Annotated in this window: 51 protein-coding genes, 1 tRNA gene, 1 other RNA gene and 1 riboswitch (2 of these 54 running past the window's edge); of the genes, 29 read left to right on the forward strand and 24 right to left on the reverse strand. The window is 66.5% G+C overall.

From position 1 onward, the window contains the following. The 12 genes from CFB34_RS19160 to gyrA form a co-directional block, all read right to left on the reverse strand. A protein-coding gene (locus CFB34_RS19160) for a UDP-glucose/GDP-mannose dehydrogenase family protein (RefSeq protein ID WP_089439498.1) crosses the window boundary here: on the reverse strand, nt 1–255 show its beginning. 1,146 nt of this gene lie to the left of the window's left edge; only the first 255 of its 1,401 coding nucleotides appear in the window; it begins with the start codon at nt 253–255; its stop codon lies off the left edge, out of view. A gap of 90 nt (nt 256–345) precedes the next feature. After that, nucleotides 346–1,518, reverse strand: coding sequence for a lipopolysaccharide assembly protein LapB (lapB, locus tag CFB34_RS19165; RefSeq protein WP_089439497.1), 1,173 nt, complete (start codon nt 1,516–1,518; stop codon nt 346–348). Nucleotides 1,519–1,571: 53 nt separating this feature from the next. After that, the gene (locus CFB34_RS19170) at nt 1,572–1,865 is read right to left on the reverse strand and encodes a LapA family protein (protein ID WP_021157458.1); all 294 of its coding nucleotides are present in this window, start codon (nt 1,863–1,865) and stop codon (nt 1,572–1,574) included. A 210-nt stretch (nt 1,866–2,075) separates the two neighbouring features. Beyond that, on the reverse strand, nt 2,076–2,399 hold the full coding sequence (locus CFB34_RS19175) for an integration host factor subunit beta (protein WP_006486894.1): 324 nt from the start codon (nt 2,397–2,399) through the stop codon (nt 2,076–2,078). A 22-nt stretch (nt 2,400–2,421) separates the two neighbouring features. Next, the gene (gene rpsA / locus CFB34_RS19180; protein WP_011694214.1) at nt 2,422–4,152 is read right to left on the reverse strand and encodes a 30S ribosomal protein S1; all 1,731 of its coding nucleotides are present in this window, start codon (nt 4,150–4,152) and stop codon (nt 2,422–2,424) included. Between the two features lie 123 nt (nt 4,153–4,275). Beyond that, the gene (cmk, locus tag CFB34_RS19185) at nt 4,276–4,962 is read right to left on the reverse strand and encodes a (d)CMP kinase (protein WP_039343267.1); all 687 of its coding nucleotides are present in this window, start codon (nt 4,960–4,962) and stop codon (nt 4,276–4,278) included. A 13-nt stretch (nt 4,963–4,975) separates the two neighbouring features. Beyond that, on the reverse strand, nt 4,976–6,280 hold the full coding sequence (gene aroA, locus CFB34_RS19190; RefSeq protein ID WP_089439496.1) for a 3-phosphoshikimate 1-carboxyvinyltransferase: 1,305 nt from the start codon (nt 6,278–6,280) through the stop codon (nt 4,976–4,978). 13 nt (nt 6,281–6,293) lie between these two features. Further along, on the reverse strand, nt 6,294–7,220 hold the full coding sequence (locus CFB34_RS19195) for a prephenate dehydrogenase/arogenate dehydrogenase family protein (protein ID WP_089439495.1): 927 nt from the start codon (nt 7,218–7,220) through the stop codon (nt 6,294–6,296). A gap of 186 nt (nt 7,221–7,406) precedes the next feature. Continuing rightward, complete coding sequence (gene pheA / locus CFB34_RS19200; protein WP_011351331.1) at nt 7,407–8,489, reverse strand: prephenate dehydratase; 1,083 nt, start codon at nt 8,487–8,489, stop codon at nt 7,407–7,409. A gap of 33 nt (nt 8,490–8,522) precedes the next feature. Then, complete coding sequence (gene serC, locus CFB34_RS19205) at nt 8,523–9,605, reverse strand: 3-phosphoserine/phosphohydroxythreonine transaminase (RefSeq protein WP_089439494.1); 1,083 nt, start codon at nt 9,603–9,605, stop codon at nt 8,523–8,525. Nucleotides 9,606–9,760: 155 nt separating this feature from the next. Beyond that, nucleotides 9,761–10,360 (reverse strand): DUF2059 domain-containing protein, encoded by a 600-nt coding sequence (locus CFB34_RS19210; protein ID WP_011351329.1) that lies wholly within the window; start codon nt 10,358–10,360, stop codon nt 9,761–9,763. Nucleotides 10,361–10,443: 83 nt separating this feature from the next. Beyond that, on the reverse strand, nt 10,444–13,047 hold the full coding sequence (gene gyrA / locus CFB34_RS19215) for a DNA gyrase subunit A (protein ID WP_089439493.1): 2,604 nt from the start codon (nt 13,045–13,047) through the stop codon (nt 10,444–10,446). Between the two features lie 539 nt (nt 13,048–13,586). On the opposite strand from gyrA, the gene ompA reads away from it, so the two are divergent. From ompA to ssrA, 4 genes are all read left to right on the forward strand, one after another. Further along, nucleotides 13,587–14,258 carry an outer membrane protein OmpA gene (gene ompA, locus CFB34_RS19220; protein WP_039343284.1) on the forward strand — a complete coding sequence of 224 codons (672 nt, stop codon included), beginning with the start codon at nt 13,587–13,589 and terminating at the stop codon, nt 14,256–14,258. A 154-nt stretch (nt 14,259–14,412) separates the two neighbouring features. Continuing rightward, complete coding sequence (ubiG, locus tag CFB34_RS19225) at nt 14,413–15,111, forward strand: bifunctional 2-polyprenyl-6-hydroxyphenol methylase/3-demethylubiquinol 3-O-methyltransferase UbiG (protein ID WP_089424797.1); 699 nt, start codon at nt 14,413–14,415, stop codon at nt 15,109–15,111. Nucleotides 15,112–15,124: 13 nt separating this feature from the next. Further along, the gene (gene gph, locus CFB34_RS19230) at nt 15,125–15,841 is read left to right on the forward strand and encodes a phosphoglycolate phosphatase (RefSeq protein ID WP_089439492.1); all 717 of its coding nucleotides are present in this window, start codon (nt 15,125–15,127) and stop codon (nt 15,839–15,841) included. Nucleotides 15,842–15,858: 17 nt separating this feature from the next. Then, nucleotides 15,859–16,228, forward strand: a transfer-messenger RNA (tmRNA) gene (ssrA, locus tag CFB34_RS19235). Nucleotides 16,229–16,502: 274 nt separating this feature from the next. Here the strand turns inward: ssrA and CFB34_RS19240 are convergent. From CFB34_RS19240 to CFB34_RS19250, 3 genes are all read right to left on the reverse strand, one after another. Next, nucleotides 16,503–16,856, reverse strand: a complete 354-nt coding sequence (locus CFB34_RS19240; RefSeq protein WP_069247423.1) for a DUF4148 domain-containing protein — start codon at nt 16,854–16,856, stop codon at nt 16,503–16,505. 382 nt (nt 16,857–17,238) lie between these two features. Next, complete coding sequence (locus CFB34_RS19245; protein WP_089439491.1) at nt 17,239–17,508, reverse strand: hypothetical protein; 270 nt, start codon at nt 17,506–17,508, stop codon at nt 17,239–17,241. A 101-nt stretch (nt 17,509–17,609) separates the two neighbouring features. Next, nucleotides 17,610–18,716 carry a substrate-binding domain-containing protein gene (locus CFB34_RS19250; protein ID WP_089439490.1) on the reverse strand — a complete coding sequence of 369 codons (1,107 nt, stop codon included), beginning with the start codon at nt 18,714–18,716 and terminating at the stop codon, nt 17,610–17,612. Between the two features lie 131 nt (nt 18,717–18,847). On the opposite strand from CFB34_RS19250, the gene CFB34_RS19255 reads away from it, so the two are divergent. From CFB34_RS19255 to CFB34_RS19270, 4 genes are read left to right on the forward strand one after another with little or no spacing between them, the layout of a single operon-like run. Next, nucleotides 18,848–19,348 carry an NAD(P)H-dependent oxidoreductase subunit E gene (locus tag CFB34_RS19255; RefSeq protein ID WP_089439489.1) on the forward strand — a complete coding sequence of 167 codons (501 nt, stop codon included), beginning with the start codon at nt 18,848–18,850 and terminating at the stop codon, nt 19,346–19,348. Beyond that, nucleotides 19,345–20,922, forward strand: a complete 1,578-nt coding sequence (locus CFB34_RS19260; protein ID WP_089439488.1) for a formate dehydrogenase beta subunit — start codon at nt 19,345–19,347, stop codon at nt 20,920–20,922. Before CFB34_RS19255 ends, CFB34_RS19260 begins: the two co-directional genes overlap by 4 nt. Before the next feature lie 17 nt (nt 20,923–20,939). Continuing rightward, nucleotides 20,940–23,891 carry a formate dehydrogenase subunit alpha gene (fdhF, locus tag CFB34_RS19265; protein WP_089439487.1) on the forward strand — a complete coding sequence of 984 codons (2,952 nt, stop codon included), beginning with the start codon at nt 20,940–20,942 and terminating at the stop codon, nt 23,889–23,891. A 7-nt stretch (nt 23,892–23,898) separates the two neighbouring features. Beyond that, nucleotides 23,899–24,150 (forward strand): formate dehydrogenase subunit delta, encoded by a 252-nt coding sequence (locus CFB34_RS19270; protein WP_089439486.1) that lies wholly within the window; start codon nt 23,899–23,901, stop codon nt 24,148–24,150. Between the two features lie 8 nt (nt 24,151–24,158). Here CFB34_RS19270 and CFB34_RS19275 read toward each other — a convergent pair whose 3' ends face one another. Then, nucleotides 24,159–25,802: an FAD-dependent monooxygenase gene (locus CFB34_RS19275; RefSeq protein WP_089439485.1), complete on the reverse strand. Its 1,644-nt coding sequence runs from the start codon at nt 25,800–25,802 to the stop codon at nt 24,159–24,161. Nucleotides 25,803–25,860: 58 nt separating this feature from the next. On the opposite strand from CFB34_RS19275, the gene CFB34_RS19280 reads away from it, so the two are divergent. Beyond that, nucleotides 25,861–27,774 (forward strand): tetratricopeptide repeat protein, encoded by a 1,914-nt coding sequence (locus CFB34_RS19280; RefSeq protein WP_089439484.1) that lies wholly within the window; start codon nt 25,861–25,863, stop codon nt 27,772–27,774. Between the two features lie 84 nt (nt 27,775–27,858). Here CFB34_RS19280 and CFB34_RS19285 read toward each other — a convergent pair whose 3' ends face one another. After that, nucleotides 27,859–29,154, reverse strand: a complete 1,296-nt coding sequence (locus tag CFB34_RS19285) for an MFS transporter (RefSeq protein WP_089440365.1) — start codon at nt 29,152–29,154, stop codon at nt 27,859–27,861. 351 nt (nt 29,155–29,505) lie between these two features. On the opposite strand from CFB34_RS19285, the gene CFB34_RS19290 reads away from it, so the two are divergent. Next, nucleotides 29,506–30,456, forward strand: a complete 951-nt coding sequence (locus CFB34_RS19290) for a hypothetical protein (protein ID WP_089439483.1) — start codon at nt 29,506–29,508, stop codon at nt 30,454–30,456. 77 nt (nt 30,457–30,533) lie between these two features. Here CFB34_RS19290 and CFB34_RS19295 read toward each other — a convergent pair whose 3' ends face one another. Further along, nucleotides 30,534–31,226, reverse strand: coding sequence for a DUF2968 domain-containing protein (locus CFB34_RS19295; RefSeq protein ID WP_089439482.1), 693 nt, complete (start codon nt 31,224–31,226; stop codon nt 30,534–30,536). A gap of 115 nt (nt 31,227–31,341) precedes the next feature. Beyond that, nucleotides 31,342–32,532: a type 1 glutamine amidotransferase gene (locus CFB34_RS19300; protein ID WP_089439481.1), complete on the reverse strand. Its 1,191-nt coding sequence runs from the start codon at nt 32,530–32,532 to the stop codon at nt 31,342–31,344. Nucleotides 32,533–32,811: 279 nt separating this feature from the next. Between CFB34_RS19300 and CFB34_RS19305 the strand changes: the two genes are divergently transcribed. The 8 genes from CFB34_RS19305 (at nt 32,812) to CFB34_RS19340 (ending at nt 40,850) form a co-directional block, all read left to right on the forward strand. Then, a complete protein-coding gene (locus CFB34_RS19305; RefSeq protein WP_089439480.1) occupies nt 32,812–33,492 on the forward strand; it encodes a GntR family transcriptional regulator in 681 nt (226 codons plus the stop codon). 6 nt (nt 33,493–33,498) lie between these two features. Beyond that, a complete protein-coding gene (locus CFB34_RS19310; RefSeq protein ID WP_089439479.1) occupies nt 33,499–34,875 on the forward strand; it encodes an amidase in 1,377 nt (458 codons plus the stop codon). A 139-nt stretch (nt 34,876–35,014) separates the two neighbouring features. Next, nucleotides 35,015–35,527, forward strand: coding sequence for a disulfide bond formation protein B (locus CFB34_RS19315; protein ID WP_089439478.1), 513 nt, complete (start codon nt 35,015–35,017; stop codon nt 35,525–35,527). Nucleotides 35,528–36,159: 632 nt separating this feature from the next. Beyond that, the gene (gene xdhC, locus CFB34_RS19320) at nt 36,160–37,176 is read left to right on the forward strand and encodes a xanthine dehydrogenase accessory protein XdhC (RefSeq protein ID WP_089439476.1); all 1,017 of its coding nucleotides are present in this window, start codon (nt 36,160–36,162) and stop codon (nt 37,174–37,176) included. Nucleotides 37,177–37,194: 18 nt separating this feature from the next. Then, nucleotides 37,195–38,220, forward strand: coding sequence for an adenosine deaminase (locus CFB34_RS19325; protein WP_089439475.1), 1,026 nt, complete (start codon nt 37,195–37,197; stop codon nt 38,218–38,220). Nucleotides 38,221–38,246: 26 nt separating this feature from the next. After that, complete coding sequence (locus CFB34_RS19330) at nt 38,247–38,594, forward strand: hypothetical protein (protein WP_089439474.1); 348 nt, start codon at nt 38,247–38,249, stop codon at nt 38,592–38,594. After that, nucleotides 38,591–39,907, forward strand: coding sequence for a guanine deaminase (guaD, locus tag CFB34_RS19335; protein WP_089439473.1), 1,317 nt, complete (start codon nt 38,591–38,593; stop codon nt 39,905–39,907). Before CFB34_RS19330 ends, guaD begins: the two co-directional genes overlap by 4 nt. A gap of 154 nt (nt 39,908–40,061) precedes the next feature. Beyond that, nucleotides 40,062–40,199, forward strand: a riboswitch (yybP-ykoY riboswitch). A 78-nt stretch (nt 40,200–40,277) separates the two neighbouring features. After that, the gene (locus tag CFB34_RS19340; protein ID WP_046545165.1) at nt 40,278–40,850 is read left to right on the forward strand and encodes a TMEM165/GDT1 family protein; all 573 of its coding nucleotides are present in this window, start codon (nt 40,278–40,280) and stop codon (nt 40,848–40,850) included. A gap of 66 nt (nt 40,851–40,916) precedes the next feature. On the opposite strand, the gene CFB34_RS19345 is transcribed toward CFB34_RS19340, so the two are convergent. Next, complete coding sequence (locus CFB34_RS19345; protein WP_089424759.1) at nt 40,917–41,615, reverse strand: DUF4136 domain-containing protein; 699 nt, start codon at nt 41,613–41,615, stop codon at nt 40,917–40,919. 187 nt (nt 41,616–41,802) lie between these two features. On the opposite strand from CFB34_RS19345, the gene pepN reads away from it, so the two are divergent. The 7 genes from pepN to CFB34_RS19380 all read left to right on the forward strand — a co-directional run bounded on the left by pepN (nt 41,803) and on the right by CFB34_RS19380 (nt 49,687). Then, the gene (gene pepN, locus CFB34_RS19350; protein WP_089439472.1) at nt 41,803–44,496 is read left to right on the forward strand and encodes an aminopeptidase N; all 2,694 of its coding nucleotides are present in this window, start codon (nt 41,803–41,805) and stop codon (nt 44,494–44,496) included. Nucleotides 44,497–44,776: 280 nt separating this feature from the next. Beyond that, entirely contained in the window at nt 44,777–45,790 is a 1,014-nt protein-coding gene (locus CFB34_RS19355) for a class 1 fructose-bisphosphatase (protein ID WP_089439471.1), read from the forward strand. Nucleotides 45,791–45,998: 208 nt separating this feature from the next. Further along, nucleotides 45,999–46,074, forward strand: a tRNA-Thr gene (locus tag CFB34_RS19360). A gap of 178 nt (nt 46,075–46,252) precedes the next feature. Continuing rightward, nucleotides 46,253–47,062: a LuxR C-terminal-related transcriptional regulator gene (locus CFB34_RS19365; protein ID WP_089439470.1), complete on the forward strand. Its 810-nt coding sequence runs from the start codon at nt 46,253–46,255 to the stop codon at nt 47,060–47,062. Between the two features lie 165 nt (nt 47,063–47,227). Further along, nucleotides 47,228–48,961, forward strand: a complete 1,734-nt coding sequence (locus CFB34_RS19370; RefSeq protein WP_089439469.1) for an FAD-dependent oxidoreductase — start codon at nt 47,228–47,230, stop codon at nt 48,959–48,961. Next, nucleotides 48,958–49,170 carry a hypothetical protein gene (locus tag CFB34_RS19375; RefSeq protein WP_089439468.1) on the forward strand — a complete coding sequence of 71 codons (213 nt, stop codon included), beginning with the start codon at nt 48,958–48,960 and terminating at the stop codon, nt 49,168–49,170. Before CFB34_RS19370 ends, CFB34_RS19375 begins: the two co-directional genes overlap by 4 nt. A 262-nt stretch (nt 49,171–49,432) precedes the next feature. Next, complete coding sequence (locus tag CFB34_RS19380; protein ID WP_089439467.1) at nt 49,433–49,687, forward strand: GlsB/YeaQ/YmgE family stress response membrane protein; 255 nt, start codon at nt 49,433–49,435, stop codon at nt 49,685–49,687. Nucleotides 49,688–49,970: 283 nt separating this feature from the next. Here the strand turns inward: CFB34_RS19380 and CFB34_RS19385 are convergent, their stop codons facing one another. After that, complete coding sequence (locus CFB34_RS19385; RefSeq protein ID WP_089439466.1) at nt 49,971–52,331, reverse strand: TonB-dependent receptor; 2,361 nt, start codon at nt 52,329–52,331, stop codon at nt 49,971–49,973. A gap of 124 nt (nt 52,332–52,455) precedes the next feature. Beyond that, complete coding sequence (locus CFB34_RS19390; protein ID WP_089439465.1) at nt 52,456–52,845, reverse strand: DUF2946 domain-containing protein; 390 nt, start codon at nt 52,843–52,845, stop codon at nt 52,456–52,458. A gap of 197 nt (nt 52,846–53,042) precedes the next feature. On the opposite strand from CFB34_RS19390, the gene CFB34_RS19395 reads away from it, so the two are divergent. Both CFB34_RS19395 and CFB34_RS19400 read left to right on the forward strand, forming a co-directional pair. Then, a complete protein-coding gene (locus CFB34_RS19395; RefSeq protein WP_006756195.1) occupies nt 53,043–53,189 on the forward strand; it encodes a hypothetical protein in 147 nt (48 codons plus the stop codon). A gap of 223 nt (nt 53,190–53,412) precedes the next feature. After that, on the forward strand, nt 53,413–54,006 hold the full coding sequence (locus CFB34_RS19400) for a chorismate mutase (protein ID WP_089439464.1): 594 nt from the start codon (nt 53,413–53,415) through the stop codon (nt 54,004–54,006). A gap of 35 nt (nt 54,007–54,041) precedes the next feature. Here CFB34_RS19400 and CFB34_RS19405 read toward each other — a convergent pair whose 3' ends face one another. Both CFB34_RS19405 and CFB34_RS19410 read right to left on the reverse strand, forming a co-directional pair. Next, a complete protein-coding gene (locus tag CFB34_RS19405) occupies nt 54,042–55,178 on the reverse strand; it encodes an exonuclease domain-containing protein (RefSeq protein ID WP_089439463.1) in 1,137 nt (378 codons plus the stop codon). A gap of 141 nt (nt 55,179–55,319) precedes the next feature. Further along, nucleotides 55,320–55,523: a cold-shock protein gene (locus CFB34_RS19410; RefSeq protein WP_011351289.1), complete on the reverse strand. Its 204-nt coding sequence runs from the start codon at nt 55,521–55,523 to the stop codon at nt 55,320–55,322. 400 nt (nt 55,524–55,923) lie between these two features. Between CFB34_RS19410 and CFB34_RS19415 the strand changes: the two genes are divergently transcribed. Both CFB34_RS19415 and CFB34_RS19420 read left to right on the forward strand, forming a co-directional pair. Then, complete coding sequence (locus CFB34_RS19415; protein WP_089439462.1) at nt 55,924–56,190, forward strand: hypothetical protein; 267 nt, start codon at nt 55,924–55,926, stop codon at nt 56,188–56,190. A gap of 500 nt (nt 56,191–56,690) precedes the next feature. Next, nucleotides 56,691–57,516, forward strand: the 5' portion of a protein-coding gene (locus tag CFB34_RS19420; RefSeq protein ID WP_089439461.1) for a porin. It continues 326 nt past the right edge of the window; 826 of the gene's 1,152 nt are visible here — the first part of the coding sequence; it begins with the start codon at nt 56,691–56,693; its stop codon lies off the right edge, out of view.

The raw sequence follows: 57,516 nt of genomic DNA on the forward strand, positions 1-57,516 counted from the left end.
GCCGACGGCGATGAACTGGATCTCGCCGTGCGCGACGCTCGCCTCGATATCGGTCGAGAAGCGCAGGCGCCCCGCCGCGCGGTTGCGCGCGATGATGTCCAGCAGCCCCGGTTCGTGAATCGGCATCCCGCCGTTGTTCAGGATGTCGATCTTGCGCTGATCGACGTCGAGACAGAAGACGTCGTGACCGATCTCCGCGAGGCACGCGCCCGTGACGAGACCGACATAGCCGGTGCCGATGATGGTGATTTTCATAGATGTTCCGGTACTTCCCGGTAATTGACTAACTTGGCCGCCGGGACGAGCCCGGCGACAACCGCAGCGCGTTGGCTCTGCGTGCCGGGATCAGCCCGGCATCGCAGGTTCGACGCGGCGCGGCGCATAGGTTTCCCAGCCGCTGCATCCGGGGCACTGCCAATAGAAGAGCCGTGCCCGGAAACCGCAATTCTGGCACGTATACCGTGGCAGATTCTTCGTGCGCTGCTTGATCAGCGCACGCATCATTTCAAGTTCCTTACGACGCGGTTCGTCGGCCGCGGCGATTTGCGCATCGAGCAGATGCAGCATCCCCGACAGGTTCGGTGACTTCTCCATCTGCGTGCGCGCGAGCGTGTGCGCCGCCTCCTGGCCGCGCAACCCCGCGATGTGCTGGTACGCGATGTCGAGCAGGTCGTTCGACGGATAGCGGTCGATATACCCCATCAGCAGCTCGGCGCCTTCGGCATGCTTGCCGAGCGCGACATACGCCTTCATCAGCTTGTCGGCGACGAGCGGCAGATACGCGGGATTCTGCGCCTCGACGCGCTTCCAGTGCTCGATCGCGGCCGCGTGGTTGCCCTCGGCTTCCGCCGCGTCACCGGACAGCACCGTCGCGCGCACGTTCTGCGGGTTCACGGCCAGCGCCAGGCGCAGCTGCTCGGCGGCCGCTGCCGCGTTCTTGCGCTGCAGCGCGTCCTGCGCGAGTTCGCAGTGGAACTGGGCGATTTCGACGCCAAGCGGCTTGTCGCTCATCGACTCGATGCGCTTTGCCGTATCGATCGACTTGTTCCAGTCCTTCTCGATCTCGTAGATCGTCAGCAGCGCCCGCTGCGCGCCGAGCGCGTAATCGCCGTCGGCGAGCTTGTGAAACGCCTCTTCGGCACGATCGAGCAGCCCGGCCTTCAGGAAATCCTGGCCGAGCTCGTACAGCGCGTGGTCGCGCTCGTTGACCGGCAGGTCCGTGCGGCTCAGCAGGTTCTGGTGCACGCGGATCGCACGATCGGTCTCGCCGCGGCGGCGAAACAGGTTGCCGAGCGCGAAGTGCAGCTCGACCGTCTCGGGATCGAGCTTGGCGACCTCGATGAACGCATCGATCGCCTTGTCGGGTTGTTCGTTCAACAGAAAATTCAGGCCGCGAAAATACGATCGCGGCAGGTTGGCACTCTCCGACAGGAGATTCTTCAGGTCATAGCGTGACGCCGCCCAACCCAGCGCGAACGCGACCGGAATCGCGAGCAACCACCAAAAATCCAGATCCATGCGAAATATCGAAGCAGAGACGAAAACCGCGCGATGATCGCGCGGCGTCCGTGTTAAATGACGGGCGGCATCGGCGGCTGGTCGATGACGGCCGGCGTTTCGCGCGCCGCACGCAGATCGCGCTTCAGGCGCCCGTTCTCGAGACGCAGGCGGAAGATCGAAGGCAGCGCGGACAGCAAGCCGGCCAGCAGCCCCACGGCGAAGAACGCCAGGCCGATCAGGATCAGCGGCGCTTGCCATGAATAGCCGGCAACGAAATTCAGCGTCGCGGTTTGCGTATTGGCCAGCGCAAGCACCAGCAGCAGTACGAACACCAATACCCGGATCAGCCAGACGATAAACTTCATGAAGCCCTCTCTTTGTTGAGGTTTGCCGCGGCGCGCGACTCCCCTTCGTCGCGCCGAATCGACCCGTATTGTAAAGGATGCGTTTCCGCGGCTGCGCAGATCCTGCGCGCCGCCGTTGCGCGGCGATCGCCGGAAATGAAAAAAGCGCCCGCAAGGGGCGCTTTTCTTTTCAGCCTTCGCCGGATGGGTTCCGGGCAAACCGGATGACGCTCAACGCTCGTCGTCCGGATCATCAGCCTTCAGCGGCTCACCGGCGCGGCCGTCGACGCGTTCGCGCAATTCCTTGCCAGGCTTGAAGTGCGGCACGAACTTCTCGGGCACCTGCACTTTCTCCCCTGACTTCGGGTTGCGTCCGACGCGCGCCGGGCGACGGTTGAGGCCAAAGCTGCCGAAACCCCGAATTTCAATGCGATGCCCTTTCGCCAGGGCGTCAGACATCGCATCGAGCATCGTTTTCACCGCGAAATCCGCATCCTTGAGGACAAGTTGCGGAAATCGCGATGCCAGCTGCGCGACCAACTCGGATTTGGTCATACTTCAGCAGACCTCGTGAGGCTTACTGGTTCTGGCCGTCGAGCTTCGCCTTCAGCAGCGCGCCGAGGTTGGTCGTACCGGTCGCAGCAGCGCTGGAGTCCGACTGCAGGCCGCGGATCGCTTCCTGTTGTTCAGCCGAATCCTTCGCCTTGATCGACAGGTTGATGCCGCGCGACTTGCGATCGATGTTGATCACCATCGCGTTGACCTTGTCGCCTTCCTTCAGCACGTTGCGTGCGTCTTCGACGCGATCCTGCGAGATTTCCGACGCGCGCAGGTAGCCTTCGATGTCACCCGTCAGCGTAACGACCGCACCCTTCGCATCGACCGTCTTCACGACGCCGTCGACGATCGAGCCCTTGTCGTTCATTGCAACGTAGTTGCTGAACGGGTCGCCTTCGAGCTGCTTGATGCCCAGCGAAATACGTTCCTTCTCGACGTCGATACCGAGCACGATTGCTTCGACTTCGTCGCCCTTCTTGTACTTGCGAACAGCTTCTTCGCCAGCTTCGCTCCACGACAGGTCCGACAGGTGGACCAGGCCGTCGATGCCGCCCGGCAGACCGATGAACACGCCGAAGTCGGTGATCGACTTGATTGCGCCCGTGATCTTGTCGCCCTTCTTGAAGTTGCGGCTGAAGTCATCCCACGGATTCGGCTTGCACTGCTTCATGCCGAGGCTGATACGACGACGGTCTTCGTCGATCTCGAGGACCATGACTTCGACTTCGTCGCCCAGCTGGACAACCTTCGACGGAGCAACGTTCTTGTTGGTCCAGTCCATTTCCGACACGTGGACGAGGCCTTCGATGCCCGATTCCACTTCGACGAATGCGCCGTAGTCGGTGATGTTCGTGACCTTGCCGAACAGGCGCGTGCCCGACGGGTAACGGCGCGAGATGCCTTCCCACGGATCGTCGCCCAGTTGCTTGATGCCCAGCGAGACGCGGTTCTTCTCTTGGTCGAACTTGAGGATCTTCGCGGTGACTTCCTGGCCAACCGACAGGACTTCGCTCGGGTGACGCACACGACGCCATGCGATGTCGGTGATGTGCAGCAGGCCGTCGATGCCGCCGAGGTCGACGAACGCGCCGTAGTCGGTGATGTTCTTGACCACGCCGTTGACGATCGCGCCTTCCTTCAGCGTCTCGAGCAGCTTCGCGCGCTCTTCGCCCTGGGTTGCTTCGATCACTGCACGACGCGACAGCACGACGTTGTTACGCTTGCGATCGAGCTTGATCACGCGGAACTCGAGCGTCTTGCCTTCGTACGGGGTCGTGTCCTTGACCGGACGCGTGTCGACCAGCGAACCCGGCAGGAACGCGCGGATGCCGTTGACCATCACGGTCATGCCGCCCTTCACCTTGCCGGTGATCGTGCCGGTGACGAGTTCGTTGTTGTCGAGCGCCTTTTCCAGCGACAGCCACGATGCAAGGCGCTTCGCCTTGTCGCGCGACAGGATCGTGTCGCCGTAGCCGTTTTCGAGTGCGTCGATCGCGACGGACACGAAATCGCCCGACTGCACCTCAACCTCGCCCTGATCGTTCAGGAATTCCTCGATCGGAATGTAAGCCTCGGACTTCAGGCCTGCATTGACGACCACGAAGTTGTGGTCGACGCGCACGACTTCGGCGGAAATCACTTCGCCGGCGCGCATGTCTTGGCGGGTCAGCGACTCTTCGAACAGAGCCGCGAAAGATTCAGTATTCGGGGTAGAGGTTTGCAGGTCGGACATAAAAATCTGATTGTGCATGGATCGCTGTGCCACGCCGGCCGGAATGGCAGGCTGAAAGGGCCAGATCGAGGTCCACACGGGGTTAAGGGTTCGAAACACGCTCCGCACTTACGCGCTGAGCACCTACCGCTGCCCGCCTTCTCAGGCCGGCTGGCCAAGCGCCCGGTACCACTGCAGCACCTGGTCGACCGCTTCATCGACCGACAGCGCCGACGTATCGAGCAGCTTGGCATCTGCTGCGGGCTTGAGCGGCGCGGCCGCGCGATTGCTGTCGCGCGCATCACGTTCACGAAGATCCCGGAGCAAGTCATCAATATTAGCAGAAAAACCTTTTTGCATCAATTGCTTATGCCGTCTGGTCGCGCGCGCCTCGGCGCTGGCCGTCAGGAACACCTTCAGCACGGCGTCCGGGAAGATCACGGTACCCATGTCGCGCCCGTCCGCAACGAGGCCCGGCGTCTTGCGGAACGCGCGCTGGCGCGCGACGAGCGCGGTGCGCACCGGCCCGTGCACGGCGATCGCCGACGCGCGGTTGCCGACCGCTTCGGCGCGGATGTCGTTCGACACATCGACGCCGTCGAGCTGCGCGCAGCCTTCGCGGAACGTGATGTGGAGATCGTCGATCAGCTTCACCAGCGCGTCGATGTCCTCGGCCTCGATGCCGTAGCGCACGCTCGCGAGCGCGGCGAGCCGGTACAGCGCGCCGCTGTCGAGCAGGTGGAAGCCAAGATGCGCGGCGACGAGCGCGGCGACGGTGCCCTTGCCGGAAGCAGTCGGGCCGTCGATCGTGATGACGGGAGTCGGGTGAAAGGGTCGGGTCGATTTCATCAGAACAGTGGGGTCAGGCTTTGGCGAGCGCGGCGAAGCGGTCGAAATAGTCGGGGAACGTCTTGCCGACGCACTTCGGATCGTTGATCCGCACGGGCACGCCGCCCAGGCTGACGAGCGAGAAGCACATCGCCATCCGGTGATCGTCGTAGGTGTCGATCGCCGCGTTCGGCGTGAGCTTTTCCGGCGGCGTGACGACGAGGTAGTCCGGGCCTTCCTCGACGATCGCGCCGACCTTGCGCAGTTCGGTCGCCATCGCGGCGATGCGGTCGGTTTCCTTCACGCGCCAGCTTGCGATGTTGCGCAGCGTGCTCGCGCCGTTCGCGAACAGCGCCGCGACCGCGATGGTCATCGCCGCATCGGGGATCAGGTTGAAGTCCATGTCGATCGGCTCGAGCTTGCCGTGGTCGTGGCCGATGCCGCGCACGTCGATCCAGTCGTCGCCCATCGTCACGTTCGCGCCCATCTGCATCAGCGCGTTCGCGAAGCCGACATCGCCCTGGATGCTCGCCCGCCCCACGCCTTCGACGCGCAGCGGGCCGCCGCCGAGCGCGCCGGCCGCGAGGAAGTACGACGCGGACGACGCATCGCCCTCGACCATGATCCGCCCCGGCGAGCGGTAGCGGACGCCGGCCGGCACGACGAAGCGCTGCCAGCCGTCGCGCTCGACGGTCACGCCGAAGCGCGCCATCAGCCGGATCGTGATGTCGATGTACGGCTTCGAGATCAGTTCGCCATCGACCTCGACGACGATCTTGCCGTCCTTCGCCTTCACGAGCGGCAGCGTCATCAGCAGCGCCGTGAGGAACTGGCTCGACACGTCGCCGCGCACGCGGATCGGCGCGTCGACGGAAATGCTTGCCGGCTTGATCCGCAGCGGCGGGTAGCCTTCGTTCAGCTCGTAGCCGATCTGCGCGCCGATTTGCCTCAGACCGTCGACGAGATCGCCGATCGGCCGCTCGTGCATGCGCGGCACGCCGTGCACGCGATAGTCGCCGCCGTTCACCGCGAGCGCGGCGGTCAGCGGCCGCACGGCCGTGCCCGCGTTGCCGAGGAACAGGTCGGCCGTCTTCGCGGTGAATGCGCCGCGCGTGCCCATCACGACGCAGGTGTCGCCATCGCGCGCGAGCTTCACGCCGAGCTTGCCGAGTGCGTCGAGCATCACGCGCGTGTCGTCGGAGTCGAGCAGGTTGGTGATCGTGGTTTCGCCTTCGGCAAGCGCCGCGAGCAGCAGCACGCGGTTCGAAATGCTTTTCGAGCCGGGCAGGCGCACGGTGCCCGATGCGCTGGAGTACGGGCCGAGATCGAGATAGTCCATGGGAATCGTCCTGTTATTTCTTGACCGGTTCGGCAGCGGGCGCACCGCCGCGCTCCTGCCATGCCTTGCGCGCAGCGCGCGAGCGCGTGAACACCGCTTCGAGCGCCGCGCCGTCGCCGGCGTCGATCGCCGCGCGCAGCCGCGTGAGCACCCGCATGTAACCATCGAGCTCATCGAGCAGCGCCGCGCGGTTCGCGACGCACACGTCGCGCCACATCTCCGGGCTCGACGCCGCGATGCGCGTGAAATCGCGGAAGCCGCCCGCCGCGTACGAAAATTTCAGTTCCGCGTCGGCCTCGCCGAGGATCTGCTCGACGAGCGCGAACGACAGCACGTGCGGCAGATGGCTGATCGACGCAAATACGCGATCGTGCTGCTCCGTGCTCATCGTGCGCACGTCGGCGCCGGTCGCACGCCACATCGCGTCGATTCGCGCGACCGATTCGGGGGCGTTCTCCGGCAGCGGGCACAGCACGACGTTGCGGCCGACGTACAGATCCGGCAACGCGGCCTCGACGCCGCTCGACTCGCGGCCGGCGATCGGGTGACCCGGCACGAACTGCGCGATCCGCGCGCCGAGCGCTTCGCGCGCGGCCGCGACGACATCGGACTTGGTGCTGCCCGCATCGGTGACGATCGTCGCCGCGTCAAGCCACGGCGCGATGCGCGCGAGCAACGGGCCCGTCTGCGCGACAGGTGCCGCCAGCAGCACCAGATCGGCGCCAGTCAGCGCGTCGCGCAATTGCGCGTCGTCGTCGAGCGCCGCCGCGCGGTCGATCACCCCGAGTGCGAGCGCACGCTCTACCGAAGCACGCGAACGGCCCACGCCGACAACTTCGCCCGCGCCGCCCGGCGCGCGCTCGCGCAGCGCGCGGGCCAGCGATCCGCCGATCAGGCCGACGCCGAAGATGACCAGTTTGTTGAATGCAAAGCCTGACACGACAAGAGCCAAGTTACGCGCGCAGGACGACGCCCCGCACGCGGAATTCCAGATTCCGGGCCACGGGCCCGCATCCGGCGCAACCTGCGCCGGATGCCGCCCGAACCCGCCTTCGGCAGCACCGATCGGCCTGCCCTGCCCGCGTGGCCCCAACGCCTGCGCGAACAGGCGACGGGCCGCCACGCATCAGCGTGCGCGTGGATACGAACCGAGTATCTTCAGGAACGCGGCCTTCTGGCCGAGTTCCGCGAGCGCGGCCGCAACCGACGCATCGTCCCGGTGCCCTTCGATGTCGATGTAGAAGTAGTACTCCCACGTGCCGACGCGCGCCGGACGCGACTCGAAGCGCGTCATCGACACGCCGTGCCGCGCGAGCGGCTCGAGCAGCTTGAACACGGCGCCCGGTTCGTTCTTCACCGACACGATCAGCGATGTCTGGTCGTGACCGCTCTGCCCGGCCGGCTGCTTGCCGACGATCACGAAGCGCGTGCGGTTGTGCGGATCGTCCTGGATCAGCGAGAACGCGATCTGCAAGCCGTAATGTGCGGCCGCGCGGTCGCCCGCGATCGCCGCGACGGTCGGATCGGCCGCCGCGAGGCGCGCCGCCTCCGCGTTGCTCGCCACCGCCTGCCGCTCGAGCTGCGGCGCATTCGCCGCAAGCCACTGCTGGCATTGCGCAAGCGCCTGCGCGTGCGCGCAGACGCGCTTCACGCCGTCGAGCGTGCCGCTCTGCGTCAGCAGGTTGTGATGGATCGGCAGCGCGAGTTCGCCGCTGATCAGCAGTTGCGTCTGCAGCAGCAGGTCGAGCGTGCGCGACACGGCGCCTTCGGTCGAATTCTCGACCGGCGCGATACCGAACGCGGACGCGCCGGCCTCGACCGAGCGGAACACCTCGTCGATCGACGGGCACGGCAGCCCTTCGATCGACTGGCCGAAATACTCGAGCATCGCCTGCTCGCTATACGTGCCGACCGGCCCGAGGAACGCGACGTGGATCGTCTGCTCGAGCGCGCGACTCGCGGCCATGATCTCGCGCCAGATGGCGCTGATGTGCTCGCTCGCGAGCGGCCCCGCGCTCATGTCCTGCAGCCGGGCGATCACTTGCAGCTCGCGCTCCGGCCGGAACACCGGCGCGTTGAAATGCTTCTTGACCTCGCCCACCTCCAGCGCCACCGCGGCACGCTGGTTCAGGAGCGCGATCAGCTGCGCGTCGATCGCATCGATGCGATCGCGCAGCGGTTTCAGGCGGGAATTCAGTTCGTCGTCCATGCGTTTTGCCGTGCTGTTTGAACAGCGCCGCCGTCAGGCGCCGCGCTGCTCGAAATCCTTCATGTACTCGACGAGCGCTTTCACGCCCTCGAGCGGCACCGCGTTGTAGATCGACGCCCGCATGCCGCCGACGGACTTGTGGCCCTTCAGCTGCAGCAGCCCGCGCGCCTTTGCGCCGGCAAGGAAGTCTTCGTTGCGCGTTTCGTCGGCCAGGAAAAACGGCACGTTCATCCGCGAACGTGCTGCCGGGTCGACCTTGTTCAGATAGAAACTGCTCGCGTCGATCGTGTCGTAGAGCAGCTTCGCCTTTTCGATATTGCGGGCCTCGATCGCTTCGAGGCCACCCTGCCGCTTCAGCCACTGGAACACCAGGCCAGCGATGTAGATCGCGTAGGTGGGCGGCGTGTTGTACAGCGAGTTGTTCGCGGCGATGGTCTTCCATTCGAACGCGGACGGGCAGATCGACAGCGCGCGGTCGAGCAGATCCTCGCGTACGATCACGAGCGTCACGCCGGCCATCCCGATGTTCTTCTGCGCGCCGCCGAACAGCACGCCGTACTTCGCGACGTCCATCGGACGCGACAGGATGTGCGACGAGACATCCGCGACCAGCGGCACGTCGCCGAGATCGGGAATCTCGAACGTCTCGACGCCGTCGATCGTCTCGTTGGTACACAGATGCACGTAGGCCGGATCGCCCGACAGCTGCCATTCGGCGCGCGCGGGCGCACGCGTAAAGCCGTCTTCCGTCTTGCCGGTGGCGGCGAGATGCGGCGTGCCGTATTTCTTCGCTTCGCTGAACGACTTCTGCGACCACGAGCCCGTGACGACGAAGTCGGCCGTCTTGCGCGACCCGAGCAGGTTCATCGGCACGATCGCGTTTTCCGCGATACCGCCGCCCTGCAGGAACAGGATCCGGTGACTGGCCGGCACGCCGAGCAGGTCGCGCAGGTCGGTCAGCGCGGCCTCGTGGATCGACATGAATTCCTTGCCGCGATGGCTCATTTCCATCACGCTCATGCCGCTGCCATGCCAGTCGAGCATTTCGTCGGCCGCTTGCCGCAGCACTTCCTCGGGCATCGCCGCAGGGCCGGCGGAGAAATTAAAGACGCGCATCGTGAAAACCTCGGAGGGACGCGACCGGCTCGCCGCCGGCAGAACGCGCCAGAAAAGAAATGGCCGCTTGCGCTCGCGCGCAAACGGCCATTATCGCACTGTCGTCAGGCTCCCGCCAAACCCGGCCGAACGGCCGGGGGCGTGCCCGGACGGCTTTACTTGCCCGGCTTGACTGCTGCGACTTCCTTGTCAGCCTGCGTGCGCGTTGCCTGGATAGCTTGCGGCATGTACTTCTGCATCAGGCCGTTGACCACGTCGCGACCGACCTGATCCTGAACCTGGATGAACTTGCGGCCCGTCGGGCTCTTGTAGAACGTCGTCAGATCCTTGATCTCCGACGTGCTGTAGTACTTCGCGTAGGCGTCGTACTGAGCCGACATCGCGTCGTTCTGGAACTGTTGCGTACCGAACACCTTGCCTGCGCCGTCAACCAGCTTCGGCACCGCGTTCTTCTGCAGCGTCGGAACGGCAGCCTGCTTCTGCTTGTCGTTCAGCGTCTTGTTTTCCGACAGCGCGTCCGACAGGATCGCCGGGACGAGTTGCTTGGCCTGCATTTCGGCGCTGTTGCCGATTGCCGACACGAGCTTCGGCGCGTCGATCGCGTCGAGCAGATCCTTGATCGCTGCCTTCTTGTCGGCGTCGATCGGCGCAGCTGCTGCCGGAGCTGCCGGTGCGGAATTCGACAGCGCTTGCGCCATCGCGAACGTCGGCACCAGTGCAGCCAGCAGAACCAGTTGCTTGAATTGCTTTTGCATCATCACTCCCTTTTGGAAATATGAATGGTTGCTCGCCGGCCGCGGCGCTTCGCGCCTGCGGCGGCTAGAGTCTCATCCGTTCTTCAGGCTTCGCCGTCCGACGCCTCGTCGGCTTCGCCCTCTCCCTCTTCGGCCTCCGCGATCTGCTGCAGGCCAGAGAGCTTGGTACCCTCATCGAGACTGATGAGTGTAACACCTTGCGTGGCACGCCCCATCTCGCGAATCTCCGAGACACGGGTGCGAATCAACACGCCGGCCGTCGTGATCAGCATGATCTGATCCTCGGCGTCGACGAGCGTTGCAGCCACGACCTTGCCGTTACGCTCGGACGTCTGGATCGCGATCATACCCTTTGTGCCGCGGCCGTGACGCGTGTACTCGGTGATCGGCGTGCGCTTGCCGTAACCGTTCTCGGTCGCGGTGAGCACCGTCTGCTCCTCGCTGCCGGCAACCAGCATCGCGATGACCTGCTGCCCGTCTTCCAGCTGCATGCCGCGCACGCCGCGCGCCTCGCGCCCCATCGGGCGCACGTCGTTCTCGTCGAAGCGCACGGCCTTGCCGGAGTCGGAGAACAGCATCACGTCGTGCGCGCCGTCGGTGATCGACGCACCGATCAGGAAGTCGCCTTCGTCGAGGCCGACCGCGATGATGCCCTTCTTCATCGGACGGCTGAATGCCTCGAGCGGCGTCTTCTTCACGGTGCCGAGCGACGTTGCCATGAAGATGAACTTGTCGGCCGAGAACTCCTTGACCGGCAGCACGACGTTGATCTTCTCGCCTTCCTGCAGCGGGAACATGTTGACGATCGGGCGGCCGCGCGAGTTGCGCGAGCCCTGCGGCACTTCATAGACCTTGACCCAGTACACGCGGCCGCGGTTCGAGAAGCACAGGATGTAATCGTGCGTGTTCGCGATGAACAGCGTCTCGATCCAGTCGTCTTCCTTCATCTGCGTCGCCTGCTTGCCGCGACCGCCGCGCTTCTGCGCACGGTACTCGGACAGCGGCTGCGACTTCACATAGCCCGCATGCGACATCGTGACGACCATGTCCTGCGGCGTGATCAGGTCTTCGGTGTTCAGCTCGGTCGCGTTCAGCTCGATCTTCGAACGGCGCGCGTCGCCGAACTCGGCCTTCACCGAGGTCAGCTCCTCGCCGATCATCGTCGTGATCCGCTCGGGGCGCGCGAGGATGTCCAGCAGGTCGGCGATCTGGGCCATCACTTCGCGGTACTCGCCGATGATCTTGTCCTGCTCGAGGCCGGTCAGGCGCTGCAGACGCATCTGCAGGATTTCCTGGGCCTGCGTGTCGGACAGGCGATACAGCCCGTCGGCCTGCATGCCGAACGCCGGGTTCAGGCCTTCCGGGCGGTACGCGGAGCGGCCGCCGGCCGCCGCGTTCTCGCTCTCGGCACGCGTGAGCATTTCGCGCACGAGCGACGAATCCCACGGCTTCGCCATCAACTCCGCCTTCGCGATCGGCGGCGTCGGCGCGGCCTTGATGATCGCGATGAACTCGTCGATGTTCGCGAGCGCGACCGCGAGACCTTCGAGCACGTGGCCGCGTTCGCGGGCCTTGCGCAGTTCGTAGATCGTGCGGCGCGTCAGCACTTCGCGTCGATGCGACAGGAAGCACTGCAGGATTTCCTTCAGGTTCAGCAGCTTCGGCTGGCCGTCGACGAGCGCGACCATGTTCATGCCGAACGTATCCTGGAGCTGCGTCGCCTTGTACAGGTTGTTCAGCACCACTTCCGGCACTTCACCACGCTTGAGCTCGATCACGACGCGCATGCCGCTCTTGTCGGACTCGTCGCGGATGTCGGAGATGCCTTCGAGCTTCTTCTCGTTGACGAGCTCGGCGATCCGCTCGAGCAGCGAGCGCTTGTTCACCTGGTACGGCAGTTCGTCGACGATGATCGCCATCCGCTGGCCGCGGTCGATCTCCTCGAAGTGCGTGGCCGCGCGCATCACGACGCGGCCGCGCCCGGTGCGATAGCCGTCGCGCACGCCGGCGACGCCGTAGATGATGCCGGCCGTCGGGAAATCCGGCGCCGGGATGATCTCGATCAGCTCGTCGATCGTCGCTTCCGGGTTGCCCAGCAGGTGCTGGCACGCGTCGACGACTTCGTTCAGGTTGTGCGGGGGGATGTTGGTCGCCATGCCGACCGCAATACCCGACGAGCCGTTGATCAGCAGGTTCGGGATGCGCGACGGCAGGACCGACGGCTGCATTTCGTTGCCGTCGTAGTTCGGCTCGAAATCGACCGTTTCCTTGTCGATGTCGGCGAGCAGTTCGTGACCGATCTTCGCCATGCGAATTTCGGTGTAACGCATCGCCGCGGCATTGTCGCCGTCGATCGAGCCGAAGTTGCCCTGCCCGTCGATCAGCATGTAGCGCAGCGAGAAGTCCTGCGCCATCCGCACGATCGTGTCGTAGACCGCGGTGTCGCCGTGAGGGTGGTACTTACCGATCACGTCACCGACGATACGCGCCGACTTCTTGTACGCGCGGTTCCAGTCGTTGTTCAGTTCGTGCATCGCGAACAACACGCGCCGGTGCACGGGTTTCAGGCCATCGCGGACATCCGGGAGGGCACGTCCGACGATCACGCTCATCGCGTAATCGAGATACGAACGGCGCATTTCCTCTTCTAGGGAGGTGGGCAGGGTCTCTTTGGCGAATTGATCCATGTATCCGTATCGTTTCGGAGCGAAGACGGCGAACGCCTTTCGCGTGGGCGCTGCATGCGCAACGCAACGCGAGATTCTAACATGCGCCCATCAGCCGCCAATTCGCCCCCTCTATATATGAATAGCAAAAATCGCGGCGTCGACGAATCGGCCGCCATTGCACACCGCAATCGCACCCGGCTCGTCATCACAGATGAATGCCGCGTCACGTGTTCCTCGCGCACGAGTAAACAACTGCCTCCATCGGCGCAATTTCGCCGCCACACTCTTGACAATTCCTAAAAGTTACGGCAGGTCAGTGTTGCGCATGCACCACAAAGTTGAAGCGATCTTGGGGTGGGGAGGATTTTTTTTCGTAGGAAGGGAACGATATGGCAAAATGCCAACGCACTGAAAGTTAGACGCTGCTCGAAGTCTACACAGAGGCGGCGCCGCGTTTTTTGTGCCGCACCAATGTTATACTTCGAGCAATGTATGACTTGTCACCGTCAACAGGCTCGCAGTAAACCTGCGGTAATCTCAATTTCGAGAGGAGAAATATGAATAAACTTTCAAAGCTCGCGTTCATTGCAGCTACCGCAGTTATGGCTGCATCCGCTTCGGCACAGTCGGTGCCGGCGTCGCGCCAAGCCGTCAATGACAACTGGGTCAACGGCACGGGCGAATGGGTGTGGATGAACGGTACGAACGAGCTCTGCTGGCGCGATGCGTTCTGGACGCCGGCCACCGCCAACGCGAAGTGCGATGGCGCACTGGTCGCCCAGGCACCGGCACCGGCTCCGGTCGCTCCGGTCGCTCCGGCCATCACGAGCCAGAAGATCACGTATCAAGCTGACGCACTGTTCGACTTCGACAAGGCAACGCTCAAGCCGCTGGGCAAGCAAAAGCTGGACGAACTGTCGTCGAAGATCCAGGGCATGAACACGGAAGTGGTCGTCGCAACGGGCTACACGGACCGCATCGGTTCGGACAAGTACAACGACCGTCTGTCGCTGCGCCGTGCGCAAGCCGTGAAGTCGTACCTGGTCAGCAAGGGTGTGCCGGCCAACAAGATCTACACGGAAGGCAAGGGCAAGCGCAACCCGGTTACGACTGGCTGCAACCAGAAGAACCGCAAGCAACTCATCGCCTGCCTCGCACCGGACCGCCGCGTGGAAGTCGAAGTGGTTGGTACGCAAGAAGTCCAGAAGACGACCGTTCCGGCAAACTAAGCCGCGGTTTTCGACTGCTTCAAAGCCCCGCTCCGGCGGGGCTTTTTCTTTGACGCTCGCCCAGGCGCTCTCCGCTTCGCCGCTCGTCCGCTTCTTATATACTCGGGGCTGACGAATCGCAGCACCGCCCTCCTTCCGTAGCCCGTTTGCCGACATGACCAACGCCGATCCGCACGAACTCCAGAAATTCAGCGACCTCGCCCATCGGTGGTGGGATCCGAATGCCGAATTCAAGCCGCTGCACGACCTGAACCCGGTCCGGCTCGGCTGGATCGATGCGCATGCGCACCTCGCCGGCAAGCGCGCACTCGACATCGGCTGCGGCGGCGGCATCCTGTCCGAATCGATGGCCGGACTGGGCGCGCAGGTGAAAGGCATCGATCTGTCGACCGAAGCACTCGGCGTCGCCGACCTGCACAGTCTCGAAAGCGGTATCTCGGTCGATTACGAGGCCATCGCGGCCGAAGCAATTGCCGCGCGCGAACCGGGCACCTACGATGTCGTCACGTGCATGGAAATGCTCGAGCACGTGCCGTCGCCCGGCGATATCGTCGCCGCCTGCGCGACGCTCGTGAAGCCGGGTGGCTGGGTGTTCTTCTCGACGCTGAACCGCAACCTGAAGGCATACCTGTTCGCCGTGATCGGCGCGGAGTACATCGCACAAATGCTGCCGAAGGGCACGCACGACTACGCGCGCTTCATCCGTCCGTCGGAACTGGCCAGCTTCGTGCGGGCAACCGATCTGCACATCGTGGAGATCAAGGGCATCACGTATCACCCGATCGGCAAGCGCTTCGCGCTGTCGAACGACGCCGACATCAACTACCTCGTCGCGTGCCGTCGCGGCGCGTGACCTTCCAACCGGCATGACGACTCCCCTCTCGACCGCGCGGGCGGCACTCGACGAACCGCGCCTGCTGCACTGCGATGCCGTGCTGTTCGACCTGGACGGCACGCTCGCCGACACGGCCCCCGATCTCGCGGCCGCCGTCAACAAGATGCAACGCGTGCGCGACCTGCCCGAGACACCGCTCGACGTGCTGCGGCCGCTAGCCTCGGCCGGCGCGCGCGGCCTGCTCGGCGGCGCGTTCGGCATCGATCCGCACACGCCCGGTTATGAAGCGATGCGCGACGAGTTCCTGGCCAACTACGCGACGGATCTATGCGTGCATACGACGCTGTTCCCCGGCATCGACGACGTGCTCGACGAACTCGACGCGCGCGGCGTGCGCTGGGGCATCGTCACGAACAAGGCCATGCGGCTCACGGCGCCGCTCGTCGACCTGCTCGGCCTCGCGCGGCGCGCCGCCTGCGTCGTCGGGGGCGACACAACGCCGCACCCGAAGCCCCACCCGGCCCCGCTGCTGCATGCGGCCGACCAGCTGACACTCGCGCCTGCGCGCATCGTCTACGTCGGCGACGACCTGCGCGACATTCAAGCCGGGAGTGCCGCCGGCATGGCGACGGTCGCGGCGGCGTACGGCTATTGCGGGGATGGCACCGCACCGGCCGACTGGCAAGCGCAGCATCTCGTCGACACGACGCTGCAACTGCGCGAACTGCTGCGCGATGTTGGGCTATAATGATCGATCTTATCCGCGGGGGCGACCTGGTTTCGACAGGGGTTGTGAAGCGGCTAGGGCATGTCGAGGACCCGTCACCTCGTTAATCAATGGGAAAATCGTAACTGCAAACGACGATACGTTCGCACTGGCAGCCTAACGGCCGCCGTCCTCTGCCTAGTTCACTGACGGGCTAGTGTCGCAAGACCGGTAGCAATACCGCCAGAGGTCATTTACGTCAGTTAAGCCCTGTCGGCGTCGCGACGCCAGGGTCGAAAACCTAGCGAATCGCCGTAGTGCAGCGTGTTCGTCCGCGTCGCTGCGGTTAAATCAAATGACAGAACTAAACATGTAGAACTAGTCGTGGAGCGCTTCTGGACGCGGGTTCGATTCCCGCCGCCTCCACCATATTCCGCGCTCGCCGCACGAACCCCGCATGACGCAAGTCTGCGGGGTTTTTTGTTGCCGGCGAAACGCACGCACCCGCTCCTTCCGAAAAAGCGCCCAGCCACGGGTGGGCCGGGCGGAATGCCACCGGACTTCCGGCGACAGGAGGTGACGGATAGCCTGCCGTGCCCGCGCACTCATCGATCGCGCCAGGCAGCGGCCCGCCCGGGTGCTGCGGCTCCAGGCGCGACGCGTCGTCGCACCCGGCATTCACGCACACCGGGCAATACGCGGTTTAGCTGCCGCGATACAGCGACTTCATTTCTTCAGCGGTGGCCGGACGCACACCCATCGCACGCGAACCCGATGCCGACGCGCCCTGTGCCTGTGCGCCGTAACCGCTGGCGTCGGCGCCTTGCGCTTGCGCCAGCGCGGCACGCTGCTGCTCTGCAACACGCGCGGTGGCAGCCTGGATCGCTTCCGGGTAGTGCGGATCTTCACCGCGAGCGGAGTTGTAACCAGCCTGCTGCAGCTGGACCAGTTCGGCGCGGACCTGCGCGCGTGTGATCGTCGAACCCGACTGGGCGAACGACACGACCGGGGCAACGAGAGCGGCAGCAACGACAACAGCTTGAACGAGCGATTTCATGATGACCTACCTCCAGATTTGTCTGTGTTCGCGGTGAACACCTTGTTCATCGCTGACAACCCGAAGTTTATGTAGGCGGATGCTTAAGAATAAGGCAGGTTTCTGGAAGACATCCTTCCTGATTTACGGGTTAACCCTAAATCAGCCGCCAGGCCGGCAACGCACCTCCTCTTCATCGCCCGGTATCGCATCGCATGACGATTCGACGGAAAGCAAAAGCCCCGCGAAGCGGCAACGCTTCGCGGGGCTCGGACAAAATCGGAATCGTACGGGACTCCTGCCATCACCAATCGCACAGCCAGGTCGACATGCGCGCGCAACACCCGCCGATCGAATCGGCACTGCGGGCGGCCCTCTCGTTCGGACGCGCCCGTCGGCCAGGTTACCGGCTATCCATCGGACACTTCAGATTGCAGCCGTTGGGGTCCCCCAGGTCACCCTTGCGGCGCAAGGCCGACTTCTTGCCGCTCTGGTATTTCTGCGACGGCGCGGACGCCGCGAACGGCATCTGCGGATGCTCGTTCAGGCGAAACTGTTCGCTCAGGATACCGCCGGGCACACCGGGCGAATTCTGCGCGAGCGCAAACGGCGAAACAGCGGCCAGCAGCCCCGCGGTCAACACTGCCGCGGTGAGGGAAACGGAAAATTTCATGGCGGGATGACGCTTGGACGGCGTACTTGTTGGAACGTTGGTCAAGCGGCAAGCGTAGCGCAAATCCCCTGCTGCTGCATCGCGGTTCGATTGCGCCCGCGTTACCGGGAATTGCCCGCCGGCACGCTCGCGCCGTCGCCGCCGGCCAGCCCCGACGCGATACTCGTCAGCGTTCCACACGCAGCCGGATCGTAGCCGTCGAGATGCGCGACGCGCTCGACGAAGCGCGCATCGCGCAGCAGCGCCAGCACACCGGCGAGCGGCCGCGCGTCGAGCCGCGCGCGCTCACATGCGAAGTAATAGTCTTCATCGACGACCGGGATGAAATCGAGCCCGAAATGATGGGCGGCCGGCTCGACGCCGAAACCGAGATCGGCCATCCCGCTCGCGACGAACGCCGCGATCGCCGAATGCGTGAGCTCGGCCGACGCGTAGCCGTCGATGCACTCGGGATCGATGCCGATCGCGCGCAGCGCGAGATCCAGCAGCATGCGCGTGCCCGACCCCGGCTGGCGGTTGACGAAGCGGATGTCATGGCGCGCGAGATCCGCGAGCCCGCGAACCTGCTTCGGGTTGCCGCGCGGAATGAACAGCCCTTGCTGGCGTCGTGTCAGGTGAATCAGGACATGGCGCGTATCGTCGAGCCACGGCCGGTAGATCTGCGCGCACTGCGCGCGAAACGCGCCGCGCGGCAGATGGAAGCCGGCCAGGTCGCACTCGCCGCGGGCAAGCGCCTGCACGGCCTCGACGCTCTCGCGATACTTGATGTCGACAGCCGCCTGCGCATCGACCAGCGCGGAGACGAGCGTCGCGACCGCGTAGCCGTGCGATGCATGGATCCGCACGGCGCCGTCGCGCTGCGCGAGCCGCCGGTTCAGGTCGCTCGCCACTTCGGCGGCCAGCGTGCGCAGGTTCCCGTCGAGCCGGCTGCGCGCGAGGCGCTGCGCATCGACGACGGCCTGCCCGAGCGCCGACAACGTCGAGCCCTTGCCGCGCGCGGTTTCGATCAGTTCCCCGCCGATGCACGCCTCCAGCGCCCGCAGCATGCCCCATGCGTGCCGATAGGACAGCCCTTTCGCTTGCGCGGCCTGCGCAATGCTGCCCGTGTCGGCCACGAGTTCGAGCAATGGCGCAACATCCGACAGGCTGGCCGCACGGCCTTCCGTGTCGCGCACGGTCAGATACGCGTCGCATTCGATGCGAATCAATTATGCACTCCGATTTCCTATTGCGACCGTCAAATCTTCCGCTTATCGTTGGTTAAAATCAATCAGAACGAAGTCGCGATGCGCACTATATGAACCTCGAGCGCATATGAGACTTTGGAGGAGCACAACTGATGTCCCCGAATTCCCAAGCGCCCGACGCGCTCGTCGAGCGCCATGCACGCGCCGGCCGGTCGCTCGTGGCGATCCTGCACGCGATCCAGGACGACGCGGGCTACGTGCCACCAGGCTGCGTCGCGCCGCTCGCCCGCGCACTCAACCTGTCGCGCGCGGAAGTGCACGGCGTCCTGACCTACTACCACCACTTCCGCACCGCGCCGCCCGCCCGCGTGACGATCCAGATGTGCCGCGCCGAAGCGTGCCGCAGCATGGGCTGCGAAGCGCTGGCCGCGCATGCGGAAGCCCGCACGGGTTGCCGGTTCGATATGGCGCACGGCGATGCCGCCGATGCGCATGGCCCCGGTGACGTCGCACTCGAATCGGTCTACTGCCTCGGACTGTGTGCGCAGTCGCCGTCGCTGACGGTCAATGGCGTGCTGCATGCCAAGGTCACGCCGGAGAAATTCGACGCGCTGCTTGCCGACGCCGTCGCCCGCACCCCGGAGGCCGCATGACGACCCGCGTCCATGTCCCGCGCGATTCGTCCGCGCTGGCGCTCGGCGCCGACGCGCTCGCCGCCGCGATCGAGGCGGAAGCCGAACGCCGCGGCATCGCCATCGAACTGGTCCGCAACGGTTCGCGCGGGCTGCTGTGGCTCGAGCCGCTCGTCGAGATCGGCACGGCGGCCGGTCGCGTCGGCTATGCGAACCTGTCAGCCGCCGACGTGCCGGCCCTATTCGACGCAAACTGGCTCGAAGGCGGCACGCATCCGAGCGGCGTCGGCCTCGTCGACGCACTGCCCTATCTCGCGCGCCAGCAACGTCTCACGTTCGCCCGCATCGGCCTGACCGCCCCGCTGTCGATCGACGACTACCTGCGATACGAAGGCCTCGCCGGCCTGAAGAACGTGCTCGCGCTCGACGGCGATGCCGCGTGCGAAACATTGATCGAATCGGGGCTGCGCGGCCGCGGCGGTGCGGCGTTCCCGGCCGGCATCAAGTGGCGCACGGTCCGGCAAGCACGCGCCACGCAGAAGTACATCGTCTGCAATGCGGACGAAGGCGATTCGGGCACCTTCTCCGACCGCCTGCTCATGGAGTGCGATCCGTACTGCCTGATCGAAGGGATGATCATCGCGGGCGTCGCGACGGGAGCGACGGTCGGCTACATCTACGTACGCAGCGAATACCCGCACGCGATCGCCACGCTCGAAGCCGCGATCGTCCGCGCACGCGAAGCCGGCTGGCTCGGCGAGCACGTGCTCGGCTCCGCGCACGCGTTCGAGCTGCACGTCGCGAAAGGCGCGGGCTCGTACGTGTGCGGCGAGGAAACGGCGCTGCTCGAATCGCTCGAAGGCAAGCGCGGCGTCGTGCGCGCGAAACCGCCGCTGCCCGCGCTCGCCGGCCTGTACGGCCAGCCGACCGTCATCAACAACGTGATCACGCTCGCAACGGCGCCCGTGATCTTCGCGCGCGGCGCCGCGTTCTATCGCGATTACGGGATGGGCCGCTCGCGCGGCACGCTGCCGTTCCAGCTCGCCGGCAACATCCGCCACGGCGGCCTCGTCGAACTCGCGTTCGGGGTCACGCTGCGCGAGCTGCTGTTCGATTTCGGCGGCGGCACGGCCAGCGGCCGGCCCGCACGTGCCGCGCAGGTGGGCGGCCCGCTCGGCACCTACCTGCCCGACCACCAGTGGGACGTGCCGCTCGACTACGAAGCGTATACGGCGATCGGCGCGGTGGTCGGCCACGGCGGCATCGTGCTGCACGACGACACGTCGAACCTCGCCGAGCTCGCCGAATACGCGATGAAGTTCTGTGCGATCGAGTCGTGCGGCAAGTGCACGCCGTGCCGGATCGGTTCGACGCGCGGCGTCGAGACCATCGCACGCATTCGCCACGGCGATACGTCTGAGCGGCAGGTCACGCTGCTGCGCGACCTGTGCGACACGATGCTGGCCGGTTCGCTGTGCGCCATGGGCGGCATGACACCCTACCCGGTGCTGTCCGCGCTCGACCATTTCCCCGAAGATTTCGGGCTCGCTGCCGGCAAACCTGCCGCGTCGGGTCCGGTCAAGGCTGCGGCCTGACCCAGAAGGAGCCCTGCATGTCCCTCGACACGAACAACGTCCGCCAAGGCGGCTGCGGCTCGGGCCAATGCGCGTGCAAGAGCGCTGCGCAGGCGCGTGCCCTCGATCCGTTCGACGATACCGACTACGGCACGCCGCAACGGCATGCCGATACCGACGTCACGCTCGAAATCGACGGCCAGCCGGTCACGGTGCCGGCCGGCACGTCGGTGATGCGTGCGGCGATCGAAGCCGGCGTCAACGTCCCGAAGCTCTGTGCGACCGATTCGCTCGAACCGTTCGGCTCGTGCCGGCTGTGCCTCGTCGAGATCGAAGGCCGGCGCGGTTATCCGGCGTCGTGCACGACACCTGCGGAAGCGGGCATGAAGGTGCGCACGCAGTCGGACCGGCTGCAGTCGCTGCGTCGCAACGTGATGGAGCTGTACATCTCCGACCATCCGCTCGACTGCCTCACCTGCCCCGCCAACGGCGACTGCGAGCTGCAGGACATGGCCGGTGTGGTCGGGCTGCGCGAGGTGCGTTACGGCTTCGACGGTGCGAATCACCTGCGCGACAAAAAGGACGAATCGAATCCGTACTTCACGTACGACCCGTCGAAGTGCATCGTCTGCAACCGCTGCGTGCGCGCCTGCGAGGAAACGCAGGGCACGTTCGCGCTGACGATCGCCGCACGCGGCTTCGAATCGCGCGTGGCCGCCGGCGAAAGCGAATCGTTCATGGCGTCGGAATGCGTGTCGTGCGGCGCGTGCGTCGCCGCCTGCCCGACCGCCACGCTGCAGGAAAAATCCGTCGTGCACCTCGGGCAGGCCGAACACTCGGTCGTCACGACCTGCGCGTACTGCGGCGTCGGCTGCTCGTTCAAGGCCGAGATGAAGGGCACGCAGGTCGTGCGCATGACGCCGCACAAGAACGGCCTCGCGAACGAGGGCCACGCGTGCGTGAAGGGCCGCTTCGCGTGGGGCTATGCGACGCACAAGGACCGCATCACGAAGCCGATGATCCGCGAGAAGATCACCGACCCGTGGCGCGAAGTCAGCTGGGACGAAGCGCTCACCTACGCGGCAACGCAATTCCGCAAGCTGCAGGACAAGTACGGCCGCGATTCCATCGGCGGCATCACGTCGTCGCGCTGCACGAACGAGGAAACCTACCTCGTGCAGAAGCTGGTGCGCGCCGCGTTCGGCAACAACAACGTCGACACCTGCGCACGCGTGTGCCACTCGCCGACGGGCTATGGCCTCAAGACGACGCTCGGCGAATCGGCCGGCACGCAGACGTTCGCATCGGTCGGCCAGGCCGATGTGATCGTCGTGATGGGCGCGAACCCGACCGACGGCCACCCGGTGTTCGGCTCGCGGCTGAAGCGGCGCGTACGTGAAGGCGCGAAGCTGATCGTGATCGACCCGCGCCGCATCGACGTCGTCGACGGCCCGCACGTGAAAGCGACCCACCACCTGCAACTGCGCCCCGGCACCAACGTCGCGATCGTCAACGCGCTCGCGCACGTGATCGTCACCGAAGGGCTCGTCGCCGACGCATTCGTCGCCGAGCGCTGCGAGACGCGTGCGTTCGAGCAATGGCGCGAGTTCGTCTCGCGAGCCGACAACTCGCCCGAAGCGACCGCCGACGTGACGGGCGTGCCGGCCGAGTTGGTACGCGAAGCCGCGCGCCTCTATGCGACGGGCGGCAATGCGGCGATCTATTACGGCTTGGGCGTGACCGAACACGCACAGGGCTCGACGACGGTGATGGGCATCGCGAACCTCGCGATGGCGACCGGCAACATCGGCCGCGAAGGCGTCGGCGTCAATCCGCTGCGCGGCCAGAACAACGTGCAGGGCTCGTGCGACATGGGCTCGTTCCCGCACGAACTGCCCGGCTACCGGCACATCGGCGACGAGGTCGTGCGCACGCAGTTCGAAGCGGCGTGGTCGGCGAAGCTGCAACCGGAACCGGGGCTGCGCATCCCGAACATGTTCGACGCGGCGCTCGACGGCAGCTTCAAGGGGCTTTACTGCCAGGGCGAGGACATCGTCCAGTCGGATCCGAATACGCAGCACGTCGCGGCCGCGCTGTCGGCAATGGAATGCATCGTCGTGCAGGACATCTTCCTGAACGAGACCGCGAAATACGCGCACGTGCTGCTGCCGGGCTCGTCGTTCCTCGAGAAGGACGGTACGTTCACGAACGCGGAACGCCGCATCTCGCGCGTGCGCAAGGTGATGCCGCCGCTCGCGGGCTACGCGGACTGGGAAGTCACGTTGATGCTGTCGCGCGCGCTCGGCTACGAGATGGACTATGCGCATCCGTCGGAAATCATGGACGAAATCGCGCGGCTCACGCCGACCTTCTCGGGTGTGTCCTACGCGAAGCTCGACACGCTCGGCAGCATTCAGTGGCCGTGCAATGAGCACGCGCCGGAAGGCACGCCGACGATGCACATCGACGCATTCGTGCGCGGCAAGGGCAAGTTCGTGATCACGCAGTTCATCGCGTCGCCGGAGAAAGTCACGCAGCGCTATCCGCTGATCCTGACGACGGGCCGCATCCTGTCGCAGTACAACGTCGGCGCGCAGACCCGCCGCACCGAGAACGTGCGGTGGCACGAAGAGGATCGCCTCGAGATTCATCCGCACGACGCGCAGGATCGCGGTATCCGCAGCGGCGACTGGGTGGGCATCGAGTCGCGTGCGGGGCAGACGGTGCTGCGCGCGCTCGTGACTGAACGCATGCAGCCGGGTGTCGTTTATACGACGTTCCACTTCCCCGAATCGGGCGCGAACGTGATCACGACGGACAGCTCGGACTGGGCGACGAACTGCCCCGAGTACAAGGTAACGGCCGTGCAGGTGCTGCCCGTCGCGCAGCCGTCCGACTGGCAGCAAGCGTATGCGCGCTTCAACGCGGAGCAGCTCGACCTGCTCGAGCGCCGCGAAGCCGCGACCGCCGGCGTGTTGACAGGCAAGTGAGGAAGCGATGGACAACGGACACCTGGTCGACATGGCCAACCAGATCGGCGCATTCTTCGAATCGATGCCCGATCGGGACGAAGCGCTGACCGGCATCGCCGACCATATCCGGCGCTTCTGGGAACCGCGCATGCGCCGCGCGTTGCTCGCGGCGCTCGACGATCCGTCGAGCGAGGCCGGGCAACGTGCGGCACCGATCGTGCGCGACGCGATCGCCGCGCACCGCGCGTCGCTCGTACCTGCCGCGGCGAGCGCCTGACGGCACCGCTACGCGGACCGCGACATGCCCGCGAACCAGCTTTCGCAATGGCGCAGCAGCGCGTTTGCGTCGGTCGCCGTGCGCCCGCGCGCGGCGACGTAACCATCCGGGCGCAGCAGGTAAAACGACGGCCGCGAGCGGCCGTATTCCTGCGCGAGCCCGGTATTGCCGCCTTCGGCATCGGTGACGCGCCAGACGCGCACCGCATCCGGCATGATCCGGTCGAGCCCCTGCACGAGCGCCTTCGCATCGGCCGGCATCGGCGGCACCGCGCCGGTGTCGGCATTCACCGGCTCTTCCAGCAGCAGCAACGTGAAGCTCGCCGGATCGTGCAGGTCGTATAGCCGCGCCGTTCCGGGCGCCTGACCGAGCGGCCCGTCGAGCACCCGCACGTGCGCGTCGGGTGCCCGCTCGCCTGCGCGCGGCCCGCCATCGAGCACGCGCTCGAGCGTCAGCGGACTCTTCCGGTACTGCACGCCGAGCTCGCTGACCGTGCGCCGCACCGCGTCGCGCATCGGCCCGAACGACGCCAGCACCGGCACGACGTGATCGCGCAGCAGCTTCATCGCGCCACGCTCGGCTTCGACGATCTGCGTGACGAAACCGGTCTGCCGCAACACGTCGCGCTCGATCGGATGACGTTCCGCGTGATACGTGTCGAGCAACCGCTCGGGCGTGCCCGCGCCCAGCACGCGCGCAAGCTTCCAGCCGAGATTGAACGCCTCCTGGATGCCGGTGTTCATGCCCTGCGCGCCGGCCGGGCTGTGGACGTGCGCGGCGTCGCCAGCAAAGAACACGCGGCCGTGACGCAGCCGGTCGACCATCCGACTGTGCAGATGAAAATACGACGACCACGCGAGATCGCTCGGCGAGATCGACACGCCGGCACGCGCACGCACGATCGCGTCGCATTCCGCGAGCGACGGGGTCGGCGCATCGGGCGACGCGTCGCTGCCGGGCGGCCGGTCGGCCACGAGCCGGTAACGTCCGCCGCCCATCGGAAACAGGCCGGCGATGCCGTCGGATGTCGTGAACAGGTGGATCTCTTCGTCCGGCCAGTCGGGTATGGCCGCGAAATCGGCGAGCAGGAAGGTCTGCTCGAACGCATGCCCGGCGAAGCCCAGGCCGAGCAGGTGCCTGACCGTGCTGTGCGCGCCGTCGGCGGCGATCAGGTACGACGGCGCGAACGATTCGTCGCGGCCGTCGGCGCAGCGGATCGACACGTCGAGCGACGCACCGCCCGCCTCGCACACGGTCAGCGTCGCGCCGCGCTCGACCGTCACGCCGAGCCGGGCCAGATGGTCGGCAAGCAGGCGCTCGGTGACGGTCTGGTCGAGAAACAGCAGGTACGGATAGCGCGTTTGCAACGGATCGAAATCGAGCCGCGCGATCACGCGGCCGTCGGCATGCAGCGCGGCCGCATGAGCACGATGACCGAGCGCGAGAAACGGCTCGACCGCGCGATGCTGCTCCAGCAATTCGAGCGTGCGCGCCTGGATGCCGATCGCGCGCGAATACGGCGCTGGCGCGGCGAGCCGATCGATGATGCGCACCGGCACGCGGGCTCGCGCGAGGCTCATCGCCGCGGCAAGGCCGGTCGGCCCCGCGCCGACGATCAGCACGGGCGGGATATCGGGCAGTGTGTCAGCCATGAGAACCTCGATGACACGCGATCCTGCAAGTCTACGCTGCTCCGCGTGACGGGGCCATATGCCGATCGGCCGATGCGCGGCACCGCCGCGCGGTGTGGGAAAATACGCGCTTTCCGTCAGTTATCGCGTTATGGATTCCGCATTCGACCGGGCGTATGCCGCACACCGCGCGGGCCGCCTCGCCGAGGCCGAGCACGGCTATCGCAACGCGCTCGCCTCCAATCCCGCCGACGCCGACGCGCTGCATCTGTTCGGCGTGCTGCGGCACCAGCAGGGCCAGCACGCCGAGGCGGCCGATCTCGTCGGCCGCGCCGTCGCGCTGCGGCCGGGCGACGCCGCGCTGCAGCTCAATCTCGGCAACGCGCTGAAGGCGCTCGGCCGGCTCGACGAAGCAGTCGACCGCTTTCGCAACGCGCTGACGCTCGCGCCCGAATTTCCGCTCGCGCACTACAACCTCGGCAACGCGTATGCGGCGCTGCAGCGCCACGACGATGCGATCGATGCATTCGGCCGCGCGCTGCGGCTCACGCCCGACGATGCATCGATCCACAACAATCTCGGCAACGCGCTGAACGCGCTCGGCCGCCACGACGACGCGCTCGCCGCGTTCCATCGCGCGCTCGAGCTGCGGCCCGGGCATGCGGGCGCGCACAACAACCTCGCGATGGCGCTGAACGCGATGGGCCGTGCCGACGACGCAATCGCGCATTTCCAGGCCGCGATCGCCGCGCAGCCGCGCTTCGTCGCCGCCCATTTCAATCTCGGCAACACGTTCGATGCGGTCGGCCGGCATGCGGAGGCGGCCGCCGCGTTCGAGGCCGCGCTCGCGCTGCATCCGTCGTTTCCGCTCGCACTGTTCGGGCTCGCGAACGCACTGAGCGCGCAGGGCCGCCACCGCGACGCGCTGCCCTACTACGAGCGTGCGGTCGGTCTCGATCCGTCGTTCAGCCTGGCGTGGCTGAATCTCGGCAACGCACATCACGCGCTCGGTGCGCACGAGATGGCGCTGCGCGCTTTCGACCAGGCACTGCGCGTCGCGCCCGATCTCACGCTGGCACGGCTGCACCGCGCGGTCACGCTGCTGACGCTCGGCGACTTCACGCGCGGCCTGCCCGCCTACGAAGCCCGCCACGACACGCCGGGCGCGACGCCGCTCGGCACGCTGCCGCGCTGGCAAGGCGAGCCGATTGCGTCGCGCACGCTGCTGATCCGCGCGGAACAGGGCTTCGGCGACACGCTGCAGTTCGTCCGCTTCGTGCCGCTCGCCCGCGCACGCTGCGCGCGCGTCGTGCTCGAAGTCCAGCCGGAACTGGTTACGCTGCTGGCGCCGGCCGCGGCGCGCTGGCGCGTGACGCTCGTCGCGCTGGGCGCGGCAAGACCGCCTGCCGCGGATGTCGCGTGCACGCTGATGAGCCTGCCGTTCCTGCTCGGGCTTCAGACGAAGGAGGACATCGTCGCGGGCTCGCGCTACCTCGACGCCCCCGACGGCGCCGGCCGGCGCTTTCGCGGCTCGCTCGGCGGGCAATCGAAGCGCAAGTTCGGCCTGGCGTGGTCGGGGCGCCGGCAGGCGCAGGAAAACCGTTCGATGCCGTTCGACGCGCTCGCACCGCTGCTCGCGCTGCCGGACATCGACTGGATCGTGCTGCAGCCCGCACTCGACGACGACGAACGCGCGCGCGTCGACGCGCATCCGCGGGTGCATCGGCTCGACGGCCGGCTGAACGACTTTGCCGACACGGCCGCGCTGATCGATCGGCTCGACGGCGTCGTCACGATCGATACGGCGGTCGCGCACCTCGCCGGCGCGCTCGGCAAGCCGCTGTGGGTGATGCTGCCGTTCGCGCCCGACTGGCGCTGGTTCACCGGCGACGACTGCCCGTGGTATCCGCAGGCCAGGCTCGCCCGCCAGCCCGCGCCGGGCGAATGGCACGACGTGGCGGCCGCGGTTGCCGGCATGCTGCGCGAAGCCTGAACGCACACGAAAAAAGGGAGCGCGCCGCGCTCCCTTTTTCATTGCATGGTGTGCGGCCGGCGCCGCGCGTCATACCGCTGCCGGTCAGGCCGCCTTGTACTGGTTGCGCGCCTCGGACGTGCGATACAGCACGAGTGTCGCGATCAGCCCGCAAATCGCGGCAACGCTCAGCCATAACCCCGGCGCCGCCTTGTTTCCGGTCTGATGAATCAGCAGCGTCGAGATCGCGGGCGTGAAGCCGCCGATCGTCGTCGCCAGGCTGTATGCCAGCGAGAAACCGGCCGTGCGCACGTCGGCCGGCATCACTTCGGTCAGCGCAACGACCATCGCCCCGTTGTACGACGCGTACAGGAACGACAGCCACAGCTCGACCGCGAGCAGCCGCAGGAACGACGGATCGCCGACGAGCCACAGCACGGCCGGGTACGCCGTCAACAGCGTCAGCACCGTGAACGCGATCAGCACCGGGCGGCGACCGACGCGGTCGGACAACGCACCGGACAGCGGCAGCCACACGAGATTGGAGACCCCCACGCAGACGGTCACGACGAGTGCATCGAGCGACGACAGGTGCAGCACTTCCTTGCCGAACGTCGGCGTATAGGCGGTGATCATGTAGAACGACACCGTCGTCATGATCACCATCCCCATGCCCGCCACCACGACGCCCCAGTTATCGAGCATCGAACGCATGATCTCGCCCATCGTCGGACGATGACGCTTCGCGAGGAACTCGTCGGTCTCCTTCAGCGAACGACGGATCAGGAACAGGAACGGCACGATCAGGCAACCGATCAGGAACGGAATGCGCCAGCCCCACGCGGTCATCTCCTCGGCCGGCAGTGCGCGGTTCAGCAGCACGCCGACGAGCGCGGCGAACACGACGGCCACCTGCTGGCTACCCGACTGCCACGACGTATAGAACCCCTTGTGCCCCTTCGTCGCGATCTCCGACAGGTAGACCGACACGCCGCCGAGTTCGACGCCGGCCGAGAAGCCCTGCAGCAGCCGGCCGAGCAGCACGAGCACCGGCGCGAGCACGCCGATCGTCGCATAGCCGGGTATCGCGGCCACCGCGAGCGTGCCGATCGCCATCAGGCCGAGCGTCAGGATCAGCCCCTTGCGGCGGCCGTGATGGTCGATGTACGCGCCGAGCACGATTGCGCCGACCGGCCGCATCAGGAAGCCCGCGCCGAACACCGACAGCGACAGCATCAGCGACGCGAATGCGTTGCCGCTCGGAAAGTAGGTTTTCGCGATGGCCGACGCGTAATAGCCGTAGACCATGAAGTCGTACATTTCCAGGAAGTTGCCGCTGACAACCCGGAACACGGTGCGGACTTTCGATTCCTGCGCGATGGCGGGTGACGCTGTGGACATGTTTTTCTCGCTCAGCTCGGATGGCGCGAATCCGCGCCGCATGGATCCGACGACGCACGCGGCGCCGGGCCGGCGCGCACGGGCATCGCTGCCCGCCGGCGGCGCACCGCGCAACGACGCGCGCACCGGCATGGTTCGCGCATCATGCCACGCCAACCCGACATTTGCCTTGTGTCGCCCCTGCCGGTGCGGTCGCGGCGTTCTCCTCGTACAAGTCGTCCCGAAACGGCAGCAAAAATCAGATTGATCTGATCGACCAGCCTTCGCCGGCTGACGACAATGTCTCGATTTGCGACGACATATCCGCGCCGCACCGGCACGGATGCCCGTGCCGCATGGCGCACCGCCCTCATGACTCCATCGTCCCTCGTCCCCGTTGCAGGCGCACTCGCCCGCCCCCGCGTCGCTCCGCTCGATCACGTGCCGTCGCTCGGCCGCGACTGGACCTTTCGCGGCGCCCCCGGTGCGCGGCCCGGCAAGCACTGCCTCGCGACACTGACGACGTCCTGCATCGACGTGGACCGGCCGCACCGCGCATGCCACTGGCAGCCGCTGCCGATCACGGCGTCGGCACCGACGCGTGCCGGGTCGCCGGTTGCACGGCCTGCCGCTGCGGCCCCGAGCTTCCCCCGTATCGCCGGCGGCTTTCGCGACCGGCGTGCGAAGTACGCGACCTGCTGGAGTATCGGCGCGCTCGGCATCATCGGCTGGCTGATTGCCACGTATGAACCGATCGCAGGGTTCGGGCCTGCCTACGCGATTCACGCGGCCGGTGGCGTACCGGATCACGCTACGTCGTCGTCCGGTACCGTGCGGGTCGCTGCGGTTCAGCCGAGTACGTCGACGAGCGCGCCTTCGCCGCGCAAGATGGCAGCGCCTGTCGCGACAACGGCCGAGCCCCTGCCGGCCATGCACCAGGTTGCGCGTCCTCCCGCCTCGCTTCGTCCAACGGCAACGTCCAGCGTACCGCCGACCGCCACTGCCGCATCGCCTCGTTCCAGCGGCACGCGCATGGCGGCGGCGCCGGTCCGAACACCAACCGTGATGCGGATGGCCACGCGACCGCCGATCAGCGGCAGCACGGTCGACACCCGCACCCGCGATCGGCTTGCCGCATTGCCGCGTGCAACTGGCGACATGCGCGACACGCTCGACGATCCGCTCACGCTGATCGCGATGGCGAGCGCGCTGCGCGCTACCGAGCCTGTCCCTGCAACACACGCGCCCGCCATCGGTGTGGACTGGACGGCACAGCTGTCCCACCGCCGCCTGACCGATACGCCGGGCGTATTCGCGCGCTAACGGCCGGCCATGAAAAAACCCGGCGAAGCTTGCTTCGCCGGGTTTTGCTCGTTTCTATCCGTCCGTCTGACGACTCGTTACTTGTGCGCGGGCAGTCCCGTCTCGGTCTGCTTCTCGAGCTGTCGCACCTGCTCCTGCAGATCGCGCAGCTGCAACTGTGCAGCCCGCTTCTCGACCTGCAGCGCCTGCGCCTGCTCCTGCGCCGAGCGCTGCCGCTGCGCGACTTCAGCCTGCTGGCTGCGCGCCACGCTCAGGTCGGCCTGCAACTGCTGCGCACGATTCGCCTGCAGCGCAATCACGCGCTCGAGAAACGCCTTCTGCGCGTCCAGCTCGGTACGGCGGATCTCGATATCGGCGAGTTGTACGGTCTGCTGAACGAAGTTCGCGTAGACCATCTCGGCGCGGGTCTTTTCCTGCGACCGGATCACGCGCCACAGATGCTTGTCCTGGAACAGCGCGACGTAGTACGTCATCTCGCGCGGGTCGAACATCAGGCTCGCACCGTAGCTGCCGTTGTACGTCGTGCGCATCTCGACGATCCGGCCATCGTGCAGCATCTGCGTCAGCTCCGCGACGTTGCCTCGTGCGGCGGCATCCGTCGCAGCCGTGGCGGATGCCGCCGTGTCGCCGCGCAGGCTCGTGACCGCCGGACGCGTACCGGCGGTGGGCGCCGTCGCGTCGGCGGACCAGGCCACGCCCGCTTGCGCGCAGGCAGCCAGCGCAACGATCCACGTCGCGCATCGTGCAGGGGAAAAATTTCGGAAAGCCAACGTCAGACTCCGGCAAACGAATCGGAACTCGCGATTATCGTTCAAAACGAAACGGCCGCATCTCGAATTTGTCGGGATGCGGCCGGCCTTCGTACGACGCAAAGCATGCGGCTTGCTACAGGCGGGTTTCGCGTGCCGCGCGCAGGAATGCATCGAGCAGCGGCGTGCAGTCGAGCAGCTCCGAACCGCCGGCACGATGGAACTCGGGGTGCCACTGCACGCCGACGACGAACGGCGAACGGCGATGGCGAATGCCTTCGATGATCCCGTCGCCGGCCGACACGGCCTCGATGTTCAGATCGCGGCCGAGATCGCGGATCGCCTGATGGTGGATCGAGTTGACGATCGCTTCGCTGCGCCCCGGGAACATGCTCGCAAGCGTCGACGAATCCGGGAAGCGGATCGCGTGACGATGCTGGTCGTAATGCTCGCTCACGTGCGCATTCGCGGTCGGCACGTCGGTGGCGATGTCCTGGTACAGCGAACCGCCGAACGCGACGTTGATCAGCTGGCAGCCGCGGCACACGCCGAGAACGGGTTTGCCGGATTCGACGAACTCGTGCAGCAGCTCGAGCTCGTACATGTCGCGCACGCGATCGCCCGGCCATTCGGGGCGGGCGTCGGACGCGGCATAGGTTTGCGGCGATACGTCGGCGCCCCCCTGCAGCAGCAGGCCGTCGAGATGCTTCGCGTAGTCGCGCAGGCGGATGTTGCTCGGATGAATCATGCCCTGATGGCCGACGGTCGGAATCATGAACACGAGCACGTCGCGCGACATGACCCAGTGCGCAATCGATTCCTCGAGGTACTGGAGCGTCTTGCCTCGCAGCCCCTTCGCCCCCGGCTCCGGATGGAAAATCCGCGCCGACACGCCGATGCGCAATGTGCGCTGCGTGATGCGCTGGCCGGCGCGGTCGAACAGCCGGCGGGCGCGCGCGGCCACGATCCGGCCGAATACCGACCACGGCGTGTCGCTCTGCTTCAGATAGGCCGGCGGCGCATTCTGCGCGCTCGCAGGCGGCGGGCGCGGCGTGTCGAAATCAGGCTGCGCGCCGAAACCGGGGGGCGGCGTTCCCGCCTTCGGCGGCGCGGCCGCAGCAGCGCCATCGATGGCGGCGCCTGTCGCCCCGGGCGCGCCCGGCTCGGACGCGGCCGTAACCGGTGACGCACCGTCAGCAGCGTCGTTCTGCGCGGCGGCCTGGGCGGCCGGCGCATCGGGCGCTTTCGCCGGATCGGTACGGGGTGAATCGGAAGAAACGGAGGAGGTGCCGGGCAGACCGGCCGGGGAAGGCGTGTTTTCGCTCATGACGATGGTCTGGTACGTCGCTCACGCGTATGGATAACGAGGATTCATTATGCTTCAGCGCACGATCGAGCGGCAAACCTGCAACATCCTGTCGATATTGTTGCAAATCGGTGGCGAACTGCGTCGGGGGGCGTCCCCGCCCGCGCGCCGGCCACGCTGATACGGCACCACCAGTACTGGACATCAGTGATATATCACAATAATATCCACGGATCGTCCACGCTTCCCGACCGCCAGCGCCATGATCGCGCTCCGCCCGGCCGCCGCGCCGCATCCCGCATGAATGCCCTGACCGACGTCACCCGCGAGCACCCGGCCGCACCGACGGCCAGCCTCGCCGACCGCGCGTATGCGCTGATCCAGCGCGACATCATCACGATGCGCCTGAAGCCCGGCGCCGCCCTCAACGAAGCCGATCTCGTCGCCCGCACCGGCATCGGCCGCACGCCGGTGCACCAGGCCGTGCATCGGCTCGTGCTCGAAGGGCTGCTGTCCGTGATGCCGCGCAAGGGATTGATGGTGCAGCCGCTGTCGCTCGACGACATCGTCGCGGTGATCGACGTGCGGCGCATCAACGAAGCGCACTGCGCGGAACTCGCCGCGCGCCATGCAACGCCCGACGATCTCGCGCGCCTGGCCGCGCTGCTCGACGACGGGCAGGCCTGCGTCGACACGCACGACGTCGAAGGCATGATGGAACTCGACCGCGCCTTCCACCAGGCGATCGCCGCGGCCGCGCGCAATGCGGTCCTCGCCGACATCCTGCGCGGGCTGCATGAGCGCTCGCTGCGCTTCTGGTTCGTCACGCTGTCCGAACCTCACCATCTCGCCGACGTCCAGCACGAGCATCGCGAACTGTTCGATCGGCTGTCCGCGCGTGACGCCGCCGGCGCACGCGCGGCCGTCGAAAGTCATATCGATTCGTTCCGCTCCACGCTTCTTCAACATCTTCGCCCCTGAGCCGCCATGACCACTTTCACGCCCTTCCCCCCGCTCGCCCAGCTCGCCGCCGACCTCGCCGCCGGCCGGACCACGAGCCGCGCGCTCGTCGACACCGCGCTCGACCGGATCGCCGATCCGTCGGGCCAGGGCGCGGTCGTCTTCACCGAAGTCGATGCCGACAACGCGCGCGCGGCCGCCGACGCGCACGACCGGCTGCGCGCCGCCGGCACCGTGCTGTCGCCGCTCGCGGGCATTCCCGTGTCGGTCAAGGACCTGTTCGACGTCGCGGGCCAGGTGACGCGCGCGGGTTCGCGCGTGCTCGACGGCGCGCCGGCCGCGCGCACCGACGCGGTCGCGGTCGCGCGGCTCAAGCGCGCAGGCGCGGTGCTGGTCGGCCGCACCAACATGAGCGAGTTCGCGTTCTCGGGACTCGGGCTGAACCCGCACTTCGGCCATCCGCGCTCGCCGTACCACCGCGACGTGCCGGGCGACGCGCGGATTTCCGGCGGTTCGTCGTCCGGCGCGGCCGCGTCCGTCGCCGACGGGATGGCCGCCGTCGCGCTCGGCACCGACACGGGCGGCTCGATCCGCATTCCGGCCGCCCTGTGCGGACTGACGGGCTTCAAGCCGACGGCGAGCCGGATCCCGACGCAAGGCGGCGTGCCGCTGTCGACGACGCTCGACTCGTTCGGCCCGATCGGGCTGACGGTCGCCTGCTGCGCGCTCGTCGACCGGATGCTCGCGGGCCTCGAACCGCACGTGCCGGCCGCCCGGCCGCTCGAAGGCGTGCGGCTCGGCGTGCTGACGAACTACGTGACGGACGGCGTCGATGCCGACGTCGCGGCCGCGCTCGACGCCGCGCTCAAGCATCTCGAAGCCGCCGGCGCGATCGTCACGGAAGTGCGCTTCCCCGCGCTCGACCGGCTGCCGGACGTCAACCGCTTCGGCTTCTCGCCGATCGAGGCCTACGCGTGGCATCGCCCGCTGCTCGCCAAGCACCGCGACCAGTACGACCCGCGCGTGCTCACGCGGATCCTGAAGGGCGAACCCGCGAGCGCGGCCGACTATCTCGACCTGCTCGCCGCGCGCACGGCGATGCTCGACGAAGCGGCCCACACGGTCTGGTCGCGCTTCGATGCGCTCGTCGCGCCGACGGTGCCGGTCGTGCCGCCGCGCATCGCCGAACTCGAAGCGGACGACGATGCCTTCACGCGCACCAACGCGCTGATCCTGCGCAACCCGAGCGCGTTCAACTTCCTCGACGCATGCGCGTTGTCGCTGCCCTGCCATCCGCGCGACGCGGCGCCGGTCGGCCTGATGCTCGCGGCCGCGCCGCATCGCGACGACGCGCTGCTCGCGGTTGGCCAGGCAGTCGAGGCCGTGCTGAACACGATCCGCTGAGCGCCGCCGAGCGGGCGTCGGCGGGCACGCCGCGCGGTGCGGCAGGTTGCCGCACGCGCGCTGTCAGTTTCGTGCCAGACCGTTCGCGCTAAAATCGCGCGATTGTTTTCCGGACCGACCCACGAGGAACCCCGCCGACATGAACGACTACACGCTCGCCATCCGCCGCGAACGCCGCCTGCTGATGCTGCTCGGATGGGTGTGCATCGCCCTGCTGGCCGGTGCGCTCTACCTGCAGTACGTGAAGAACGAAGATCCGTGCCCGCTGTGCATCATCCAGCGCTACTTCTTCTGCGCGATCGGGATCTTCGCGTTCCTGGCCGCCGGGATCCGCAACTGGCGCGGGGTCTGGGTGCTCGAGCTGCTGATCGCGATCGCCGCGGCCGGCGGCGTCGGCACGGCCGCCCGGCACCTGACGATCCAGATGAATCCGGGCTTCAGCTGCGGTTTCGACACGCTGCAGCCGATCGTCGACAGCCTGCCGCCCGCGCAGTGGTTCCCGGGCATGTTCAAGGTCGCCGGGCTGTGCGAGACGGTCTACCCGCCGATCTTCGGCATCCTGCTGCCCGGCTGGTCGCTGATCGCCTTCGCCGTGATCCTGGTCGCGGTCGCCGCGAGCCTCTGGCGCCATCGCCGCAAGCTCGCGGCCTGACCGGCCGGTTTCGCACCGGCCTGCGCGCGGCCCGTTCGCGCGGGGCGCACACGACCGCCGGTCGGTGACCGCCCGGCTGCGGAGCGCCCGCCGGCCCAGCCCGACGAGCCGCATCCGGCCCGTCAAGCGTAAACACCTACCCCGCCGCCGCCCGGGTCTCCGGGTGAACGCGCATCGCGCGACTTCCGCGCGCAGCCCCGCCACGCCTGCGTTTCGGCCCGATGTGCACGCATTGGCGCCCCGATCCCGCGCGGCGGGCCTATGATCGACATGATCGCCTCCTGATAGCCCGGATCACCGCCTGGCGATGTTCCCGTCGCCTTACGGTGCTATCTTCGTGACTGGATGGCGATCTACGTGCGCGAGGCCAGGCGGTCTCACCACCCCTGCGTAACGCGCGCCCGATCCGCAATGTCGACTGGATTCATCATGACAACGCAAACCATCCGCATCCGTCACCCTCATGGCGTCCGCGTATCCGGCGGGGCCGTCCGCGCGCGCCGTTCGTGCGCTGCCGCCGCACTGCATCGGCCGTGCGGCCGGCCCGCCTCGCTCCCGTCCGTCATCGTTGCCGCCACGCCCGCCAGCCCGCGCCGCGTGTCGTGCCGCGTCGTCCCGAACGGAGCGTGCTGATGGAAGCCTGGCTCGGCGATCTGCAGCAACTGCTCGCGCATGGCGAAGCGGCCGTGCTCGTGACGGTCGCGCACACCGACGGCTCCGCGCCGCGCGAAGCCGGCACCAAGATGCTCGTCACGCGCGACACGGCCCGCCATACGATCGGCGGCGGTCATCTGGAATGGAAGGCGATCGAGATCGCGCGGCATCTGCTCAAGGATGGCGCGCACGTGTCGCACGCACGCCGGCTCGAACGGCTCGCGCTCGGCCCGAGTCTCGGCCAGTGCTGCGGCGGCGCCGTGGTACTCGCGTTCGAGCGGCTCGACGTGGGCGATCTCGGCTGGATCATGTCGCTCGCGAAGCGTGTCGCGGCCGGCGTCGCGACCGTGCGTAGCGTATCATTCGGCCCCTCGCCGGGCGCGCCGCTGTTGAGCGAGCCCGAATCGGAAGCCGCGCGTGCCGACTGCCTGCTGTGGGAAACCGGCGGCGTGTCGCTGATGACCGAAACGATCGCGCCGTATGCGTTCCCCGTCGTGCTGTTCGGCGCCGGGCACATCGGCACCGCGCTCGTGAAGGTGCTGGCGACGCTGCCGTGCCACGTGCGCTGGATCGACGGGCCCGATGCGGTGTTCCCGCCGGCCGACGCGCTCGCCGGCATCGGCAACCTAGCGATCGAAGCGGCCGCTGCCCCGGCCGACGCGGTCGACGCCGCACCGCCGCAGTCCTACTTCGTCGTGATGACGCACGACCACGCACTCGATTTCGTGCTGGCCGAGCGCATCCTGCGACGTGGCGACTACGCGTATTTCGGGATGACCGGCTCGCACGCGAAGCGCGCGCAGTTCGATCATCGCCTTGCAGCCATCGGCATCGACCCGGCCCAGGTCGCGCGGATGCGCTGCCCGATCGGTGTCGAAGGCATCATCGACAAGGCGCCCGAAGTGATCGCGATCTCGGTGGCTGCGCAATTGCTGCAGGCCGTCGAGGCAAACGCGAATGCGAACGCGTCCACGCAGGCTTCCCCTACCTACTGACCGACCAAGAACGACGCCATGACCCCGACATTCAAGGACAAGATTGCCCGCGCGCCGAAAGCGGAGCTGCACATCCATATCGAAGGCTCGCTCGAGCCCGAACTGATTTTCGCGCTCGCGCAGCGCAACGGCGTGAAGCTCGCGTACGACTCGATCGACGCGCTGCGTGCCGCATACGCGTTCACCGACCTGCAGTCGTTCCTCGACATCTATTACGCCGGCGCGAGCGTGCTGCTGACCGAGCAGGATTTCTACGACATGACGGCCGCGTACTGCGGACGCGCGCTCGCCGACAACGTCGTCCACACCGAGCTGTTCTTCGATCCGCAGACGCACACCGAGCGCGGCGTGCCGATCGAGACGGTGGTCGCGGGCATCGAGCGTGCACTCGCCGATGCCGAACAACGCGGGCTGTCGAGCAAGCTGATCCTGTGCTTCCTGCGCCACCTGTCCGAAGAGGACGCGCTCGCGACGTTCGAATCCGCGCTGCCGCTGTTCGAGCGCTATCGCCATCGCCTGATCGGCGTCGGTCTCGACTCGTCCGAGCTCGGCCATCCGCCGACGAAGTTCGCACGCGTGTTCGAGAAGGCGCGCGCGCTCGGGCTGAAGCTCGTCGCGCACGCAGGCGAGGAAGGCCCGCCCGCGTATATCTACGAAGCGCTCGACGTGCTGAAGGTCGACCGGATCGACCACGGCGTGCGCAGCATCGAGGACCCGGCGCTCGTCGAGCGCCTTGCGAAATCCCGCACGGCGCTCACCGTCTGCCCGCTGTCGAACCTGAAGCTGTGCGTGTTCGACGACATGGCGAAGCACACGCTGAAGGCGCTGCTCGATCGCGGCGTCGCGGTGACGATCAACTCCGACGATCCGGCCTATTTCGGCGGCTACGTCAATGAAAACTACTTCGCGACGGCCGAAGGGCTGCAACTCACGGATGCCGAAGTCCATGCGGTGATCCGCAACGGCTTCGAGGCGTCGTTCATCGAACCGGCGCAGCGCGACGCACTGTACGCGCGCCTCGACGCGTACTGGCAGGCCGCGTGACGGCCCGCATCGAGGAACGCTGACAGATGAAACACGGCAACGGCATCCGCTTCGCGACCACCGGCCCGGCCTTGCGCCGGGACGACCGCGTGCGTGAGCGTGCGGCGACGGCGCTGTTCGTCGGCGCTCGCGCGTGCCTGCCGTCGCGATTTGCCGTTTCGCTCGCCACCGCATCGGTCGTGGGCGCAATGACTGCGAGGCCCGCCGGCAACCACTCGCCGGCGGCTTCGGCCGCCACGTTCGCCCGCGCAATCGCTTCCGGTCGTGCCGCACGCAGCGTGCCGCACCCGCTCGCCAGGCACCGCCTTGCCCTCGTGCGGCGTCGCCCGTTTTCTTCTGTTCGCCTTACCTTGATGCAGGACCATTCGTCATGACGCAAACCGCTTTCCGTTCCCAGCTGCTGACCTTCAACGGCGACCCGGCCCAATCGAGCCAGGCCGCGAATTACGAGACCGACGGCCTCCTGGTCGTGGACGACGGCAAGGTCGTCGCGGCCGGCCCGTACGCGCAACTCGCCGCGACGCTCGCGCGCGACGCGATCGTCCATGACCTGCGCGACAAGCTGATCGTGCCCGGCTTCATCGACACGCACATCCACTATCCGCAGACCGACATGATCGCGTCGCCGGCGCCGGGCCTGCTGCCATGGCTGGACAAGTACACGTTCCCGACCGAGCGCCAGTTCGGCGATCCCGAGCATGCGCGCGAAGTCGCCGACTTCTTCGTCGACGAACTGCTCGCGTGCGGCACGACGAGCGCGCTCGTCTATTGCACGGTGCACAAGCAGTCGGCCGATGCGTTGTTCGCGGCGAGCGACGCGCGCGACCTGCGGATGATCGCGGGCAAGGTGCTGATGGACCGCAACTGCCCCGAATTCCTGCGCGATACCGCGCAATCGGGTTATGACGACAGTGCCGAGCTGATCGACCGCTGGCACGGCAAGGGCCGCCAGATGTACGCGCTCACGCCGCGCTTCGCGCCGACGTCGACCGAGGCGCAGCTCGAGGCGTGCAGCGAACTCGCGCGCCGCCATCCGGACGTGTTCGTGCAGAGCCACGTCGCGGAAAACGTCGACGAGGTGAAATGGGTGGCCGAGCTGTTCCCCGGCCATCGCAGCTATCTCGACATCTACGACCGCTACGGGCTGCTGCGCCCGCGCGCGGTGTACGGCCACTGCATCCACCTCGACGACGAGGACCGCCGCCGGATGGCCGAGACACGCACCGTCGTCGCGCACTGCCCGACGTCGAACTTCTTCCTCGGCAGCGGGCTGTTCGATTTCGACAAGGCCGGCGAATACGACGTGCCGGTCACGCTCGCGACCGACGTCGGCGGCGGCACGTCGTTCTCGATGCTGCAGACGATGAACGAAGCGCACAAGGTCGCGCGGTTGTCGGGCCACCACCTGACCGCGACGCGGATGTTCTGGCTCGCAACCGCCGGCGCCGCGCAGGCGCTCGACCTCGCCGACACGGTCGGCACGCTCGCCCCGCGCACCGAGGCCGACTTCGTCGTGCTCGATCCGCTGGCCACGCCGCTGCTCGCGCGCCGCACGAAGCGCGCGGATTCGCTCGAGGAACTGCTGTTCGCGTTCGCGCTGCTCGGCGACGACCGTGCGGTGTACCGCACCTATGCGGCCGGCCAACTCGTCCACGAGCGCGGCGCGGCACGCCGCCCTGCCGCGTAACGACCTGCCGGGGTTCGTCTCGGCACGCGCGGGCCTCCACCGCCGCGCGTGCCGGGCCGCGCGCCGCCGAGATTGCCGTAGGCCAACCCCGCCCCGACCCCGGGGCGCTGCGCCCGCCAACCGCTTTCCCGCGCGCAACTCACCGTGCTAGAATTCGCCGCTCATTGGGGAGTAGCCGCTCCGCTCGATGTCCCGCGCTCCCGGCGCGCATCGTGACGGAGGCGTCCGTCAACAGACTTGGCCGTACGGCCATGGCGGACGCAGCCACCTAGGCCTGGCGAGACCGATGGTTCACAGCGCGCCGCATCAGGGCCCGGCGCGCGGTGGATCGTCGCTCGCACGCACAACATCGGCCCGTGGAACCCCATCCGTGTCCCAAGCCTTCCTGATCTCCACCGGCGCCGTCGCCCTCGCTGAAATCGGCGACAAGACCCAACTGCTTTCCCTCGTACTGGCCGCGCGCTATCGCAAGCCGGTGCCGATCATCCTCGGCGTGCTCGTCGCGACGCTCGTGAACCACGGTTTCGCCGGCGCGCTCGGCGAGTGGCTCGGCGTGCTCGTCACGCCGTCGATCATGCGCTGGGCGCTTGCGTTCTCGTTCATCGCGATGGGGTTGTGGATCCTCGTGCCGGACAAGCTCGATGCCGACGAAGCCAATGCCAACCGCTCGCGGCTCGGCGTGTTCGGTGCGACCCTCGTCGCATTCTTTCTCGCGGAAATGGGCGACAAGACGCAGATCGCGACCGTCGCGCTGGCCGCGCGCTTCCAGGACTACATCGGTGTCGTGGCCGGCACGACGTTCGGGATGATGCTCGCGAACGTGCCCGCGATCCTGCTCGGCGACCGCTTCGCGCACCGCCTGCCGACGAAGCTCGTGCACGCGATCGCGGCCGTGCTGTTCGTCGTGCTCGGCGCGCTGGCGCTGCTGGGTATCGGGGTCTGACTATCGGGGTCTGACGAAAGGGCATGGCCGGCGCGGCCGGACGGCCGCGCCGAGCGGGATCCCGCGTTACTTCGCGGCGGCGGCACCCGACGCGGGCGCGGCCGGCACCACGCGTTCGTTGGCAGCCGGCGCCGCCGGGCCGCCGCGCTTGTCGACCGGCAGCCGGACCGAACGAACCGCGCCGTTGGACAGCGGGAAGTCGGCGAGCGCACTGCGTGCGAGGAACGGCATCGCGTACAGCAGCGTACCGTTGTCGCCGGTCGTGCGCGCGGACACGTTGTACACCTCCTTGCCCGTCGCGCGCTCGGTGATGCGGATGCCGAGCGTGTAGTCGAACACCTGGTACGTCTGCGCGACGTAGCCGGCCGGCATCGGCCCCCAGGGACCCCACGGACCCCACGGCCCGCGCCGCCAGTACGGCCCGGGCGCGAACCACGGATCGTAATAGACCGGCTGCGGCACCGTCACGAGATCGCTGCCGACCGCATAGGTCAGCCCGACGAGGTACCGCGCCTGCGCCTGCGGCACCTGCCGGAACGCATACGTCGACAGCTCGTTCGCGACGATCGGCTCGTAGGTCGACTGCTCGATGCTGTTCTTCTGCGCCTCGGTGCGCGTGAACGCATAGGTGCGTGTCGCGTCGCTGCCGCTCCAGTCGGAGAAGGCCGTGACCTGGGTCGTCACATAGCTGGTGCAGCCGGTCAGCAGCGCCACGCACAGCACCGCCGCCCAGCCCGCCCCGCGTTGAATCCATTCGCGTTTCATGTTGATCCTCTTCGATCCGTCACCCGTTCGTCGCACCGCGCGAACCGTAACGGGATGCCGATAATACGCGGACTCCCGGAACCGGTAAAAAGTTCGCCCGGCACGCGGCCGCCAGCCTTTGTACAATGGCCCGGTTCGCCCGGCCCGTGCCACGGGCCCGTCCCCCACTCCACCGATCTCGACGACCATGTCCGACAACGCCTCCTCCACCGTGATCCGCCGCGCCGACTACACGCCGCCGGCCTTCCTCATCGATGCCGTCGCGCTCGAATTCGATCTCGCGCCGGCCCGCACGATCGTCAGGAACACGATGCGCGTGCGCCGCAATCCGGACGCCGCGCCCGCGCCGCACCTGGAGCTGATGGGCGAAGCGCTCGAATTCCTCGGCGCGCACGTGGACGGCGCGCCGCATGGCGCCGTGCGTGCGCACGAACACGGGCTGACGGTCGAGAACGTGCCCGAAGCGTTCGAGCTGACGCTCGAAAGCGCCTGCGCACCCGACCAGAATACGACGCTGTCGGGCCTCTATGTATCGAGCGGCAACTTCTTCACGCAGTGCGAAGCCGAAGGTTTCCGCCGCATCACCTACTTCCTCGATCGCCCCGACGTGATGGCGTCGTACACGGTGACGCTGCGCGCCGACAAGGCCGCGTACCCGGTGCTGCTGTCGAACGGCAACCTCGTCGATTCGGGCGACCTGCCCGACGGCCGCCACTTCGCGAAATGGGAAGACCCGTTCCGCAAGCCGAGCTACCTGTTCGCACTGGTCGCGGGCAAGCTCGTCGCGATCGAGGAGAAGATCACGTCCGGCTCGGGCAAGGAGAAGCTGCTGCAGGTATGGGTCGAGCCGGCCGATCTCGACAAGACGCGTCATGCGATGGATTCGCTGATCCACTCGATCCGCTGGGACGAGCAGCGCTTCGGTCTCGAGCTCGATCTCGACCGTTTCATGATCGTCGCGGTCGGCGACTTCAACATGGGCGCAATGGAGAACAAGGGGCTCAACATCTTCAACACGAAGTACGTGCTGGCGAACCCCGAGACCGCGACCGACACCGACTTCGCGAACATCGAATCGGTGGTCGGCCACGAGTACTTCCACAACTGGACCGGCAACCGCGTGACCTGCCGCGACTGGTTCCAGCTGAGCCTGAAGGAAGGCCTGACGGTGTTCCGCGACCAGGAATTCTCGGCCGACATGGCCGCGGGCGACGACCTCGAATCGGCGGCCCGCGCGGTCAAGCGCATCGAGGACGTGCGCGTGCTGCGCCAGCTGCAGTTCGCCGAGGATGCGGGCCCGATGGCGCACCCGGTGCGCCCGGAGAGCTACGTCGAGATCAACAACTTCTACACGATGACCGTCTACGAGAAAGGCTCGGAAGTCGTGCGGATGTACCAGACGCTGTTCGGCCGCGACGGCTTCCGCAAGGGGATGGACCTGTACTTCAAGCGCCACGACGGGCACGCGGTGACCTGCGACGACTTCCGTCACGCGATGGCCGACGCGAACGGGCGCGACCTCGCGCAGTTCGAGCGTTGGTACAGCCAGGCCGGCACGCCGCGCGTGTCGGTGCGCACCGCATACGACGCGGCCGCACGCCGCTACACGGTGACGCTCGCGCAGGGCTACGGCGACGCGTCGCCGGCCGCGCGCGACACGCAGCAAGGGCCGCTGCTGATTCCGTTTGCGATCGGCCTGATCGGGCGCGACGGCCGCGACCTGCCGCTGCGTCTCGACGGCGAAGCCGCCGCCGCAGGCACGACGCGCGTGCTCGACTTCACCGACACCGAGCAGACTTTCACGTTCGTCGACGTGCCGGAACAGCCGCTGCCGTCGCTGCTGCGCAACTTCTCGTCGCCGGTGATCGTCGAGTATGACTACAGCGACGACGACCTCGCGTTCCTGCTCGCGCACGACAGCGATCCGTTCAACCGCTGGGAGGCCGGCCAGCGCCTCGCGACACGCGCGCTGCTGACGCTCGCCGCGCGTGCGGCCGCGAACGAGCCGCTCACGCTCGGCGAGAACTTCGTCGCCGCATTCCGCCGCGTGCTGACCGATGAAAGCCTGTCGCCGGCATTCCGCGAACTCGCGCTGACGCTGCCGTCGGAAACCTACCTCGCCGATCAGATGGCCGAAGCCGATCCGGCCGCCGTGCATCGCGCACGCCAGTTCGTGCGCCGCCGGCTCGCCACCGCGCTGCGCGCGGAATGGCTCGCCGCCTACGAGCAGCACCAGACGCCCGGCGCCTACGAACCGACGCCGGAAGCCTCGGGCCGCCGCGCGCTGAAGAACCTCGCGCTCGCCTATCTCGCCGAACTCGAGGATCCGGCCGATGCGGTACACCTCGCGAGCGCGCAATACGATGTGGCGAACAATATGACCGATCGCGCGGCCGCGCTCGGCGCGCTGCTGTCCGCCGCGGCCGCCGGCGCGACCGAACCGGCCGAGCACGCGCTCGACGATTTCTACCGTCGCTTCGAGAAGGAAGCGCTCGTGATCGACAAGTGGTTCGCGATGCAGGCCGCGCAACGCGGCACGCCCGCGCAGCCGACGCTCGCGAAGGTCCGCAAGCTGCTCGCGCATCCGGCGTTCAACCTGAAGAATCCGAACCGCGCTCGCTCGCTGATCTTCAGCTTCTGCGCAGCCAACCCCGCGCAATTCCATGCGGCGGACGGTTCGGGCTACGCGTTCTGGGCCGAACAGGTGCTCGCGCTCGACGCGATCAACCCGCAGGTCGCCGCACGCCTCGCGCGCTCGCTCGAACTGTGGCGCCGCTTTACGCCGGCGCTGCGCGACCGGATGCGCGAAGCGCTCGAGCAAGTCGCCGCCGGTGCGAAATCGCGTGACGTGCGCGAGATCGTCGAGAAGGCGCTCGCGTAACGCCATCGCCCGCATCGCGCCTGCGCGATACAGCCGGTGCCGCCCATCGCGGCACCGGCTTTTTTTGGTGTGAAGACTGCTGAAACCGCGCGCAATCGCAGGGGTCGAGCGCGCCGCCTGCCGCTGGCGTCAAGCGCGTCCCGCCGGTTTCCACCACCGGAAAACCGGGCCGGGCCGCCCGCCCGGCCATGTAACCGGACGAAAAAAGCCGGTGGCACGGGAGGCGCGGCGGGTAAAATTGCGGCTATTCAAGGATTCTTTTGGCCTTCCGGAGTCTGTCATGTCCATAGCCCGCCGCACCACGCTGTCGAAGTTCCTGATCGAACAGCAACGTGAGACCAACAACCTCCCCGCCGACCTGCGCCTGCTGATCGAAGTCGTCGCACGCGCATGCAAGGCGATCAGCTACAACGTGTCGAAGGGTGCGCTCGGCGAAGCGCTCGGCACCGCCGGCAGCGAGAACGTCCAGGGCGAAGTGCAGAAGAAGCTCGACATCTTGTCGAACGAAATCCTGCTCGACGCGAACGAATGGGGCGGCAACCTCGCCGCGATGGCATCGGAAGAAATGGAAACGTTCTTCCCGATCCCGGCGAACTACCCGCGCGGCGAATACCTGCTCGTGTTCGATCCGCTCGACGGCTCGTCGAACATCGACGTGAACGTGTCGATCGGCACGATCTTCTCGGTGCTGCGCTGCCCGGACGGCAAGCAGGCCACCGAGGAATCGTTCCTGCAACCCGGCACGCAGCAGGTTGCGGCCGGCTACGCCGTGTACGGCCCGCAGACGGTGTTCGTGCTGACCACCGGCAACGGTGTGAACTGCTTCACGCTCGACCGCGAAGTCGGCTCGTGGGTGCTCACGCAGAGCAACATGCAAATCCCGGCCGACACGCGCGAGTACGCGATCAATGCATCGAACGCTCGCCACTGGTACGACCCGGTCAAGCGCTACGTCGACGAACTGAACGCCGGCAAGGACGGCCCGCGCGGCGACAACTTCAACATGCGCTGGATCGCGTCGATGGTGGCCGACGTGCACCGGATCCTGAACCGCGGCGGCATCTTCATGTACCCGGCCGACAAGCGCACGCCCGATCGTCCGGGCAAGCTGCGCCTGATGTACGAAGCGAACCCGATGTCGTTCATCGTCGAACAGGCGGGCGGCGCCGCGACGACCGGCACGCAGCGCATCATGGAAGTGCAGCCGACGGGCCTGCATCAGCGCGTCCCGGTGTTCCTCGGTTCGAAGAACGAAGTCGAGCGCGTGACGGGCTACCATCAAGAAAAGCAATAAATTTGCACTGCAGCACTAGACAGTGTCGCGCGACGTACGTAGAATCGCGGCTCTCGATGTGACCCCAAGGGGTCGCATCGCAGTGAACCGAAGCGGGGAAGTTTGCCGAGTCGATGCGTTTCGCGAAACAGCAGCAGCAAGCTGAAAAAATTTCGCAAAACCTATTGCCAAGGTCTCAGATTTCACCTTATAATTTCGTTTCTCTGATGCCGGTGTAGCTCAGTTGGTAGAGCAGCGCATTCGTAATGCGAAGGTCGTAGGTTCGACTCCTATCTCCGGCACCAAGTTATAAAGGGCTGACAAGCGATGCTTGTCAGCCCTTTTCTCATTCCGGGCACCCAATCGTGCGCTGCCCTTCTTCTCTCCGCTTCCGCTCCGCCTGCGGGCTGCGGGCATCACCCGACTCCCGCGCCGCACGCCGCCGATTACAATCGCCGGACCACCCCGCCCTTTCCGAGCATCATGCGCACCTGGCGTCTCGATCGACCGAACCTCACCGGGCAACTGGACGTGTCACGTGCGACGCGCCTTGTTGCCGCGATCGGCGGCAACGAGCCCAACGCATTCGCAGCCGAAGTGCTGAAGCTGTTCGACGATGCGCTGTCGGTCACGCAATGCACGATCTTCGCGTACGAGTTCGGCAACCGTCCGCGCACGCTATCCGTCGCCGACCATCGCGGCGGCCGCTATCTGCGCGACGTCGCCGACACCTACGCGCGACACTTCTACGCGCTCGACGGCAACCAGAAGATCGTGTCGAGCGCACCCCGCGGCACGCGCCGCCATGACCTGCTGCTGCACCAGCAGGCCGGCGACGAGATCGATCATGAAGCGTATCGAGCGGCCTGCTACCGCGGCCCCGACGTGTCCGACCGGCTGTCGTTGCTGATGCAGCCCAACGATGCGAGCTGGCTGTCGATCAATTTGTACCGCGCGCATCGCAGCGGCACGTTCCAGCCGCGGGAGATCGCGAAAATCGAAGCGCTCGCGCCGCTGATCGCGCAGGCCGCGAAGCATCACTACGCGCTCGCCGGCGCCGCGCAGATCGGCATCCCGCAACGGATGCTCGCGCGGTTACGCAGCGCCTGTCCGGCGCTGTCCAAGCGTGAACTCGACGTGCTGCGCGGTGTGCTCGAAGGCCAGACCGCACAAGAGATCGGCGAGACGATCGGCGTGAAGGCGTCGAGCGTCGTCACGTACCAGAAACGCGCGTACCGGCGCCTGGGCATCTCGAGCCAGCGCCAGTTGTTCGCGCTCTGCCTGCAGCCCTGAACCGAACGGGCTTGCGATGACCGAATCGGGGTAAATCCCGGTCGGCTTGCTGTACCCGGAATGGGGACAGCGGACTTCCGTCCGGCTTCCATACTGCTTCGACTGCCTGCACGCGTTTGCCCCGGCGCGCGTGCACGTCGAACCGCCCTCCCCCGGAAGCCAACGATGAATATCGACTTCAAGCCCTACCCGTTCGTCGCCGAGCGCCATCCCGCGTATCTGCCGGCCTGCGACGACGGTATCGATACGCACCGGCATCGCGTAGCGATCGTCGGCGGTGGCCCCGTCGGCCTCGCCGTCGCGCTCGGCCTCGCGAACCATGGCATCCGCAGCGTGCTGCTCGAGGCCGACGATGCGGTCTGCCACGGCAGCCGCGCGATCTGCATCTCGCGGCGCAGCCTCGAAATCATCGAGCGGCTCGGCGCACTCGACGACTTCCTGCGCACGGGGTTGCCGTGGACCGGCGGACGCAGCTTCTACCGTCGCGACGAAGTGCTGCATTTCACGATGCCGCAGGACGAAAACCAGAAGCTGCCGCCGATGATCAATCTCGCGCAGTATCACATCGAACAGTTCCTGCTCGACGCCGCGCTGCGCCGCCCCGAACTCATCGAGATCCGCTGGCAGGCGAAAGTCGCCGGCGTGGCCCGGCAACCGGACGGTGCGCGCCTGGACGTCGACACACCGCTCGGCAGCTACGCACTCGACGCCGACTGGGTCGTCGCATGCGACGGCGGGCGCAGCACGATGCGCGAAACGCTCGGCCTGTCGCTGCAAGGCACGAGCTACGAGGGCCGCTACGTGATCGTCGACATCGCGCTCGACAGCGACCGGCCGGCCGAACGGCTCGCGTACTTCGATCCGTCGTCGAACCCGGGCTCGACGGTACTCGTCCACAAGCAGCCCGACAACGTGTGGCGAATCGACTACCAGTTGCGCGACGATGAGGATCCCGAAACGGCCATCAAACCGGAGAACGTGATCCCGCGCGTGCAGAACCTGCTCGACATGATGGGCGAGCACGGCGACTGGTCGCCGATCTGGATCACGATCTACAAGGCGAATGCGCTGACGCTCGAACGCTATCGGCACGGCCGCGTGCTGTTCTGCGGCGACGCCGCGCATCTCGTGCCGATCTTCGGCGTGCGCGGCGCGAATTCGGGCATCGACGATGCCGACAACCTTGCATGGAAACTCGCGTACGTGGCTCGCGGGCTCGCATCGGACACGCTGCTCGACAACTACTCGGACGAACGCGTGTTCGCGACGCACGAGAACCTGCGCTACGGCACGAAGAGCACCGAGTTCATGGCGCCGCCGTCGTTTGCGTTCGAACTGATGCGCAAGGCCGTGCTGTCGCTCGCGGTCCGGCATCCGGCGCTGCGCTCGCTGATCAATCCGCGCCAGACGACCGCCATCGCGTATGCGACGTCGTCGCTCAACGCAGCCGAACGCGACACGTTTTCAGCCGGCCCCGCGCCCGGCACGGTGCTCGTCGAATGTCCGCTGATGCTGTACACGGCGCACGGCAGCGACATACGCCGCGGCCACCTGACCGATCTCGTCGCCCCGCGCTTCACCGCGTTCTGCTTCACGTCCGACGGCGTGCCCGATCCGACGCTCGTCGATCTTGAACAGCGCCTGCAGGCGGCGCGGATACCGTTCGCGCTCGTCACGCTCGCGCGGCATGCAGCGCCGCGGCAACCGGCCTGCGGCGGCCATGACGACGACGGCCGGCTGTTCGACATGTACGGCGCGCGTGACGGCACCGTCTATCTCGTGCGTCCGGACGGTCACGTACTCGGCCGCTGGCACGACGCTCGCGCCGGCGACGTGGCCGCCGCGCTCGAACGCGCACTTCGACCGTGCGCATCAACCGATCCTCAGGAAACCGCATGATGACGGACACCGAACGCGACATGCTCTACACCGACCTGTGCCGCACGATGACGCGTATCGGCGAAGCCGATGCGTCGCTCTTTCTTGCGCGCTTCGCCCTGCTGTCGATAGAAGCGATCGGCGAGCCCGCGATCGTCGCACGGCTGATCGCCGACGCAGGCGACGGATTGCCCGACACGGGCATGCAGGCATCGATGCACGAACGATGACGCCGATGGCCAACCGATTTCACCGGCAGCATTTCTTACAAATTTATTTCGTCACGCATTGCCCGTGCGCGAGCCATGCCCTATGTAGACAAATTCCCTGGAAAATCCGGTGAAGGATGCATAACATTACTTAACGATTCCGACCCGTCTATCGCGTTACATTGCGTGGGCGGCGCGGCGGGTCGCGATGCCGCCTTCATTCAGCTTGCGGCAGCGCAGCCCGACGCCCGGTCAATCGACACAACTCAAGGAGAGGACAACCATGGCTCATGGCTTGATTATGTGGCTCATCATCGGTGCGATCGCCGGCTGGCTTGCCGGCTTGCTCGTCAAGGGCGGCGGCTTCGGGCTGATCGTCGACATCATCGTGGGGATCGTCGGCGCAGTGATCGGCGGCTGGCTCGCCGGGATACTCGGCATCAGCGTCGGCAGCGGCTTCATCGGTTCGGTGATCGTCGCGGTCGTCGGCGCGGTGATCCTGCTGTTCGTGATCCGGCTATTCAAGCGAGCGGCCTGACGCTTCTCTCCACGCGCCTTCGGGCGCGTTTTCGCCTCAGGCCGGCGCGCGGCACGCTCGCCGCGCGCCGCCGGCCCGTTCAGTGCTTCGCGCGCTGCAACCAGCCGTCGGGTATGTCGGCCGTCAGCAGTCCACCGCGCGCTACGCGTGCATCATCGCGCCCGATCCATAGGGTGCGCGGCATCTCCCCTCGCCATCCCGCATCGAGCGCCGCGCGCATACGCTCGGGCATCGGCTGACGACAGTAACGCGCACTACAGCGCTCCGCCTGCCGCGAGCGATCTCACAGCGACCATTTCAGTTCTCCATAGAAAGTACGGCCCGGATACGGGTGGAACACGTAGTAGCGGCGATCCGTCAGGTTGTCGATGCCGAGCGACGCAGTCCAGTGATGGTCGAAGCGGTAGCGCGCCTTCAGGTCGACGACCGTGAACGAGCTCGTGCCGCCGTAGACGTCCGGGTTCACGTCGCTGTTGTCGAGCGTGTTGAACTGACGGCCCGAGTAGCGTACGCCGACGCTCGCGAGCCAGTGCTCGTCGAAGCGATACGACGCGAGCAGGTTCGCACGCATGCGCGGAATCCGCGGAAAGCGCGAGCCGACATACGCGGGATTCGCGGCATCGGCGAGGATCTGCGCATTGCTTGCCGACACGTTCGCGTCGATCGCGAGCCCCTTCAAACCGACGTTCTCGCCGCTGAACGCGAGTTCGACGCCGCGCACGCGCACGCGGTCGACGTTCGAGACGTTGGTCACCGTCGTCGCGCCCGACACCGTCGTCTGGCTGTAGATCGAATCGCGCAGGTCGCTCTGGAACACGCTGGCACGCACGACGCCGACACCCACGTCGCGTTCGGCCGTGAAGTCCCAGTCGATCGCCTTTTCCGGCCGCAGGTTCGGGTTGTTGTTGACGATCGCGTTGTTCGAGATCGTGCCCTGGAACAGTTCGCCGACCGTCGGGAAACGCGTGCCGGTCGCGAACGACAGCCTGAAGCGCCACACGTCGGTCGCATCCCATTGCAACGCGACCTTCGGCGACAGCGCATTCGCGCCGCGGTCCGCATAGCCGAGCGTGCCCGTTGCATTGCCGAGCGCACCGCCATACGCATCCCAGCGCTCGTAGCGCAGCCCCAGCGTCGCGAGCCAGCCCGGCGCGAAGCGCCACGCGTCCTGACCGAACAGCGCCTGCGTGCGCGTGTCGCCGCGATAGACGCTCGACAGCGACGTGGTCGGCCCGGCCAGCCAGTCGGCCGTGTTGTACGTGACGTTGCGCAGGAAGTAGTTGTCGTAGTGATAGCCGAACGTGAACGTGTGGCCCCTCACTTCCGGCGCCTCGGCCTTCAGGTCAAGCGTGCGCCAGCCGGTGCCGTCGCCCTGAAACAGCGTGCCTGCACCGCCCTGCACGGCCGACGCCGAGCGTTGCACGTCGCGCGACACGTCGTACGCGGACACGACGCCCGACAGCCGCCAGCCGGAATCGAGCCGGCCATTCAGGCCGAGCGCATACAGCCAGTTCTCCTGGTCGCCGCGCTGCGGCGCGAACGCGTTCGGCGCGACGGTCATGTTCCGGCCGCCGATCGACACGTTGCCGCCATAGACCGGACCGCCTGCCGCATCGCGCAGGAAGGTTTCGCCGTGCTGCCGGTAATGGTTCTCCCAATGCCCGAGCGTGAGCGTCGCATCGACGTGGTCGGTGAACGCATAGCCCATCCGCACCGTCTCGTTGAGCTGCTCGGTCCGCTCGATCGTCTGCGCGCCGACGATCGTCCGCGGCTTGCCATTGGGCCCGATGTCGGTCGCGGCGCCCGTCACGGGCACGGCCGCGCCGAGCTTCGGGTTGTATGCCGAATTGGGGCTCGCATACTGCATCGGCTGCCCGTTGTTCTCGAGCCGGTCGAGCGACAGCGCGAACCAGAACCGGCCGACCCGGTTCGCGATCCGCGCGGTCTGGTGATTGCCGCCGAAGCTGTCCGCGAATCCGTAGCCGTCGTGGTAGCGCTGCGTGAAGAACTGCGTCGACAGCGACGCCTCGAGCTTTTCCGGGCGGCGCGTCGTGAGCAGCACGGTCGAGCCGATCGAGTTACCCGGATACAGCACTGAAAAGGGACCATAGAGCACGTCGACGCGCGCGATATCGTCCGGCGGAATCAGCGACCAGCGCGGCGGATACGCGTAGCTCGACCCGAGCAGGTTCGACAGCAGTACGCCGTCGGCGTAGACGAGCCCGCGCGCGCTCTGCAGCTCGTTGAAGTCGCGACCGGCGAACACGCTGTTGCGGTCGCCGATATAGCGCTTGCGGACCATCAGGTTCGGCGCGTACTTCAGCGCGTCCTCGGTGGTGACGTTGGTGTGCGACTCGATCTGCTCGCGCGTGATCGACGTGACGACGGCCGGTGTATCCGGATCGACCGGTTGCCGCTGCGCGGTCACGCTGACGGCGGTCAGCGTCTCGCCGGCCGCCGGCGGCGCGATTGCGACGGCCGAAGCGGGAGCGGCGGCATCGGCGGCACGCTCGACGCCACCGCGCGTGGTAGCGCTGCGTGCATCGTCGGTCGAGGCCGCATGGGCGGCGGGCCACGCGAAAGCGGCCGCGCATGCGAGCGCGAGCCGACCGCGCGACGGCCGCGCGGCGAAGGGAGAGGACATGAGTGAATTCCTGAAAACGTGATCGGACGCCGCCGGACACGAGCGCACACCGCGCACGGACGGCGCGGCACGCGGCCCGGCCGCGGACGGCACGCGCGCCACCGGCGCGCGCGGACGACATCAATCAGATCGGAGCGTTTTCAGGCGGGGCGCGAGGCTGCGCGAGACGGATGCCCGGGCGGGGAAAATCGGGAATGGCGGGCGCGGCCGCGCGATAGGCGAACGTCCGCACGAAGCCCGGCAGGGCCGGCAGGCTCGATCCGAGCGCCACGTTCGCCGCGAAGCCGGGGCAGTACATGCAGTGCGGCACGCCGGCATGATCGAACGACGACGTATCGTGCTCGCCGCCCGCCTGCGCGAGCACGACCTGGCGGCCGCCCGCTGCACTGCACAACTCGAGCGTGAGCTCGCCGGAGCCGCTCGATGCAAGACGCGCATAGCCGAGGACGGGCGACAGTACGTTCAGTACCAGCGCCAGCCATACGAGGCCGATCCATCGCGTCGTTCGTTTCATCGCGGTCCAGAAAAAGTGCGCGCAAGTATAACAAGCGGCCCGATTGTTGCCGATTCCGCACGATGCAATAGTCGGCATCGCAGCGCGCGTCAGAGCGCATGTGCCGTTAATACAACAGAGACAAAATCTAACGATTCGCCACTGGCATAAATCCAAGCACGAGGTTGATAATCATCGAACCTGCTGGAGAAATGACCATGGACGAAAGACCAACCCGCATGCCACCGCCCGAGCAAGTGATGAGCCCGGATCCGGAACCCGTCGGCGTGGAATTCCTCGCCGAATTGCCCGACCACGTGCGGGCATTCTTCGACGAGCAGCACAAGCTGTACTCGCCGAAGTGAACGCCTGTTCGGTTCTGTAACCGCCACGTGCCGATCCTCGCTATCGTGCGGTTCATCAATGCGCATCGCGCGCAATTCGCCTCGCACCCGGGCCGCAATAGCCTGACGGTGCTGGATCAGTTCGCCTGCTGATTCTCCGGTCGCTGCGCTACGCCGCGCGACTGTCTTCGTCTATCCTTCTGGTTTTCCACTTCCGGCCCGCCCGGCTCTCCCGATCGTTCCGATGAAGCAAGCCATTCGTGCCAGCCTCGCTGTCGCCGCGCTCGGCGTCGCCCTCCTTTCGTCCCCGCGCCTCGCCAATGCTGACGGTGACGACACTGCCCTCACCAATATCGTCGCGCTCGCGTCGCAGCGGCTCGCGCTCGCCGAACCGGTCGCGCGATGGAAATGGGCGAATCACAAGGCCATCGAGGACCGGCCGCGCGAAGCGGAACTGCTCGTGTCGGTCGAGAAGCGCGCGGCACAGGCCGGCGTCGATCCCGCGTTCGCACGGACGTTCTTCGAGGATCAGATCACCGCGAGCAAGGATGTGCAGAATGCGCTGTTCGCGACCTGGCGCGCGACGCGGCCGCCGGAAGGCACGCCGCCCGACCTCGCGACCAGCACGCGCCCGGCGCTCGACCGGCTGACGCAGAAAATGCTCGCGGGGCTCGCGCAGGTTGCACCGCTGCGGGATGCGCCTGATTGCCAGGCGCGGCTCGCGCGCAGCATCGCCAACTGGAAGACGCTCACGCGCTACGACGCCACGCAAACGCAGGCGCTCGACACCGCGCTGTCGCACGTCTGCTCGGCCGGCGGCGCAAGCGCGATCGGCTGACGACCGCGGGCGCGGGTCGCGCGAGCTCGCCCTGATTAACCCGCCAGCCCCGCAGGCGTGAGCGCGGCGAGCGGAATCAGCTGCAGGCCGCGGGCGAGATGCGTCTGCAGCAGCCGGTGGGTGAAGGGCTCGAACGCACCGTCCGTCCCGTCGGCCGCGAGCTGGGCGGCCGCGTCGAGCGACTCCGCCGCGCCGAGATAGCGCCAGCCGTCGATCACATGAAACAGGTTGCGCTCACCGCTCGCCTCGAATGCGACCGCGCCTTCGAACGGCCAGGGCGCAGCGCCGGCACGGGCGTCGGCCGCGGGGCGCCGGTTGTATGCCGGCCGCAGCCGGGCAATCCATTGCGCTTCGGCCAGCATCGCCCCCAACTCGTTGCCGGTCTCGCGCCATTCGACCCGCCGCACCTGCTGCGCCAGTCGCATTTCCTTCGACGAACGGCGCTCGCCCGTCAGCAGCGCGCGCAGCCGCTGCCGCACACGCACGCTGCGTCCAACATACAGCGGCACATCCTCCTCCCCGAACAGGGCGTACGCACCGCAGCCGGGCGGCGCGGTATCGAGCCAGGCTTCGGTCAGGTCGCCCCCCAGACGGAAGTGGCGCGTCGTGCGCGCGATCTGCTCGCGCAGCCGCTCGAGCGGCACGATGTCATGCAACAGGCGCCAGAACTGCCACAGCAGGTCGGCGTCCGCCAGCGCCCGGTGGCGCGCGGCCGGCACAAGGCCGTGACGTTCGATCAACGCGTCGAGGCCGTGCCGCGATTCACGCGGGAACAGCGCCTTCGACAGCCGCACCGTACACAGCACATCGGGGTTGAACGCGAAGCCGGCCCGCTCGAATTCGGCTCGCAGGAAGCCGCGGTCGAAGCTCGCGTTGTGCGCGACGAAAAGCTTGCCGTCGAGCCGCTCGAACAAACCCGGCGCCAGCGACGCAAATGACGGCGCATCGCGCACCATCTCGTCCGAAATGCCCGTCAGTTGCTGGATGAACGGCGGAATGGGCTGCCCCGGATCGACGAGCGTCGTCCACGTCGACACGCCGAACGGGCCGATTTCGACCACGCCGATTTCGGTGATGCGGTGTTCGGCGGGCGAGCCGCCAGTGGTTTCAAGGTCGACGAAAACGAGCGGCTGTTCGCTGGCGGGATCGGACGGTCGGGGGGAATCAGACATGAAAAGACTGGGAAACGGTGCTTCCGTGAGTATGCACCGGCATTCGGGTTCGCGGCCAGCCTGAACCCGAATGTTCCGCCCCCGTAAAACAAAAAGCCCCCGCAATGCGGGGGCCGGACGTGATCGGCAATGCGTGGCGCGTCAGACCGCCTGGATATTCGCTGCCTGCTTGCCTTTCGGCCCGACTTTCACGTCGAACGAAACACGCTGGTTTTCCTTCAGCGTCTTGAAGCCGTCCATCTTGATTTCGGAAAAGTGTGCAAACAAATCTTCACCGCCATTGTCCGACGTAATAAAGCCGAAACCTTTAGCATCGTTAAACCATTTCACGATACCGGTATCCATGTCTTCGTTCCCCACTCGATTAGATCCAAAAAAGCTATTTTTATAGCCGTTTCCCGAAATCCCGAAACATTGCGCCAGCACCCACACCAGCACCAGCACGCCGCCCGAGGACGGAGTGCTGACTTTATAAATTGGACAATCCGGGCGCGTCAAGAAAATTTTTGACGATAGTTTTATCAAAAAAGCGCTAATACCACTGGAATCGGTACACCGGCGCCTTTGATTAATTGATTCGCATCAAAAACCTGTCAATATTACCGGGATCAGAACATTAATAATCGTGGTCGTGAAATTCCTACCGGGGACAAATCGGCTCGGTAAATTCCTCGGGTTTTTTCCGGGTTGCGGAAACCCGGGGACATTGCGATGCTCACTTAACGTCGGAAGGAAGGAGAAGGTCATGTGGCTGGACGGAATCAAGCGCTTCGCGAGCCGGCTCGGACGCGTACACCGCAAGTCCCGCGCCCTGGCCGAGTCCTCGCGCGAAGCGCCGTGCGACACCGAATTCGATACGACCTGGCATGGCGATCACTGGCAGAACCTGCTCTCGTCGCCTCTCGATGCCCGTCACTACGTGATGGAAGACTGGACATACACGCCGCCCCCCAACGAAGCCAAGGAGGCCGCACCCGCGGCCAAGCGCAAACGGCGCTCGTTCGCGCAATAACGCGCGAATCGGCGGGGCAAAAAAAAAGCGCGACTGGGAAGTCGCGCCGACAAAGGTTTGGAGATCTTTTCCGTCAACGAAAAAGTCTGCTTCGGAAAGCAGAGATCGCAGTATAGCGAGAGAACAACCTTTCATTAGCCATGCTCCGCACAAACCTCTATTGCCGATGTGTCAATAATCGGAAGACGACCGTCCGCGTCTCCGACTGACCATCTGTCGCGATCGCGCAACGCTCGCTACGTAGTCCTGATCGCCATTTTTCTTCGCTGCACCGCCGCAAATCCTTGATGGTCAATCGTTTGCGCCATATCGCCGATCTTTGCGGATTCCAAAACATATTATTGCTTAAAGCGCATCGCTCCCCCACTCCACGCTCTCCGTACACTGCAAATGGCTTTTGATAAGCGCACCGCCGCTCTGCCGGACCGGCCGCAACGTCAAGCACAACACGCCAGTCCGCAGCAGGTTCGATCGACATCTTCCTGTTTGGAGACAGATCCATGAAAAAAACCCTGATCGTCACCGCGTTGTCGGGTGTATTCGTTACGGCGGCTCACGCCCAAAGCAGCGTGACGCTCTATGGCCTGATCGATGCAGGCATCACCTATACGAACAACCAGGGCGGCCACAGCTCATGGTCGGAACGCAGCGGCCAGATCAACGGCAGCCGCTGGGGCCTGCGCGGCACGGAAGATCTCGGTGGCGGCCTGAAAGCAATCTTCGTGTTGGAAAATGGCTTCAACATCGCCAACGGCACGCTCGGCCAGAATGGCCGCGAATTCGGCCGCCAGGCGTTCGTCGGCCTGTCTCATGACCAGTTCGGCGCCGTCACTCTCGGTCGCCAATACGATAGCGTCGTCGACTACATCGGGCCGCTGTCGCTGACCGGCACGCAATTCGGCGGCACCCAGTTTGCCCACCCGTTCGACAACGACAACCTGAACAATTCGTTCCGGATCAATAACGCTGTCAAGTACACGAGCATCAATTTCGGCGGTCTGAAGTTCGGCGCGTTGTACGGTTTCTCGAACAGCAACCAGTTCTCGAACAATCGCGCATACAGCGCGGGCGTGTCGTACACCTATGCCGGCTTCAATATCGGCGCCGGCTACCTGCAGTTGAACAATGACATCTCGGGCCTCACGTCGGCGGCAGTCACCAACAGCGGCGGCGCGGTGGCAGGCGACAATACGTTCGTCGGCAAGCGTCAGCGCGTGTTCGGCGGCGGCCTGAACTACACGTTCGGTCCGGCAACGGCCGGCTTCGTGTTCACGCAATCGCGCGTGAACCGGGCGCTCGGTATCTCCGCGGGTGCCTCGGGCGTGT

Source organism: Burkholderia sp. HI4860 (assembly GCF_002223045.2).
Lineage (GTDB): Bacteria > Pseudomonadota > Gammaproteobacteria > Burkholderiales > Burkholderiaceae > Burkholderia.

Coding starts and splice junctions, on each gene's coding strand:
- lapB (WP_089439497.1), bottom strand. CDS start 1,518: ATGGATCTGGATTTTTGGTGGTTGCTCGCGATTCCGGTCGCGTTCGCG.
- CFB34_RS19170 (WP_021157458.1), bottom strand. CDS start 1,865: ATGAAGTTTATCGTCTGGCTGATCCGGGTATTGGTGTTCGTACTGCTG.
- CFB34_RS19175 (WP_006486894.1), bottom strand. CDS start 2,399: ATGACCAAATCCGAGTTGGTCGCGCAGCTGGCATCGCGATTTCCGCAA.
- rpsA (WP_011694214.1), bottom strand. CDS start 4,152: ATGCACAATCAGATTTTTATGTCCGACCTGCAAACCTCTACCCCGAAT.
- cmk (WP_039343267.1), bottom strand. CDS start 4,962: ATGAAATCGACCCGACCCTTTCACCCGACTCCCGTCATCACGATCGAC.
- aroA (WP_089439496.1), bottom strand. CDS start 6,280: ATGGACTATCTCGATCTCGGCCCGTACTCCAGCGCATCGGGCACCGTG.
- pheA (WP_011351331.1), bottom strand. CDS start 8,489: ATGGACGACGAACTGAATTCCCGCCTGAAACCGCTGCGCGATCGCATC.
- serC (WP_089439494.1), bottom strand. CDS start 9,605: ATGCGCGTCTTTAATTTCTCCGCCGGCCCTGCGGCGATGCCCGAGGAA.
- CFB34_RS19210 (WP_011351329.1), bottom strand. CDS start 10,360: ATGCAAAAGCAATTCAAGCAACTGGTTCTGCTGGCTGCACTGGTGCCG.
- gyrA (WP_089439493.1), bottom strand. CDS start 13,047: ATGGATCAATTCGCCAAAGAGACCCTGCCCACCTCCCTAGAAGAGGAA.
- ompA (WP_039343284.1), top strand. CDS start 13,587: ATGAATAAACTTTCAAAGCTCGCGTTCATTGCAGCTACCGCAGTTATG.
- ubiG (WP_089424797.1), top strand. CDS start 14,413: ATGACCAACGCCGATCCGCACGAACTCCAGAAATTCAGCGACCTCGCC.
- gph (WP_089439492.1), top strand. CDS start 15,125: ATGACGACTCCCCTCTCGACCGCGCGGGCGGCACTCGACGAACCGCGC.
- CFB34_RS19240 (WP_069247423.1), bottom strand. CDS start 16,856: ATGAAATCGCTCGTTCAAGCTGTTGTCGTTGCTGCCGCTCTCGTTGCC.
- CFB34_RS19245 (WP_089439491.1), bottom strand. CDS start 17,508: ATGAAATTTTCCGTTTCCCTCACCGCGGCAGTGTTGACCGCGGGGCTG.
- CFB34_RS19255 (WP_089439489.1), top strand. CDS start 18,848: ATGTCCCCGAATTCCCAAGCGCCCGACGCGCTCGTCGAGCGCCATGCA.
- CFB34_RS19260 (WP_089439488.1), top strand. CDS start 19,345: ATGACGACCCGCGTCCATGTCCCGCGCGATTCGTCCGCGCTGGCGCTC.
- fdhF (WP_089439487.1), top strand. CDS start 20,940: ATGTCCCTCGACACGAACAACGTCCGCCAAGGCGGCTGCGGCTCGGGC.
- CFB34_RS19270 (WP_089439486.1), top strand. CDS start 23,899: ATGGACAACGGACACCTGGTCGACATGGCCAACCAGATCGGCGCATTC.
- CFB34_RS19275 (WP_089439485.1), bottom strand. CDS start 25,802: ATGGCTGACACACTGCCCGATATCCCGCCCGTGCTGATCGTCGGCGCG.
- CFB34_RS19280 (WP_089439484.1), top strand. CDS start 25,861: ATGCCGATCGGCCGATGCGCGGCACCGCCGCGCGGTGTGGGAAAATAC.
- CFB34_RS19285 (WP_089440365.1), bottom strand. CDS start 29,154: ATGTCCACAGCGTCACCCGCCATCGCGCAGGAATCGAAAGTCCGCACC.
- CFB34_RS19290 (WP_089439483.1), top strand. CDS start 29,506: ATGACTCCATCGTCCCTCGTCCCCGTTGCAGGCGCACTCGCCCGCCCC.
- CFB34_RS19300 (WP_089439481.1), bottom strand. CDS start 32,532: ATGAGCGAAAACACGCCTTCCCCGGCCGGTCTGCCCGGCACCTCCTCC.
- CFB34_RS19305 (WP_089439480.1), top strand. CDS start 32,812: ATGAATGCCCTGACCGACGTCACCCGCGAGCACCCGGCCGCACCGACG.
- CFB34_RS19310 (WP_089439479.1), top strand. CDS start 33,499: ATGACCACTTTCACGCCCTTCCCCCCGCTCGCCCAGCTCGCCGCCGAC.
- CFB34_RS19315 (WP_089439478.1), top strand. CDS start 35,015: ATGAACGACTACACGCTCGCCATCCGCCGCGAACGCCGCCTGCTGATG.
- xdhC (WP_089439476.1), top strand. CDS start 36,160: ATGGAAGCCTGGCTCGGCGATCTGCAGCAACTGCTCGCGCATGGCGAA.
- CFB34_RS19325 (WP_089439475.1), top strand. CDS start 37,195: ATGACCCCGACATTCAAGGACAAGATTGCCCGCGCGCCGAAAGCGGAG.
- CFB34_RS19330 (WP_089439474.1), top strand. CDS start 38,247: ATGAAACACGGCAACGGCATCCGCTTCGCGACCACCGGCCCGGCCTTG.
- guaD (WP_089439473.1), top strand. CDS start 38,591: ATGACGCAAACCGCTTTCCGTTCCCAGCTGCTGACCTTCAACGGCGAC.
- CFB34_RS19345 (WP_089424759.1), bottom strand. CDS start 41,615: ATGAAACGCGAATGGATTCAACGCGGGGCGGGCTGGGCGGCGGTGCTG.
- pepN (WP_089439472.1), top strand. CDS start 41,803: ATGTCCGACAACGCCTCCTCCACCGTGATCCGCCGCGCCGACTACACG.
- CFB34_RS19355 (WP_089439471.1), top strand. CDS start 44,777: ATGTCCATAGCCCGCCGCACCACGCTGTCGAAGTTCCTGATCGAACAG.
- CFB34_RS19365 (WP_089439470.1), top strand. CDS start 46,253: ATGCGCACCTGGCGTCTCGATCGACCGAACCTCACCGGGCAACTGGAC.
- CFB34_RS19370 (WP_089439469.1), top strand. CDS start 47,228: ATGAATATCGACTTCAAGCCCTACCCGTTCGTCGCCGAGCGCCATCCC.
- CFB34_RS19375 (WP_089439468.1), top strand. CDS start 48,958: ATGATGACGGACACCGAACGCGACATGCTCTACACCGACCTGTGCCGC.
- CFB34_RS19380 (WP_089439467.1), top strand. CDS start 49,433: ATGGCTCATGGCTTGATTATGTGGCTCATCATCGGTGCGATCGCCGGC.
- CFB34_RS19385 (WP_089439466.1), bottom strand. CDS start 52,331: ATGTCCTCTCCCTTCGCCGCGCGGCCGTCGCGCGGTCGGCTCGCGCTC.
- CFB34_RS19390 (WP_089439465.1), bottom strand. CDS start 52,845: ATGAAACGAACGACGCGATGGATCGGCCTCGTATGGCTGGCGCTGGTA.
- CFB34_RS19395 (WP_006756195.1), top strand. CDS start 53,043: ATGGACGAAAGACCAACCCGCATGCCACCGCCCGAGCAAGTGATGAGC.
- CFB34_RS19400 (WP_089439464.1), top strand. CDS start 53,413: ATGAAGCAAGCCATTCGTGCCAGCCTCGCTGTCGCCGCGCTCGGCGTC.
- CFB34_RS19405 (WP_089439463.1), bottom strand. CDS start 55,178: ATGTCTGATTCCCCCCGACCGTCCGATCCCGCCAGCGAACAGCCGCTC.
- CFB34_RS19410 (WP_011351289.1), bottom strand. CDS start 55,523: ATGGATACCGGTATCGTGAAATGGTTTAACGATGCTAAAGGTTTCGGC.
- CFB34_RS19415 (WP_089439462.1), top strand. CDS start 55,924: ATGTGGCTGGACGGAATCAAGCGCTTCGCGAGCCGGCTCGGACGCGTA.